Genomic DNA, 54,871 nt, shown 5'->3' with positions numbered 1-54,871 from the left:
CCCCCAGCCATCGCCGAGGTTTTCCTGACCCGAGCCACCATATTTGCCGTCGCCAATGATCGGATGACCGATTTCAGCCATATGCGCGCGCAGCTGGTGGGTACGTCCGGTGATCGGTTCCATCGCAATCCAAGCGGCACGAGAGGCAACGCGGAACAGCGTAGCATAAAGCGTGTGGGCGCGTTTAGCACCGGGGGTCGATGACATGTCACGCGGATGTACCGCGTGCATCTTTTCACCCTGCCCGGATCCGCCGCCACCTGCTTTCACCAGACCAAAGCGGATTTCGCCCAGATAAGGCACAGGGACACCGGCGACGACGGCCCAGTAGATCTTGCGGGTTTCCTTGTGCCGGATCGCTGCGGTCAGGCCCGAGGCCGCCGCCTGCGTGCGCGCCAGAAGCAACACGCCCGAGGTGTCCTTGTCGAGCCGATGCACGAGGCGCGGTTTTTCGTCCAGCCCGAATTTCAGAGCTTCTGCCAGCCCATCCACATGGCGTTTTTGCTTGCTGCCCCCCTGCGTCGGCAATCCCGGCGGTTTGTTGATCGCAATGATATGCTCGTCGCGATAAATCACGCAGGATTGGATCAGCTTGGCGTCCGCATCACTGACCTTCGGCTTGGGTTTCGGCGCGGCATATTGCGCCGCATCATCTGGCAGAGGCAGCGGCGGAATGCGCACTTCCATGCCCGGCCCAATACGGGTCGAGGGTTTGGCCTTGGCGCCATCCACCCGGAACTCGCCCTTACGACAGCCCTTTTCGATCCGGCCCTGCCCCACATGAGGGAAAATCCGCTTCACCCAACGATCCAACCGCTGTTCGGCTTCACCCGGACCGATTGTGATTTTCTGCACACCACTCATGCCAGCACCATACGGGTGGCAAAGACCCCCGCCACAATCGCCGCCAGCGACAGGCCCACGGACGCCAGCACATAGCCCAGTGCCAGCCCATGCTCGCCGCGCTCATAAAGCGTCAGTGTATCCAGCGAAAAAGCCGAGAAGGTGGTGAACCCACCAAGGATCCCGGTCATCAGGAGCGGCGCCATATGCTGCCCGCCTTTCTTGGTAATCGCAACGATCAGAACGCCCATCAGGAACGACCCCAACACGTTCACGATCATGGTGCCCGAAGGAAAGCCATGCCCCATCATACGGGTCGCACCCACATTGGTCAGATAGCGCATGGACGCGCCGATTGCCCCGCCAAGGGCCACTTGCAGAAGATGTGTCATCATGGATGCCTGACTGCGCCGCCCCGCCCCTGTTGTCAAGCGCCAGAGGATGTTTCGCGTCGCTGTTGGGCAGGCCTGTCACCCTCATCCCGCACTGCTTTCACCCAGAGTGCATCGGTGTGATGCCTATCCTCTAGCGTCCAGCGCCGCATTCGCCGCACAGTCTCGGGCACCGCGGGTGGTGTTCACCCCCCCTCGCGCCCTCCTCCGGCTTTTTTCTTGCTGAAAATACCTCGGGGTGAGACCGCAGGTCGAGGGGCAGCGCCCCTACCCCTTCCGCTTTTCGCGCAGTTTCGCGAAATAGTCCGTGCGACGCTTCAACTCCCGTTCAAATCCGCGTTCCACCGGCAGGTAATAGGCTTCACGCTTCATCGTATCCGGGAAATAATTCTGTCCGGAAAACCCATCCGGCGCATCATGGTCATACTCATATCCCGCACCATATCCCTGATCCTCCATCAGCGATGTGGGCGCATTGAGGATATGTTTGGGCGGCGGTTCCGACCCGGTTTTCTTCGCGGCCCGCCGCGCCGCCTTGATACCCACATAGGCCGCATTGGATTTCGGCGCGAGCGCAAGGTAGACCGCCGCATTGGCCAGCGCCAGCTCCCCTTCCGGGCTGCCCAGCCGTTCATAGGTTTGCCAGGCATTCAGACAAACGGTGTTGGCCTGCGGATCAGCCAACCCGATGTCCTCAGTCGACATCATGGTCAGCCGGCGCGCGAGGAAACGCGGGTCCTCGCCCCCCTCCAGCATCCGGGCCAACCAGTAAAGCGCCGCATCCGGATCTGATCCACGAATGGATTTGTGCAGGGCCGAAATCAGGTTGTAATGCTCATCACCGGATTTGTCGTAAACCGCCGCCCGCTTCATCAGGCGTTTGGACAAGGCTTCGGTATTCAGCTTGCCCTCAACCTTCCACGCCATCAGTTGTTCAATCAGGTTCAGCAGCGCCCGTCCGTCGCCATCTGCCATCTCCAGCAACGCTTCTCGGGCGGGTCCATCCAGCGGCAACGCGCGATCAAATTCCTTTTCCGCCCGCTGCGCCAGCCGCTCAAGATCCGCAAGGGACAGGCGGGTAAGCACCAACACCTGCGAACGGCTGAGCAGAGCAGCGTTCAACTCAAACGACGGGTTTTCCGTGGTGGCACCGACCAGAAGAATGGTGCCATCTTCCATATGTGGCAGGAACCCATCCTGCTGTGCTTTGTTAAAGCGGTGGATCTCATCAACAAACAGAAGCGTGCCTTGCCCGTTCTGGCGCCGGATCTTTGCTGCTTCAAAGACTTTGCGCAGTTCGGGCACGCCAGAAAAAATCGCGCTGATCTGCACAAAATGCAGGTTGGTTTCATGGGCCAGAAGCCGCGCGATGGTGGTTTTCCCCACGCCGGGTGGCCCCCATAGGATCAGCGACCCCAGCGCATTCGCGGCAAGCATCACCCCCAGCGGGGCATCAGGGCCCAACACCTGTTCCTGCCCAATCACCTCGCCCAGCGTGTGCGGACGGAGCCGATCCGCCAGGGGGCGCGGCGCATTGCTTTCGGCAGGGGCCGTTCCCGCCGGGGCATTTGGATCAGGTGGTGTGTCAAACAGATCAGCCATGGGCTGAGACTAGGCCGCACGAAATTTGGAGAAAAGAGCAAAACGCCGGGTGACGGATCACAGCAGGTGATATTCCTGCGCGCGCTGCACGGCCTCGGCGGTGGTTCGGACAAACAGGCGTTCGCGCGCCGACCGCAATCGGGCTTTGAGCGCACTTTCCGAGATGCCCAGCATTGCCGCAGCCTCGGCGTGGCGGCTGCCCTTGGCGATCAGGCGAAGTGCCATACGCTGCGCAGAGGTCAGTTTTTCCGGTGGGGTGGAGTTTTCATGAAGCTCGGCAACAATCTCTTTGATCTGTGCGATCTCGCCATTGTTGAACTCGCGGTCGCTGCGCGCAAAACCTGCAATCGTGCGCGACGAGGTTGGACCATGCGAGACCGTCAAACCGTAACTCAGTCCATGAGCCGCAGCTTGCTCCAGGATGCCATGCGGATCAGGCAGGTCAACTTCGCTCCAGCGAACTGCCCCTTCATTGCTGAACCCCCAAAACACGGTGGGATCACCCAGCATATACCCCTTCTCGGTGTAGGTTTCGCTCCAACCGGTGTCATATGTCTGGATCATGACATGGGCCGAAGCATACCGAATATGCAGCCCCAAAGCATAACCTTTGGGAGACAATTCCGTTAGTCTCGAAAGACCTTGTTCAAGCCCATTTACGTCGTTCATCTCATCCGGCTTTCTGCGCAACTACACTTTCGTATATTTGAGACCGGTTCGCTATTGTCAAACAACTTATCAGCGATAGCTACCCAGCAAACATCGCCCAACCATACAATTTTACATGACAACAAAGGCAGAAATGCGGCTATTCGATCTGAAATTTGTTTTCCGGACAAAATACGCCAGTTTGCTTGCATATCAAAACTCGTCACGGGCATAAAAAAACCCCGCTCGAAGGCGGGGTTTTTTGGATCGGTGTACACCAATCTTATTCTTCGATAGCAACTTCTTCTGCTTCAAGGCGCGCGCGGTCAGCGGCACCTTTGGCGTCGGCGTCGCGGTCAACGAATTCGATGATGGCCATCGGAGCCATGTCACCATAACGGAAGCCAGCTTTCAGAACGCGAACGTAACCACCGTTACGCTCGGCAAAGCGCGGGCCGAGAACGTCGAACAGTTTGGCCACGTGCTGGTCCTGCTTCAGGCGCGAAGCGGCCTGACGGCGGGCGTGCAGATCGCCACGTTTCGCCAAGGTGATCATTTTTTCGATGATCGGGCGAAGCTCTTTGGCTTTCGGCAGGGTGGTCTTGATCTGTTCGTGTTCGATCAGCGATCCGGCCATGTTTGCGAACATGGCTTTACGGTGTTCATGGGTGCGATTCAGGCGGCGGTAACCACGAGCGTGACGCATTTTCTTAATCCTTCATTTGGTGCTCTTGGGTGAGCGATACTTTGTCTGAGAACCGATGCGTGTCGGTCCCTCTCCTTGGGGCAGGATTGCCCTTGTTTTCCTCGGCATTCCGAGCATTTCGGGGGCCGCTTTACGCCGCCCCCGGAAATTTGTCAATCTTAGAACTGATCTTCGAATTTCTTCGCTAGCTCTTCGATGTTCTCAGGCGGCCATTCTTCGACGTCCATGCCGAGGTGCAGACCCATGCCCGAAAGCACTTCTTTGATCTCGTTCAGCGACTTGCGGCCGAAGTTCGGGGTGCGGAGCATCTCGGCTTCGGTTTTCTGGATCAGATCGCCAATGTAAACGATGTTGTCGTTCTTCAGGCAGTTTGCCGAACGGACCGACAGTTCCAGCTCGTCCACTTTCTTCAGGAGAAGCGGGTTGAACTCGAGACCATCGTCTTCTGCTTCACGACCAGCAGCTTCCGGCTCGTCGAAGTTCACGAAGATCGACAGCTGGTCCTGAAGGATGCGAGCAGCAAACGCCACAGCATCTTCTGGCGAAACCGAACCGTCGGTTTCCAGTTTCAGGGTCAGCTTGTCATAGTCGAGAACCTGACCTTCACGGGTCGGTTGCACGTCGTAAGACACTTTCTTGACCGGCGAATAGATCGCATCAACCGGGATCAGGCCAATCGGCGCATCTTCCGGTTTGTTCTTGTCCGATGCGACATAGCCTTTGCCGGTGTTGACGGTCAGCTCCATGAACAGGTCAGCGCCATCGTCGAGGTGACAGATCACGTGGTCTTTGTTCAGAACTTCGATGCCAGCCGATTCCGAGATGTCACCAGCGGTCACAACCATCGGGCCTTTTGCCGAAATGGACAGGCGCTTGGGCCCTTCCACTTCCATCGACAGGGCGACGCCCTTGAGGTTCAGGATCACGTCGGTGACGTCTTCGCGGACGCCAGCGATCGAGCTGAACTCGTGCAGAACGTTGTCGATCTGGACCGAAGTGATGGCGGCACCTTGCAGCGACGACATCAGAACGCGGCGCAGCGCGTTGCCCAGAGTCAGACCAAAGCCACGCTCCAGCGGTTCGGCAACCACGGTTGCCTGACGTGCAGGATCATTGCCCGGCTTCACTTCCAGCTGGGTCGGCTTGATCAATTCAGCCCAATTCTTGTGGATCATGTGTCCCTCCATTCCTGTCCTTGCCCCATGTCCGTAAGGCAGGACGCCCGAGGTTAAAAAACGACAAAAGCCGGGCCGCAGAAAATCTGCGCCCCGGCGAAATTTGGTGCGATTACACGCGGCGGCGCTTTGGCGGGCGGCAGCCGTTGTGGGCAATCGGGGTCACGTCGCGGATCGAAGTGATGTTGAAGCCGATTGCGGCCAAGGCACGCAGAGCGGATTCACGACCCGAACCGGGGCCTTGAACTTCAACTTCAAGAGTCTTCACGCCATGTTCCTGGGCTTTCTTGCCAGCGTCCTCAGCAGCCATCTGAGCGGCATACGGGGTCGACTTGCGCGAGCCTTTGAAACCCATGGTGCCAGCCGACGACCACGCGATGGCGTTGCCTTGCACGTCCGAGATCAGGATCTTGGTGTTGTTGAACGACGAGTTCACGTGAGCAACGCCAGATGCGATGTTCTTACGCTCTTTTTTCTTCGTACGAGTCTTATCACGAGCCATTGGTCAAACCCTCCCTTACTTCTTCTTACCAGCGATGGCCTTTGCGGGGCCTTTGCGGGTACGAGCGTTGGTGTGGGTACGCTGACCGCGTACGGGAAGGTTGCGACGGTGGCGCAGGCCACGGTACGCACCCAGATCCATGAGGCGTTTGATGTTCATCTGAACTTCACGACGCAGGTCACCTTCAACGGTGTAGGTGGCGTCGATATGTTCACGGATGGCCAGAACCTCTGCATCCGACAGTTCGTTCACACGACGGGTTACGTCGATGTTAACGGCTTCGCAGATGGCGGCGGCCGAAGTATGGCCAATTCCGGTGATATAAGTCAGGGCGATCGGGACCCGTTTGTGGGTCGGGATGTTTACGCCGGCGATACGTGCCACGTGTCACTTTCCTTTTCGTTGCGGTTCCGTAGTCCCGGAACCTTTTTTCACAACCAAAGCCCGCCGGGATAAGTCCTGCGGGCCCTTGCTGAATCTCTGGTCCGGTGGCTTTGGGGAGCGACCCTGCAGACTCACCGATTCCCGTAAGGGATGGGGTGACTTAGAAGGGTTTTAAGGAAAGGTCAAGGATGGAGTTCCTATGGATGGATACCTCACCCTATTTCACTTTGCTGCTCTTCCACTTGCCCCAAGTATCCTGGGGTGAATTGGCTCCTCAGGAGACAAGAAGGTCAACGCCCCCAATACCAACAGAAAACAAAATCGCCGCGACAGATGCGCGGCGATTTGAAATTCTCAATGCAGCGCGGATCAGCTGTCCATCACTCCTGCAATCGCGGCTTTCACCTCGTCGATCTCGCCCAGACCGTCGACCGATTTCAGGTCACCCTTGGCCCAGTAGTAGCCAATCAGCGGCGAGGTCTTTTTGTAGTATTCCATCAGACGCGTGCGCAGGCTTTCTTCATTGTCGTCTGCGCGGCGCTTGAATTCGGTGCCACCGCAATTCGAGCATTTCCCGTCGGCCGGAATGGGCTTCGAGATATCATTGTAGCCTTCGCCGCAATTGCCGCAGGTCGAGCGGGCGGTGATGCGCGAAACGAGTGCTTCGTCATCCACCTGCATCTCGATCACAACATCCAACGACTTGCCGTGCTTCTCAAGCAGCGCGCCAAGCGCGTCAGCTTGCGGCAGGGTCCGGGGGAAGCCGTCGAAGATGAAACCGCCAGCGGCCTCACCTTCCAGCTTTTCCTCGATCAGACCGATTACGATCTCATCAGTCACAAGCTCGCCTGCATCCATGATGGCGGCGACCTTCTGACCCATCTCGGTGCCCGAGCTTTTGGCTTCGCGCAGCATGTCACCGGTCGAAAGCTGGATCATACCACGCTCTTCCACCAGGAAACGGGCTTGGGTGCCTTTGCCCGCGCCGGGCGGTCCGAGAAGAATGATGTTCATCGTCTGGCTGGTCCTTTTTTCTTGCGCTTTTTGCCGCGCAATTGGGATTTCTCGATCAGCCCTTCATACTGGTGTGCCAGCATATGTGACTGAACCTGTTGGATCGTATCCATGGTCACCGACACAACGATCAGAACCGAGGTGCCGCCGAAATAGAACGGGATGGCAAGCTGGCTGCGCAGGATCTCGGGCAGCAGGCAAACCGCGGCCAGATAGGCCGAACCCAGAACCAGAATGCGCGTGACGATATAATCAAGTGCAGCGGCGGTTTTCTTGCCTGGCTGGATGCCCGGAATGGATCCGCCCTGGTTTTTCAGGTTGTCCGCAACATCATCCGGTTTGAACGCAACTTCCTTCGTATAGAAGAAGGTGAAGAAGACAATCATACCAGTGAAGAACAAGAGGTACAGCGGCTGTCCGGGGCCAAAATAGGCGAGGATCGTCGACATGATCGGGCCATGCTGGCCGGTCGAGAAGGTCGAGATCGTGGTCGGCAGCAGCAGAAGCGCCGAGGCAAAGATCGCTGGGATCACGCCTGCCGGGTTCACTTTGATCGGCAGGTGCGAGCTGTTGGCTTCATAGACTTTCATGCCCACATTGCGGCGTGGATACATGATGTGAACCTTACGAAGCGCACGCTCCATGAAGACCACAAAGGCAATCACGACGGCAATCATTACCATCACACCAATGATCACTGCAGGGCTGACCGCACCCGAGCGACCGGACGCCAGAAACTGGCCCAGAGCGGCGGGAATTTCAGCCACGATGCCGACAAAGATGATCAGCGAAATGCCGTTACCGATGCCGCGTGCGGTGATCTGCTCACCCAGCCACATCAGGAACATGGTGCCACCCACAAGGGTGATCACACAGGATGTAAGGAAGAAAAGGCCCGGCGTGGTGACAAGATCACCCGCCTGCAAGCTGTTCGCCAGCGCAAAGGCCTGCCCGGTGGCCAGCAGAACGGTGCCATAACGGGTATATTGGTTGATCTTCTTGCGACCCTGCTCGCCTTCTTTCTTGAGCTGCTTCAGCGGTTCCCACATGGAACTCAGAAGCTGCACAATGATCGAAGCCGAGATGTAAGGCATGATGCCAAGCGCAAAAACGCCCATCCGCGACAGCGCGCCGCCGGTGAACATGCCCAAAACGCCGGCAATGCCCGATTGCGCTTGATCCATGAAGTCACGAAGCGCATTTGCGTCAATGCCCGGGACCGGAATATAGGTGCCGATACGATAAATGATCAGCAAGCCGATGGTGAAAAAGATACGCTGGCGAAGCTCAGAGGCTTTGCCAAAAGCGCTCCAGCTCATATTGGCCGCCATTTGTTCTGCTGCAGATGCCATAAGGCCCCCTCATCAAGTAAAACGCCGCCGGACCGTTCCCGGCTCCGGCGGCGCTTGAAAACGTAGGAAGACATGTAAGGGGCAATCGCGCCCCTCACAAGGTCTTATTCAGCTGCGGCCGGAGCTGCTACGGTCAATTTACCGCCAGCTTTTTCGACAGCTTCAACAGCCGATTTCGACGCACCGGTGACGGTGATGGACACTTTGGCGGTCAGTTCGCCTTTGGCCAGCACACGGACACCGTCCAGCTTGCGGCGGACCAGGCCCGAAGCAACCAGAGTGTCTTCGGTGATGTCTTTGCCGTCGAGCTTTTTCTCGTCGATGAATTTCTGAATCAGACCCAGGTTGATAACAGCAAACTTCTTACGGTTCGGTTTGCTGAAGCCACGCTTGGGCAGACGTTGGTAGAGGGGCATTTGGCCGCCTTCGTAGCCGTTGATGGCCACACCCGAACGCGACTTTTGACCTTTGATACCACGGCCACCGGTTTTACCGGTGCCAGAGCCGGGACCACGGCCAATGCGTTTGCGGGGTTTGGTTGCGCCGGGGTTGTCGCGCAGTTCATGAAGTTTCATGTCGCTTCTCCTTTGCCGGAACTGACCCACGAAGCGTAAGGGGCCAAACACGGCGTTTCTTGATTTTGATTCTGCGGGCGGTTGCCCACCGGGTGCGTATAGACGAGGGACGAATGTGTTGCAAGGGTCTGTATCAGAACGATGTGGCTCGCCCAAACCCTCGTTTGGCGACGCCAAATATCGCGAGCCAGACCACACATCGAAACACCATCGCGCCGAGGGTTCGGGTCTCGTATAACCCACCGCGCATCACATGCATGAAAAGCAACGCCAAAACCACAAGCGATGCACTCAGGATGGCACCGGACAGGAGCATGGCCCATTTTCGCCGCAACACCAGCCCGACCCCGGCCAATATGTAGAAAAATCCAACCAGAAAGTTGAACCAAAGCACAAAGGGCACCGCGTCCCCCACCGCCTGTTCGACGCCTTTGCCACCGAAAAGGGCAACCCCTCCGGCGAATACGGTCATCACGCCGAACAGGATGGCGACAAACCCGGCCAGTTTAAGGGAATTTGCGTGAGAGTTTGGGGACATGGACATTCCTCCTGCTAATCCTGTGTAGGCTGCGTCACTTCTCTCCACAATCCGACCAAAGGTCGCGTCTTCCCAGTGCCTGAAACCCAGTGCCTGAAACGACAAAACCCCGGCACGCGGCCGGGGTCCTGTCCTGCCCCGCGCCAAAGGCGGGGACACAAAGTGCGGCGAGATTACTTCTCGCAGTTGCACTTGTGCATGTATTCGGTCCAGGTCGGCATCGGTTCCGACGAGAGGAATTTTTTAGCAGCCACAGCGATGGTGGCGAAGAGAACGGCGGCAAAGCCAACGGGAGCGGTGAGAACGGCCATATCGGTGTGTCCTGTTCAAGAGTTATCTGTTGGCACCCTCATAGGACTGAACATGTTAGATAACCAATCGAGTCTTCGAAGCCCCGGGTTGCGCTGAGTGCATGGGTCGGGGCGTGAAGGTGTAACATGGTTCTGACGTGAAGCGTGAAGGGCAGCGCCCTCCCGTGGGGAGTGTCGGGCGCTGCCCGGTCCGCGTTCGGACTTTACGTCGCACTTTTAAACAAAATCCACCTAAAGTAGCGTCAGCTAGAAAAGAGAAGGATTACTATTTTGCCCTCCCAAGCACTTCAAAAATTTGAGAACCGCCTTTTAACCGATGTTCATCGACTCGTAGAAAGCCACAATCAGCTAAACCACAATGGCCGAGGCAGGCGCGGACTGGGACACATCACTCGAAGCGGTGTATTTCTTCTATGTGCCGCTTGGGAACGATATATCGAGGATCTAGCAATTGAATGCACCAACAAGCTCGCAGATTGGGCGGCCTCACCCGAAGACTTGCCTCTTTCAGTGCAGAAAGAGATTTCAAAATATGTAAAGTCCCACAAGCACGACCTCAAACCACTAGAGCTTGCTGGCAACGGATGGGAACACATTTACACGACGCATGCTGAAGCTCTTTGCAACTCATTAAACACTCCAAAATTGGCGCCTGTGAGAGATCTACTTAAAAGAACTGCGGGCTGGGAAACAGATTTTGATGAGCTCGAAGTAGATACAGAGTTTGTTGACCCATTTGTATCGGCACGGGGTGATATCGCACACAATGGAAGTGATGCTGACTATGTCACGCTTGCAAACTTAGAAAACTATCTAAGGCAAATTTCAGCTCTAGTACTAATAATCGATAACGCGGCGTGCGATTTTCTAAATACACATACGGGAACACGCCCATGGCGACGAAGAACGGCATGAACAAAAAACACCCCGGCCATTTCTGACCGGGGTGCTTTTAGCTCTCAAAGGCGAAAGAGGGTTACTCTTTCTCTTCGATGATCTCAACCATGTGCGAAACCTTGTTCACCATGCCGCGCACGGCGGGGGTGTCTTCGAGTTCGCGGGTTTTGTGCATCTTGTTGAGGCCCAGGCCGATCAGCGTCTGGCGCTGTTTCGAGGGGCGACGGATCGGCGAGCCGATCTGTTTTACAACGATGGTTTTAGCCATTGGTCAGATCTCCTTACGCGTCAGCAGCTTCAGCCGGGGCAGCGTCTTTGTTGCCCAGGATGTCAGCCACTTTTTTACCACGACGCTGTGCGATTTGACGGGGGCTGGCCTCTTTGGTCAGACCGTCGATGGTTGCACGGATCATGTTGTAGGGGTTCTGCGAGCCGATCGACTTGGAAACCACGTCTTTGATGCCCAGCATTTCGAACACGGCACGCATCGGACCACCAGCAATAATACCGGTACCTTCCGGGGCGGTGCGCATGATCACTTTACCGGCGCCGTGACGGCCTTCGATATCGTGGTGCAGGGTGCGGCCTTCTTTCAGAGGTACGCGGACCATCTGACGTTTGGCTTGCTCGGTCGCCTTGCGGATGGCTTCGGGTACTTCTTTCGCTTTACCCTTACCAAAGCCGACGCGGCCTTTTTGGTCGCCAACAACCACGAGAGCGGCAAAGCCAAAGCGCTTACCACCTTTTACGGTTTTCGACACGCGGTTGATCGCGACCAGACGATCGGCGAATTCCGGCGTTTCTTCTTCGCGGCGGCCACGGCCACGGCGATTTTCACGTTCTGCCATTTGGCATTCCTTTCATGTGGCGCATCTGGCGCCGTAAAATTCAATCCTGGTGAACCGGACGGAGAGAAACCCCTGCCCGGCCCCCGGATCATCGGGAGGGCATTTCTGCCCTCCACAAGTCTTAGAACTTCAGGCCACCTTCACGCGCAGCGTCGGCCAGAGCCTTCACCTTGCCGTGGAAGAGGAAGCCACCGCGGTCGAAGTAGCATTCTTCGACACCGGCTTTTTTCGCACGTTCGGCAATTGCGGCGCCCACTTTGGCAGCGGCTTCCACATTGTTTTTGCCCATAACACCCAGATCTTTTTCCATCGAGGACGCGGCGGCCAGGGTTGTGCCCTGAGCGTCGTCGATGATCTGAACGCTGATGTTTTTGTTGGAGCGGTGCACCGAAAGGCGCAGCTTGCCAACATTGTGCTTGCGAAGTTTGTTCCGGACGCGCAGGCGGCGCTTGAGGAACAGGGTCCGTTTGCTGTTTGCCATCTGTCTGGTCCTTACTTCTTCTTACCTTCCTTGCGGAAGATGAACTCGTCTTTGTATTTGATGCCTTTGCCTTTGTAGGGCTCGGGCTTGCGCCATTCGCGGATGTTTGCCGCGGTCTGGCCGACGAGTTGTTGGTCAATGCCCTCAACGATGATTACCGTCTGCTTCGGAGCGGTCACAGTGACCCCTTCCGGCGCAGTGAATTCAACGTCATGCGAGTAGCCGAGGTTCAGTTTCAGGGTGTTGCCCTGCATCTGAGCACGATAACCAACACCGTTGATTTCCAGCTCTTTCTTGAAGCCCTCGGTCACGCCGGTCACCATGTTACCGATCATGGTGCGCGACATGCCCCATTGCTGACGTGCACGTTTGGACGAGCCGCGAGGCTCAACCGAAACGACGTTGTCTTCAACAGAGATGGTCACATCGTCAGTGGCGGTGAAGGTACGGGTGCCTTTCGGTCCCTTTACCTCGATCGTCTGAGCCGACACGCTGGCGGTAACGCCTGCGGGCAGCTCGACCGGTTTTTTACCAATACGAGACATTCGATATCCCCCTTAGAATACGGTGCAAAGCACTTCGCCGCCAACATTCTGGCTGCGTGCGCTTGCGTCCGACATCACACCTTTCGGGGTGGACACGATCGACACACCCAGTCCCTGACGGACTTGTGGGATGTCTTTCACGCCCATGTATACGCGACGACCGGGTTTCGAAACCCGTTTCAGTTCGCGGATAACCGGGGTGCCATCAAAATATTTCAGGCTGATTTCAAGGGTCGCGTGACCGTTGACATCAGTTGCTGCCTCATAGCCGCGGATGTAACCTTCGTCAGAAAGGACATCCAGAACCCAGCCGCGCAGTTTCGACGCGGGGGTCGAAACAGTGGATTTACCACGCAGTTGAGCGTTACGGATACGGGTGAGCATATCGCCGATAGGATCGTTCATATCTGTCTCTCCCTTACCAGCTCGATTTCACCAGACCGGGGATCTGGCCATTCGAGCCCAGTTCCCGCAGTGCGATCCGCGATACTTTCAGCTTACGATAGTAAGCGTGCGGACGACCGGTCAGCTGGCAACGGTTGTGCAAGCGTGTGGCCGACGAGTTGCGCGGCAGTTTGGCCAGTTTCAGGCGAGCTTTGAAACGCTCTTCCATCGGCTGGCTTTCGTCGTTTGCGATCTCTTTCAGCGCGGCACGTTTGGCGGCGTATTTCTCCACCAGAGCCTGACGCTTCTTCTCGCGTTCGATCATTGCTTTTTTAGCCATGTCTTTTCCTTCCCGCGGATCAGCTGTTGAAGGGCATGTTGAAGTGCTTCAACAGGCTCTTTGCTTCCGCGTCGGTGTTCGCGGTGGTGGCAATCACGATGTCCATGCCCCAGGTTTCATCAACTTTATCAAAGTCGATTTCCGGGAAGACGATGTGTTCTTTCAGGCCGGTGGCATAGTTGCCACGACCGTCGAACGATTTGCCCGAAACGCCGCGGAAGTCGCGGATACGGGGCATCGCGATGGTGATCAGACGGTCCAGGAATTCATACATCCGGTCGCCACGCAGGGTCACTTTCGCACCCATGGGCATGTCCTCGCGAACACGGAAACCAGCGATGGATTTCTTGGCTTTGGTCGTCAGGGCCTGTTGGCCAGCGATCGCAGTCAGGTCAGCAACGGCCGACTTGGCTTTTTTCGAGTCTTTCACGGCCTCGGCACCGCAACCGATGTTCAGAACGATTTTGTCCAGACGCGGGATCTGCATGTCGTTCTTGTAACCGAACTCTTCTTTCAGAGCGGTACGGATGCTGTCGGCGTAGGCAGCTTTCAGACGAGGGGTATAGTCAGCCATCAGATGGTCTCCCCGGTCGATTTGGCGAAACGCACTTTCTTGCCGTCTTCCTCGCGGAAGCCAACACGGGTCGCTTTGCCGTTTTTGTCAAGGAATGCCAGGTTCGACAGCTCGATCGGCATCGCCTTAGGGATGCGACCGCCTTGCGATTCTTGCGATTGGCGGGTGTGGCGGATGGCCATGTTCACGCCGTCAACAATGGCTTTTCCGGCTTTCGGATCTACCGAAGAGATCTCGCCTTCTTTGCCTTTGTCTTTACCGGCCAGAACGACAACCTTGTCGCCTTTTTTCAGCTTAGCAGCCATCTTACAGCACCTCCGGAGCCAGCGAGATGATCTTCATGAAGTTCTTCGCGCGCAGTTCGCGAACAACCGGTCCGAAGATACGGGTGCCCACGGGCTCGTTGTTGTTGTTCAGAATAACGGCCGCGTTGCGGTCGAAGCGGATTGCGGTACCGTCTTCACGACGGACCTCTTTGGCGGTACGTACGACGACGGCCTTACGGACGTCACCTTTCTTTACGCGACCGCGCGGGATGGCTTCCTTAACCGAGACGACAATGATGTCGCCAACGGATGCGTATTTACGCTTGGAACCACCCAGAACCTTGATGCACTGAACACGGCGAGCGCCGCTGTTGTCAGCTACATCCAGATTGGTTTGCATCTGGATCATGTGGTTTCTCCCGACCTTTGGGGCGCCGATGCATGGCGGAACCCCCAGGGTTTCGACTTGTTAAGTCGTCCGGGAAGGTAAGTAGAACTTAGCCTTCCAGAACTTCCCAACGCTTGGTTTTGGATTTCGGCGCACATTCAATGATGCGAACCTTGTCCCCTGCCTTATAGGCATTTTGTTCGTCGTGAGCGCGATATTTCTTCGACTTACGAACGGTCTTTTGCAGCAGCGGGTGCTTGAAACGACGCTCAACCGAAACAGTGACGGTTTGGGCGTTGGCGGCCGAAGTAACGGTGCCGGACAGAATACGTTTGGGCATATCTCAGGCTCCTATTATTCGTTGCCAGCTGCAGCAGCAGCTTTTTCGTTCAGGATGGTTTTTACACGAGCGGCATCGCGACGTGCTTTTTTCATCTGAGCGGTATTTTCGATTGCGCCGGTGGCCTGCTGGAAACGCAGGTTGAAGGCTGCTTTCTTCAAGTCGGCCAGAGCTGTGCGCAGCTCTTCGGGCGACTTCTCACGAAGTTCCTTGGCGTTCATTTCGCCTTGTCCTTTTCCTTACACCAGAGAGCGCTGTCCTTATGACGACAGGTGACCCTTAGCCTGGTGGGTGAATATCAAAACACACGAATCCCGTGACCGGAATCCGCGCGATGCGCCTCTATAGGGGGGATGGGGTGTGGGGGCAAGGGAAAGTTTGACCATCTGCGCTTTATGTTGCAGCGGATTGGCCGGTCACTGCTGCGCCACGCTATATATGGGATTTATCGCCCGAATCCACCATTTCTGACAGGTGTCCGTTGCATTCTTCCCTCGCCCTCACAAAAGGCTTGGGATATGAAATCGCTATGGCCAATATATCCTCTCTCTTCGTGACCCGCCTTTACCACGCTCAACTGTCTGAACATGGCCCCGCCATTGATCAGGATGAGCTTTATGACAGCTGCTACTCCATCGCCGAGGATGACGAGGCGGGGCAGGAATGGTGTGAGGCCGAGGGCTATCCCGGCTACACCTCTTATGCGTCCCTGACCGACCTGCCCTGGCGCTTTCCGATCTTCAAGGATCTGGTCGATAGTCTAGACAAACACGTCGCCGCCTTTGCCGAGGATCTGGAGTTCAATCTGGATGAGCGCGAGTTGGTTCTGGAAGACATCTGGATCAACATCCTGCCGCCCGGCGGCTATCACTCCGCCCATATTCACCCGCATTCGGTGATCTCTGGCACCACCTATCTGGCGCTGCCGGAAGGCGCCGGCGCGCTGCGTTACGAAGACCCGCGCCACGCCCGCATGATGGCCGCCCCCCCACGCCGCAAAGATGCGCGCGAGGATCTGCAGCCTTTCCTCACCAAACGCCCGGCGGAAGGTGACGTGCTGCTGTGGGAAAGCTGGCTGCGCCACGAGGTGATGCAGAACACCGGAGAGGAAGAACGCCTGTCGGTGAGCTTTAACTATAAGTGGGGTGAGTGAGCTTCCTGGAACCGTCCGGGGGACGGTTTCGCTCACGAACGGGCGAAGCCCAGGATCATCGCTTTGCGAGAGCGATTGTGGTGATCACGAGCGAAGCCCATTGGCCAGCTTCCGGCATAACTGATTTTGAAGGTTCATCGGTACATTGAAGCATATCCTATTCTTGTTAATGGTTTTTGCCACGGCGGCCTGTCAACGCGCGCCTGCACCCCAGAATGTCATCTTGGCAGACCGCATTGAAACTACAGACCAGCTCTTTGACTTAGGGAAGGATTGCCCGATCGAAGAGCCAGTCATGAAACTGCTTTCTGATGGCGCGCTTCATCGTCGGGTCTGGGAAGACACACTCTCCAATGTCTTTGAGAAATCCTTCAAGCAGCAGTTTCTCGAGAATTGGGAAAAGGGCGAAGAATACGCGCTACTGGATCTGTATTGCATTGACGATTCCCCGAAGGAGATCGTGTTTGTAGTGGGCTTCTCGAATGAATCGCTTGGAGAAATGCAATTGGGCGCAGACCTCACAGAAGATGGAATTGAGGCATACTCCCTACTAATTATGCGCAACGTGAGCTCTGAGTGAATACTCACGATCTGATGAAAGGCGGCTATTAAGTGGAGGTTTCTAAAGCACCCATTTTGATCCCAATCCTCCTCCAATTCAAATCAGCTAGCAAAGGTCTTTACAGGCCATTCTCTTAGCCCTCTGCCAATACCGCGCCTCATTGGCACGGTTTCGCTTTTTGCCTATAACTCTTCGGCAAAAAGCCGCACTTAAACCCGCTGATATTGAATAACAGTGGCGGCAAAACTAGCGTCGTGGTCAACAGACGCAACGATATCCCTGTGCAATCACGCACCTGCCCTATGTGGCAAGACGGAGAGAAATATGAAGACCCTGACCAAAGCCGCCCTGATCCTCGCCCTTGTTCCCATGATGGCAACCGCCTCGTTTGCCGGGAATGGCAAGGGCCATGGCAAAGCGAAAGGCTATGGGGCCGGAGGTTGCCCGCCGGGCCTTGCCAAGAAGACACCTTCCTGCGTGCCGCCCGGTCTGGCAAAACCGAAAGTCGGAGACCGGCTGGGTGATTACGACTATATCGTGTTTGACGACTACGACCGATACCAGCTTGACCGTCGCCACAGCTACTACCGCGTGGGCGAGCTGATCTACCGCGCCGATCCAAACACGTTTCAGGTTCTGGAAGTGATCGGGCTGGTGGATCAGATTTTGCGGTGAAGTGAGGGTCTCGCCCGACCCTGGGTGGGCGTTTCGGGCTGATTGTAATTTTCGCTGAGACAGCCCCATCTCCAACGATCCAGTAGATTGTGACGTTGCAAGACGCCCTCCCGTCACACCAAAGGTGTGCCGACCAGCATTGGCATGCCTTCGGCATGATGGGGAGGGTCAGGCGGGGCATGGCTCCGCCGTGCCTAAAGTATCAACTGCACCCAAATCACCTCCCTTGCATCCATAGGTAGAATGATTAAAGTATCTGAGTGAATTCGGATCAGGCGATTCAAATGGAAGTACTAATTCTACTGGGCATTATTGCTGCTGCGTACCTTTTGATTTTCCGAGGTAATGGCTCTCGCAAGAAGGGCATTTTGGATTTTAGGGACCGCAACAACTCCGGTTATTCTTCATTACACAAGTCGAACAGTAATGGATATACAGCACCAAATGTTCACCCTCTGCAAAAACCCTCTCCAAAAGCCCTACGACATCGCACCAAGGGGATTGAACATGACCCACCTCCGGAAGTCCCAACATCAAAGAGGCTACGTGGAAAAGCGTGGGTAATCGATGGAGACACAATTGTGGTCTCAAATATCAAAGTCAGGCTCGCTGGCATTGACGCACCAGAACTCGATCAGCCGTGGGGCAAGAAGGCCAAATGGGAAATGGTCAAGATCTGCAAGGGGCAAACAGTTGACGTCGAGCTAACAGGAGAGACCAGCTATGACCGGCTTGTGGGAACCTGCTATCTTTCGGACCAAACTGACATTGGAGCCGAGTTAATCAAGGCAGGTTTGGCATTGGATGGTGGGCGCTTTTCGCACGGGAAGTACCGCCACCTTGAACCGAAAGGCGTCCGCAAGAAGCTCAAATTCTACGGCCATTGGCGCTAATCAAAACCCCCGCCGATTGCTCGACGGGGGGGTCTTATTCTTCACTGTGATTTTCGCGTTAGCGAAAATTACCAGTCTTCGCGTTGTACGATACGCGATTTGATCGGCAGTTTCATCGCGGCCAGACGCAGGGCTTCACGGGCCACTTCGTCATTCACGCCGTCGATTTCGAACATCACGCGACCCGGCTTCACTTTGCAGGTCCAACGGTCCACGGAGCCTTTACCTTTACCCATACGAACTTCGATGGGCTTGGCGGTCACCGGGGTGTCCGGGAAGATACGGATCCAAACACGGCCCTGACGTTTCATGTGACGCGTCATGGCACGACGTGCGGCTTCGATCTGGCGTGCAGTCACACGCTCGGGCTGCAGGGCCTTGAGGCCATACGAACCGAAGTTCAGATCGGAACCACCTTTGGCAAGGCCTTTGATCCGGCCTTTGTGCATCTTGCGGAATTTAGTACGCTTTGGTTGAAGCATCTTTCAGATCTCCTTAGCGACGGCCGCCAGCGCCACGGGGCGCGGGACCTTCCTGGAGCTCAGCCTGACGACGATCACGAGCAGCAGGATCGTGCTCCATGATTTCGCCTTTGAAGATCCAGGTTTTAATACCGATGATGCCGTAAGGCGTCATAGCTTCTGCGTGTGCATAGTCGATATCGGCGCGCAGGGTGTGCAGGGGCACACGACCTTCGCGGTACCATTCGGTACGTGCGATTTCGGCACCGCCCAGACGGCCAGCAACGTTCACGCGGATGCCTAGGGCACCCATGCGCATGGCGTTTTGAACACCACGTTTCATGGCACGACGGAACGATACACGACGCTCGAGCTGCTGTGCGATCGATTCAGCGACCAGAGCTGCATCCAGCTCGGGCTTGCGCACTTCAACGATGTTGAGGTGCAGTTCGCTGTCGGTCATCGTGGCGATTTTCTTGCGCAGGGTTTCGATGTCTGCGCCTTTCTTGCCAATGATGACACCCGGACGGGCGGTGTGGATCGTCACGCGGCACTTTTTGTGCGGACGTTCGATGATCACACGGCTGATGCCGGCCTGTTTGCACTCGGTCTTGATGAAGTCACGAATTTTCAGGTCTTCCAGAAGAAGATCACCGTAGTCTTTCGTGTCTGCATACCAGCGGCTGTCCCAGGTGCGGTTGACCTGAAGACGCATGCCAATCGGATTTACCTTCTGACCCATTAGGCTTGCTCCTCAACTTGACGCACCTTGATGGTGAGTTCCGAGAACGGTTTGATGATTTTGCCGAAACGACCACGGGCGCGCGGACGACCGCGTTTCATGGTCAGGTTCTTGCCCACATAGGCCTCGGCGACGATCAGTTCATCGACGTCCAGGTTGTGGTTGTTTTCGGCGTTGGCGATGGCCGACTGAAGGCATTTCTTCACGTCTTGGGCGATACGCTTGTTCGAGAAGGTCAGATCGGTCAGAGCACGATCAACTTTCTTGCCGCGGATCATGCCAGCAACCAGGTTCAGTTTCTGCGGGGACGTACGGAGCATGCGCGTTTTCGCCATTGCTTCGTTATCGGCCACGCGGCGGGGATTTTTATCCTTACCCATGGCTTACTTCCTCTTCGCTTTTTTGTCAGCCGCGTGACCGTAGTAGGTACGGGTCGGTGAATATTCACCGAATTTCTGGCCGATCATTTCTTCGGTCACATTCACGGGAACGTGCTTGTGGCCGTTGTAAACAGCAAAGGTCAGACCCACAAACTGGGGCAGAATGGTCGAACGACGCGACCAGATCTTGATGACCTCGTTTTTGCCCGACTCGCGGACTTTTTCGGCTTTTTTGAGGACGTAAGCGTCAACAAAAGGGCCTTTCCAGACAGAACGTGCCATATCTTAACGACCCTTCTTCTTGGCGTGACGCGAGCGGATGATGAGCTTCGACGACGCCTTGTTCTTGTTGCGGGTGCGGGCACCCTTGGTCGGTTTACCCCAGGGGGTAACCGGGTGACGACCACCCGAAGTCCGACCTTCACCACCACCATGGGGGTGATCAACCGGGTTCATAACAACACCACGGACCGACGGGCGGATGCCTTTGTGGCGCATACGACCGGCTTTACCGTAGTTCTGGTTCGAGTTGTCGGGGTTCGACACGGCACCAACGGTGGCCATGCATTCCTGACGCACAAGACGCAGCTCACCCGACGACAGGCGGATCTGAGCGTAGCCACCGTCACGACCAACAAACTGAGCGTAGGTACCGGCTGCGCGGGCGATCTGGCCGCCTTTGCCCGGTTTCATCTCGATGTTGTGGATGATGGTACCGATCGGCATGCCCGAGAACGGCATTGCGTTGCCCGGTTTGATGTCGGCTTTTGCGCTTGCGATGATCTGATCGCCAACAGCAAGACGCTGCGGGGCCAGGATATACGCTTGCTCACCGTCTTCGTATTTTACGAGTGCGATGAATGCGGTGCGGTTGGGGTCGTATTCGATCCGCTCAATAGTGGCGGCGACGTCAAACTTGTTACGTTTGAAGTCCACGATACGATAGAGACGCTTTGCCCCGCCACCACGGCGGCGAGAGGTGATCCGTCCGGTGTTGTTCCGACCGCCCGACTTGGTCAAACCCTCGGTAAGGGATTTGACCGGACGACCTTTCCACAGCTCCGAACGGTCGATCAGAACCAGCCCACGCTGGCCTGGCGTCGTCGGTTTGTACGACTTAAGTGCCATGCTTTCTGTCTTCCGTTAGCTTGGCGATGCCCCGGGTTTGCCCGAGATCACCGCCTGGTAGGTAAAGCCCCCTGAACGCCATTGGCTGTACAGGTGACCAGGTTAAAGGGCCCTATCATCCTGGCTGCGCCACGACACGAGGTCCCCGAATTCCAAATATCAAAAGGCCACAGAACGAATCTGGGGCCTCTCGACTGGTGTGCTATAGCGGGGATGGGGGGTGGTGTCTATAGGGGAGGAGCAATCAATCCCCTTATTTTCTTAGCCCTCATAACAACGATGGATAATTACGGAAATAGATTATTCAGATTGATCCGAGACCGGCAACTGCCAAGTCTTATCAGAGATTCCATTCCGGTTTCTAACTAAGCTTTCTTTACGAATTCCGACTTGAGGCCCATCTTGCCAATCCCCGGGATCTTACAGTCGATATCGTGGTCACCATCGACCAGACGGATGCCGCGGACCTTGGTGCCGACCTTGACCGTCGACGACGTTCCCTTGACCTTCAGATCCTTGATCACCGTGACCGTATCCCCATCCGCCAGCACGTTGCCCACACTGTCGCGCACTTCAGGGCCAGAGTCGGCGGCATCTTCGGGCGACCACTCATGCGCGCACTCGGCGCAGACCAGAAGGGCATCCATTTCATAGGTCAGCTCAGAAGAACAAGCGGGGCATGGGGGCAATGTGTCAGTCATACCTATCGCTATAGGCACCTGTGCAGCCGGGCACCAGCGCAAATGAAAAAGGCCCCCGCAAATGCGAGGGCCTTTCTCAATTCATGAAAGCGTACAATCAGAGTACAGGATCAGAGACCTGTGGACACGTCGATTGCGTTGCCCTCTTCAAGGGTCACATAGGCTTTCTTGACGTCTTTACGCTTACCGATCTGACCACGGAAGCGCTTGACTTTACCCTTGGTGATCGTCGTGTTCACGGCTTTAACCTTCACGTCGAACAGGGCTTCAACGGCTTCTTTGATCGACGGTTTGTTCGCGTCGATTGCCACTTCGAAAACATAAGCACCGTTTTCCGATGCCAAGGTTGCTTTCTCGGTGATGATCGGCTTGCGGATCACGTCGTAGAGTTCTGCTTTAGCGGTCATTTCAGGCGAGCCTCCAGAGCTTCGACACCTGCTTTGGTGATCACCAGGGTGTCACGCTTCAGGATGTCATAGACGTTGGCGCCCATCGACGGCAGGATGTCCAGACCTTCGATGTTCTTGGCGGCCTTGACGAACAGTTCGTTCACGTCAGCACCGTCAATGATCAGAGCGCGCTTCCAGCCCAGGTCTTTCACCTGTTTGGCCAGAACGTTGGTTTTGCCTTCCGTCGTCACGTCTTCGATCACAACCAGTTCACCAGCTTTCGCTTTGGCGGACAGGGCGTGCTTCAGACCCAACTTGCGGAATTTCTTGGTCAGGTCGTGGCCGTGCGAACGCACAACTGGACCTTTGTAAACACCACCACCGCGGAAGATCGGTGCCGAGCGAGCGCCGTGGCGTGCGCCACCGGTGCCTTTTTGGCGATAGATCTTCTTGGTCGAGTATTTCACTTCCGAGCGCGTTTTTACCTTGTGGGTACCAGCCTGCGCATTGTTGCGCTGCCAGCGAACCACACGGTGCAGGATGTCTGCACGCGGCTCAAGACCAAAGAGGGCTTCGTCAAGTTCAACCGAACCAGCTTTGCCGCCATCGAGTTTGATCACATCAAGTTTCATGCTTCACCACCTTCCGCAGGGGCTTCTTCAGCCGGTGCTTCGGTTGCAGCCGATTTCACAGCAGCCGGGAACGGAACGTTCTCAGGCAGCTTTTTCTTCACGGCGTCTTTCACGGTGACCCAGCCACCTTTCGAGCCCGGGACAGCGCCCTTGATGAAAACGAGGCCACGGTCGGCATCGGTCTTCACGACTTCGAGGTTTTGGGTCGTCACACGGACGGCACCCATGTGGCCGGCCATTTTCTTGCCTTTGAACACGCGGCCCGGGTCTTGACACTGACCGGTCGAACCGTGCGAGCGGTGGCTGATCGAAACACCGTGAGTGGCGCGCAGACCACCAAAGTTGTGGCGCTTCATGGCACCGGCAAAACCTTTACCGATCGAAGTACCAGCAACGTCCACCTTCTGACCTTCAACAAAGTGCTCAGCCGAGATTTCGGCGCCCACTTCGATCAGGTTTTCAGCAGGAACGCGGAATTCCACCAGCTTACGCTTCGGGGCCACGCCAGCTTTGGCATAGACACCGCGCATCGGCTTGGAAACGCGTTTGGCTTTTGCTTCACCAACACCCAGCTGAACGGCGGTATAACCGTCGGTCTCTTCGGTGCGTTGTGCAACAACTTGCAGATTGTCCAGAGAAAGAACGGTTACAGGGATCTGTTTACCGTCTTCCATGAAAAGGCGGGTCATGCCGACCTTTTTCGCGATTACACCAGAGCGCATCTGAGATACCCTCCTTAAACCGAGATCTGGACGTCAACACCAGCAGCCAGGTCGAGCTTCATCAGCGCGTCCACGGTCTGCGGAGTTGGGTCAACGATGTCGAGCAGACGCTTGTGCGTACGGATCTCGAACTGATCGCGGGATTTCTTGTCGATGTGAGGACCACGGAGAACCGTGAATTTCTCAATCTTGTTCGGCAGCGGAATGGGGCCGCGAACGTCTGCACCCGTGCGTTTGGCGGTGTTGACGATTTCTTGTGTGGAAGCATCCAGCACGCGATAGTCAAACGCCTTAAGACGGATACGAATGTTTTGACTTGTCATAGCATTCGCCCTTTCAGGCAAAGAGTTGATAGGACGACAGGTGGCTCATTCCCCCTGCCCTCGTCGAACCCAAAGCAAATTCAGGGTGGGATGCGGCCAAAACCGAATCTTCCCCATTGCGAATTCACAATGCGAACCCGCGCGTATTACAGGGGGACGGACAATGTAGCAAGGGAAAATGTGTCCCTGCGGGCCCGTCGGAATGCCCCACTCTAAATATCGCGACCAAACTGTGCTATACTCTGCGGGCGCGAAGATCCGTTACCAGTCCCAATATGCTTTGGTTGATCTGGCTGAGGAGCAGCGCGCTCGTTGGCACACATGCCAGCATTTCCAACAACTCTATCCAGTTCGACTGTTTCAATGAAACCCAATTCGGGGGGGACGATATGAGTGTTACAACACCAGATGAACTAAGTGAATTTGTACGGGGCGACGTCATTGTCGAGGGCGATCCTGACTATGAAGATGCCCGATCCGTTCACAATGGTATGATTGACAAACGGCCCGCGGTGGTTGTCAGGGCGATGAACGCCGGAGACGTCGCAACCACCATCAGCTATGCAAAAGATAATGGCCTTGATCTCGCGGTTCGAGGTGGCGGCCATAGCGGGCCGGGTTTCGGCACAAATGATGGCGGCGTCGTGATTGACCTGTCGCGCATGAGGGGTGTCCGCGTCGATCCCTCTGCAAAAACCGCTCGCGCCGAAGGCGGCACAACCTGGGGTGACTTCAATGCGGCCACCCATGCCTATGGCCTTGCTACCACCGGAGGGGTGATCTCAACAACCGGCATCGCGGGCCTGACACTAGGCGGCGGGATCGGATATCTGACACGTGGGCACGGGCTGTCACTGGACAACCTGATATCAGCGGATGTGGTAACGGCAGATGGTCAAATCCTTGTCGTCAACGAAACCGAAAACGAGGATCTCTTTTGGGCCATTCGCGGTGGTGGCGGGAATTTTGGCGTCTGCACCTCGCTGGAATACAAGTTGCAGCCAGTGAAAAATGTGTACTGGGGGCCGATGTTCTATGAGATCGAAGAAGCGGAAAACATCCTCAAATTCTATCGGGACTACATCAAGGATGCCCCGGAAGAGATGGGCGTGTTCCCGGCGTTTCAAATCGCCCCTCCTCTGCCCTTTATTCCCGAAGACCGGCATGGTGACATGTTTGTCGCTCTTGTGGCCTGCTGGGCTGGCGATCCCGCTGAGGGAGAGAAACAGTTCAAAATCTTCCATGACATTGCAGAAGTCAAAGCCGAGCATGTAGGCCCGGTTCCCTATCCGGCGATCAATGGTGCCTTTGACGGATTGTTCCCGCCCGGCATTCGCCAGTACTGGAAAGGCAATTTCGTCAAGGAACTGACCGATGAGGCCATCGCAGAGCATGTCAGGCATGGGCCGAACGCGCCGACGGTCAGCTCAACGATGCATCTCTATCCAATCAATGGGGCTTGCCACCGGGTGGCATCAGATGCGACCGCCTTTGGTCATCGCGATGCGAATTTTTCGATGGTGATCATTGCAGCCTCCGGCGACCCGGCCGATGACGCGGCCAACACCAAATGGGTGCAGGATTACTCGGACGCACTGGCACCGCATTCCGAAGCTGGTGGCTATATCAACTTCATGGATGATGATGATCAGGATCGCGTGCGCGTAAACTATGGTGGCAACTATGATCGGCTGGTGTCCGTCAAACGCCGTTATGATCCAGACAACCTCTTCAGGATCAACCAGAATATTGCGCCTTAAAGGCAATGAGATCACTTCTTGTGAAACTGCACGGAAAAGCAAAAGGGCGCCCCGAGGGGCGCCCTTTCCATTCGAACATTAGCTTGCGCTAATTAGGCTCTCGGTGAGTTGCTGCGCAATTCACCTGCCGCCCTCGACGATTGCCTAAGGCATTACGCCTTATTCAACGATTTTCGACACAACGCCGGAACCAACGGTGCGGCCGCCTTCGCGGATGGCGAAGCGCAGCTTTTCTTCCATGGCGATCGGGGCGATCAGTTCAACGTTGAACTTCAGGTTGTCGCCCGGCATGACCATTTCGGTGCCTTCCGGCAGCTGAACAGTGCCGGTCACGTCGGTGGTACGGAAGTAGAATTGCGGACGGTAGTTCGCAAAGAACGGGGTGTGACGGCCACCTTCTTCTTTGGTCAGAATGTAAACTTCTGCCTCGAATTTGGTGTGCGGGTTAACCGAACCCGGCTTACACAGAACCTGGCCACGCTCAACAGCTTCACGGTCGATACCGCGCAGCAGAACGCCAACGTTGTCGCCAGCTTCACCGCGATCAAGCAGCTTGCGGAACATTTCAACGCCGGTACAGGTGGTTTTCTGGGTGTCTTTGATGCCAACGATTTCGATCTCGTCGCCAACATTCACAACGCCACGCTCAACACGGCCGGTCACAACAGTACCACGGCCCGAGATCGAGAACACGTCTTCGATCGGCAGCAGGAAGTCGCCGTCAACCGGACGATCCGGGGTCGGGATGTACTCGTCCACAGCAGCCATCAGCTCGCGGATTTTGTCTTCACCGATTGCGTTGTCACGGCCTTCCATGGCGGCCAGCGCGGAACCCGCGATGATCGGCATGTCGTCGCCCGGGAAGTCGTATTCGTTCATCAGCTCACGAACTTCCATTTCAACCAGCTCGAGCAGCTCTTCATCGTCAACCTGATCAACTTTGTTCATGAAGACAACCAGAGCAGGCACACCAACCTGGCGGGCCAACAGGATGTGCTCGCGGGTCTGCGGCATCGGGCCATCAGCAGCGTTCACAACCAGGATACCACCGTCCATCTGGGCGGCGCCGGTGATCATGTTCTTCACGTAGTCAGCGTGACCCGGGCAGTCAACGTGAGCGTAGTGACGGTTCTCGGTCTCATACTCAACGTGTGCGGTCGAGATGGTGATGCCGCGAGCTTTCTCTTCCGGCGCGCCGTCAATCTGGTCATAGGCTTTGAAGTCACCAAAATACTTGGTGATCGCTGCCGTCAGTGTGGTCTTGCCGTGGTCAACGTGACCGATGGTGCCGATGTTGACGTGCGGTTTACCGCGTTCAAACTTTTCCTTAGCCATGGAGGCCTCCTTTTAAATTTAGGTCCGGACGGAGCTGCCTCCGCCCGGTTTTTGAGTTGGCAAAAACGCTTACGCGTATTTGGCCTGAATTTCGTCCGAGATATTCTGCGGAACCGGATCGTAATGCGAGAACTGCATCGTGAACTGCGCACGGCCCGAAGACATGGAGCGCAAGGTGTTGATGTAGCCGAACATGTTGGCCAGCGGCACGTTTGCGTCAATTGCAATCGCGTTGCCGCGCGGCTCTTGACCAGACACCTGACCACGACGCGAGGTGAGATCGCCGATGATGCCACCGGTGTACTCTTCAGGCGTGATCACTTCCACTTTCATGATCGGTTCCAGCAGTTTGGCGCCAGCCAAACGCATGCCTTCGCGCATCGCCATACGTGCAGCGATTTCAAAGGCCAGAACCGAGGAGTCAACATCGTGGAACTTACCGTCAACCAGGGCAACCTTGAAGTCGATCACGGGGAAGCCAGCCAGCGGGCCGCTATCCATAACCGAGTTGATGCCTTTTTCAACGCCGGGGATGTATTCCTTCGGAACAGCACCACCCACGATACGGCTTTCAAACGAGTAGCCTTCACCCGCTTCAGTCGGCATGATTTCCATTTTGACTTCAGCGTATTGACCCGAACCACCCGACTGTTTCTTGTGGGTGTAGGTGTGCTCGATCGCTTTCGAGATGGTCTCGCGATAAGCAACCTGCGGGGCACCAATGTTGGCTTCCACTTTGAATTCACGCTTCAGACGATCCACGAGAATGTCGAGGTGAAGTTCGCCCATGCCCTTCATGATGGTCTGACCGCTTTCGATGTCAGTTTCCACACGGAAGGAGGGGTCTTCTGCAGCCAGACGGCCCAGACCTTGCGACATTTTCTCTTGGTCAGCCTTGGTTTTCGGCTCAACCGCGATCTCGATCACCGGATCCGGGAAGGTCATGGTTTCCAGAACCACCGGGTCGTTCTGTGCACAGAGCGTGTCACCCGTGGTGGTGTCTTTCAGACCTGCCAGCGCGATGATGTCACCTGCATACGCTTCGGTAATTTCTTCACGGTCGTTCGAGTGCATCATCATCATACGACCAACGCGCTCTTTCTTACCTTTGGTCGAGTTCAGGAGCGTTTCGCCCTTGTTCAGGACACCCGAGTAGATGCGGGTAAAGGTCAGCGTGCCAACGAAGGGGTCGTTCATGATTTTGAACGCCAGAGCCGAGAAGGCCATGTCGTCGTCCGCACGGCGGGCGATGTCACGGGTTTCGGTTTCGTCACCGGGTTTGAAGCCCATGTAATCAACAACGTCCAGCGGGCTGGGCAGATAGTCGATCACAGCGTTCAAGAGCGGCTGAACACCTTTGTTTTTAAAGGCCGAACCACCCAGAACCGGAACGAAGTTCAGAGCCAGGGTGCCTTTCCGCAGCAGTTTGCGCAGCGTGTCGGCGTCGGGCTCGTTGCCTTCCAGGTATTCCATCATGGCGTCGTCGTCTTCTTCGACGGCCGCTTCGACCATCTTGCCGCGCCATTCGTTTGCCATGTCTTGCAGGCTTTCACGGATCGGAGCTTTGATCCACGATGCACCAAGGTCTTCACCCTGCCACAGCCATTCTTCCATGTTCACCAGGTCGATCAGACCTTCCAGCTCGGTTTCAGCACCGATCGGAATGCCAACCGGAACGGCGCGGGCGCCGGTGCGGTCTTCGATCATGTTGACGCAGTTGAAGAAGTCAGCGCCGATTTTGTCCATCTTGTTGACGAACACCATACGCGGAACCTTGTAGCGGTCAGCCTGACGCCACACGGTTTCGGTTTGCGGCTCAACACCGGCGTTGGCGTCCAGAACACAGACAGCACCATCGAGAACCGCCAGCGAACGCTCAACTTCAATGGTGAAGTCAACGTGGCCGGGGGTGTCGATGATGTTCATCCGGTGCTTCGGAGTCTGAGCGGTTTCACCGTCTTCGGTGCGTTCCCAGAAAGTGGTGGTCGCAGCCGAGGTGATGGTGATGCCGCGTTCCTGCTCCTGCTCCATCCAGTCCATGGTGGCTGCACCATCGTGCACCTCACCAATGTTGTGGGATTTGCCGGTGTAATAGAGGATACGCTCGGAGCAGGTGGTTTTACCTGCATCGATGTGAGCCATGATACCGAAGTTGCGGTACAGCTCGAGCGGATATTCGCGTGCCATGGGTGTAATCCTTCCTTGGCGTTACCAGCGGTAATGGCTGAACGCTTTGTTGGCGTCGGCCATTTTGTGGGTGTCTTCGCGTTTCTTAACGGCAGTACCACGCGAGTTCGCAGCGTCCAGAAGTTCACCAGCCAGGCGCTCTTCCATGGTGTTCTCGTTGCGCGAACGGGCGGCTTTGATCAACCAACGGATGGCCAGGGCTTCGCGGCGCTCGGGGCGCACTTCAACCGGAACCTGGTAGGTGGCACCACCCACACGGCGCGAACGAACTTCGACCGACGGTTTGATGTTGTCGAGCGCTTCGTGGAACAGTTCCACAGGGGCGCGCTTGACTTTGTCTTCAACACGATCCAGCGCATTGTAGACGATTTTCTCTGCGACCGATTTTTTACCATCAATCATCAGGTTGTTCATGAATTTCGAAAGAACTACATCGCCAAATTTGGCGTCGGGCAGAACTTGGCGCTTCTCAGCGGCGTGACGACGAGACATATCTGGCTCTCCTTACTTGGGACGCTTCGCGCCGTATTTCGAACGACGTTGCTTACGGTCTTTGACGCCTTGGGTATCCAACACACCACGCAGGATGTGGTAACGGACACCCGGAAGGTCTTTCACACGACCGCCACGGATCAGAACAACAGAGTGTTCCTGAAGGTTGTGGCTTTCACCCGGGATGTAGGAAATGACCTCGAAACCGTTGGTCAGGCGAACCTTCGCAACTTTACGCATAGCCGAGTTCGGCTTTTTCGGGGTCGTGGTGTAAACGCGGGTGCAAACGCCGCGCTTTTGGGGGCAAGATTCCAGGTGCTGCGACTTGGAACGCTTGACTTTGGGCTGACGCGGTTTGCGGATCAGCTGTTGGATCGTTGGCATAGGGCTCGTTTCCCGTTTCTCAACTTCGTCTGCGCAAGGCCGGGGCCTCACACGGTTAAATCTTCTTCACGTTACGGGTCCGTGACATGGTCGCCACAAACTCCACAAAGCGAAAATCCGCGAGCGTTTCCGTACCGAGGCAAACGTCGCGGTTGGTTCACAGAGGGCCGGTTCTACAAAACAGTTCCGGTCTTGATCCCACAATTCCTGGAGTGCGCAGGGGTATCCCCCTTTGCTGGATGTTCGCGCGTATAGAGGGAGTCGGACGCCCTGTCAACAGCAGGACCTGATCCCCGTGCCAGACAAGAGGATTGCGCGCTGACTAGCGCCAAAATAGAGTGGCGTCAAAACCATTCATTCAAGAGCAGTCGAGTTTCCCATGAAAGGCACCCTCGCCTTCACCACCATCCGCAACGAAGGGCCATTTCTTCTGGAATGGATCGCCTGGCAGAAGATGCTGGGGTTCGAACGCGTGCTGGTGATGTTCAATGACTGCACCGATCATTCCCCGCAAATGCTGCGACTGCTCGCCAAAGCCGGGGAAATTGGCATCAAACGCCACCACCCCACCGAGGGCGAACACCCCCAACCTTCCGCCTACCGCGCCTGCCGCAGCCACCCCTATGTCAAAGAGGCCACATGGATGTTCACCTGTGATGTGGACGAGTTTCTGGTGGTGCATAAGGGGGATGGCACCATCAGGACGCTCTTGGAAAATGGCAACGTGCCGTGGCGTGGAATGGGGATCAACTGGCGCATTTTTGGCACCAATTCCCATAATCGCTGGGAAGACGGGCTGGTCCACCGCAAGTTCCTGCGCTCATCCCCATCAGATGTAAAACAGAACAGTTGTGTGAAGAGCTTTGTGAAAGATCCGCTGGAATTCGGTATGTTGCGTTCACACACACCGCGGTTCTGGAACGGTCAGGAAAACTGGGGGAGCGGCGGCAATTACTGGGTCTTGTCCAATGGTGAACGCTGGCCAATCTACAACCCCGACAGCACTGCCCGCAATGCCACCGAACAGCCCGATATCGTGCATGGCGATGCTTCGGTCCACCACTATATCCTGCAAACCCGCGAGCAGTTCGAGTTCAAGCGCGGGCGCCTGTCTGCGGCTGAAGGGCTTGATCGCTACAACGAAGACTTCTTCGGCCGTTTCAACCACAACTCCACCCCCAATAGAGATGCTTTGGAACATAAAGCGCGGTTTGATACGGAATATGCCCGGATTTGCGCCATCCCCGGTGTGATGCGGTTGCACCATTTGTCCTGTGCGGATCTGGTGGCCGAGATGTGTGAAAAACGCGGCGACGATCCCAAGGACGATCCGCGCTGGCAACATCACCGCACGCAGGCGCAATCCTTGCCGCGACAGGTGACGTGATCCGCGCTGCGAAACGAAGGCCGTTCTTGCTGGAATGGTTGACATGGTAAAAGGTGCTCGGGTTTGAAAACATCCTGATCTATTCCAACAATTGCACAGATCACTCCCCAAAACTGCTGCGCAGCCAAAGTGAGATTGCCATACCCCCGGTTCTGGCAGGGGAAACAGATATGGGGCACCGGTCCTCGTCGTTTCATCCGTGCCGATGGCCAGCCCTGAGGCACCTCCCCCCGGATAACAATTCGACCACAAACGCGGGCGCAAAAGCGCATCGCGTGGCAGCGACCGATATACCGACACCTATCTCAAGCGCCACAATCACAATGAGGTCGAATGCCGGGATACGGATCGCTACCACACAAGCTTCGATGCCGAGCTGGCCCGTGTCTACGCGCTTCCCGGCGTCATGGAACTGCATCACCTGTGTTGCGCCGATTTCGCCAAGGCCCTTGCCGAAAAACAAGGAAGGTGCGGCGAGGATGATCCCCGCTTTCAACACCACATGAATCAGGCCGGCGTTTTCGCCACAGATGACCTCGCCACCAGCCTTTCCCGATAAAGCGTGAAGATCCCCATCGAAACCACAATCCCGACCCCGACAAGCGTCATGCCATCAGGCCAATCGCCGAACACCAAAAACCCCGCGATCAGGGCGACCAACAGCCCGGTGTAGCGAAAGGGCGCTACAAATCCGATATCTCCCACCCGCATCACCATGACCGAAAAGAGATATCCAAAGATGATGCAAATTGCCGCCAGCGACAGCAGCGCCGCGTTTGTGACATCAATGCTCCCCCATTCTTCGCCCCATGACATCACCCCGAACGCCAGGGTAATGCCGATGGCCGTGATGAAGGCCACGGTAAAAGACGGGGTTGCCGGATCCATCCGGCGAACAATCAAATCGCGCAAGGTGATGAAAACCACAGCCGCCAACGCGTAAACCGACCAGACCGAGAACCCGGCCCCACCCGGTTGCACGATCAAGAGCACTCCTACCAATCCCACAAGGATGGCCAGCAATCTGCGCCACCCCAAAGGTTCACCCAGAAACGCCCATGCCGCCAGCGATATGGTCAGCGGCAACGCCTGAATGATTGCCGTCACATTTGCAATCGGCATGTTGAACAAGGCGGTCAGAAAACAATAGGTCACAATGACTTCTGTGGCGGTGCGCAAGGATATCAATCCCCATTCCCGGCGCTGCAATCGAAACCGCAGAACCCCCAGGTGCCGTCCAACAAAGAACATCAGGATCACGACGAGGACACCGCGCAATGCCACGGTTTGCCCCAATGGCATATCTGACGACATCAGCTTCATGAACGTATCGTTCAACGTAAAGCCGGTCATCGAAGCAGCCATCAAAGCCGCACCCTTCATGTTGTCCGTCAATGCCATAGGTACCCCCTTCTGAAATTGCTAACAGGCTGTTCCTCTTCACGCCAGATCATTCCCGATACGGGCGCGTATCATGTAAATCTGCCTTCCGGTTTCAACTCTTTTTCTTGCCAGAAATACCTCCGCCAGAGGCACAGGCTCGTGAAGCGAGCCACCGACAGCGCGCCAGAGCGAATGCGATGGCGCCCCGCCGTCCCTCACAACGAAAAAGCCCCGCCGGAATGGGCGGGGCTTTTGCATGTCTTGTTGATCAGCGTTTAGGGCTGTTCGTCGCCACCCATTTCCGGGGTGTCGATCAGGCCCAGATCATCCGAGTTATCCGATCCGAATACGGTCGACGCATCCTCAGTCGGAGCCGCCAGAAGGGCTGCGGCTTCGGCTTCGGCGCGAGCCTCTTCGATCACGACGCTGTCGCGGGCCTGAGCCACACGGCGCACGTCCTGGGTTGCCCCACCGGTGCCAGCTGGGATCAGGCGACCGACAATGACGTTCTCCTTGAGACCAACCAGCTTATCCCGCTTACCTTGGACAGATGCTTCGGTAAGAACGCGGGTGGTTTCCTGGAACGAGGCTGCCGAGATGAACGAACGGGTCTGCAGCGACGCTTTGGTGATGCCGAGCAGGATTGGTTCACCCGATGCCAGACGACGACCTTCGCTTGCCGCTTTCTCGTTTGCAGTGTCAAATTCGACCTTATCCACGTGCTCACCCTTGAGCAGTGTGGTTTCACCCGAATCCTGGATCTCCCACTTTTGCAGCATCTGGCGAACGATCACCTCGATGTGCTTGTCGTTGATCTTAACGCCTTGCAGACGATACACGTCCTGAACTTCGTCGATCATGTAGTTGGCAAGGGCTTCAACGCCCATAACAGCCAGAATATCGTGCGGCGCGGGGTTACCGTCCATCAGATATTCGCCCTTCTGGATAAAGTCACCTTCCGCAACCGGAATGTGCTTGCCCTTGGGCACCATGTATTCGACCGCCTCCTGGCCTTCTTCAGCCGGTTCGATCGAGATACGACGCTTGTTCTTATAGTCGCGGCCAAAGCGCACGTAACCATCGATATCGGCGATGATTGCGTGATCTTTCGGACGACGCGCTTCGAAGAGTTCAGCAACACGCGGCAGACCACCGGTGATGTCCTTGGTCTTCGACCCTTCACGCGGGATCCGCGCAACGATGTCACCCGCCTTGATCGACTGACCGTCTTCCACCGACAGAATGGCATCCACCGACATGGTGTAAGCAACAGGGTTGCCCGCGTCATTGCGCACGGGTTCACCGTCTTCGTCCACCACGATGATTTCCGGCTTCAGCTCGTTACCTTTCGGCGCCGCGCGCCAGTCGGTCACGATCTTCTGGGTCATGCCGGTTGCGTCATCGGTTTCATCACGAACAGCGATCCCGGTGGTCAGGTCGAGGAACTTGGCCTTACCGTCTTTCTCAGCGATCACCGGAAGGGTGAACGGGTCCCATTCGAACAGCTTGTCGCCACGGGACACGCTTGCGCCATCCTTGACAAACAGCTTGGCGCCGTAGCCCGGCTTGAACGCAGCGCGTTCCACACCGTTTTCGTCGACGATAGCGACAACCATGTTCCGGCCCATCACAACGGTTTCACCGTGGCGATCTTCCAGAATGTTGGCATTGCGATACTCGATCTTGCCTTCCTGGTTGGCTTCCTGGAACGACTGCTGACCACCTTGTGCAACCCCACCAATGTGGAAGGTTCGCATGGTCAGCTGCGTGCCGGGCTCACCGATCGACTGTGCCGCGATGATGCCGACAGCTTCGCCGGTGTTTACGCGGGTGCCGCGGGCGAGGTCACGACCGTAGCAGTTGGCGCAAACGCCTTCTTCGGCCTCACAGGTCAGCGGGCTGCGGATGCGTACAGCAGCGATGCCGCTTTCTTCAATCACATCAGCCTTGCGTTCGTCGATCAGTTCGCCTTTGGCAACCATCACTTCGTCGGTGCCCGGCTTGATCAGATCGTCTTGCGCCACACGGCCCAGAACGCGTTCGCCAAGCGAGGCGACAACTTCACCGTCGTTCACAGCCGCTTCCACGGTGATCGCGTTATCGGTGCCGCAGTCCACTTCGCGCACGATACAGTCTTGGGCAACGTCCACCAGACGACGGGTCAGGTAACCCGAGTTTGCGGTTTTCAGAGCGGTATCCGACAGACCCTTACGGGCACCGTGGGTCGAGTTGAAGTACTCAAGCACGGTCAGACCTTCTTTAAAGTTCGAGATAATCGGCGTTTCGATAATCTCGCCCGAAGGTTTTGCCATCAGGCCGCGCATGCCGCCCAGCTGTTTCATCTGGGTGACAGAACCACGCGCACCGGAGTGAGCCATCATGTAAACCGAGTTCGGTTCCATTTCGGCGCCATTTTCGTCGCGCTTGTTGGCCGAGATCGTGCCCATCATCGCGTCGGTGACCTTGTCGTTACATTTCGACCAGGCATCGACCACCTTGTTGTATTTCTCGCCAAGGGTGATGAGACCGTCCATATACTGCTGTTCGAAACCTTTCACCTGTTCACGGGTCTCGTCCACGATGGTCCACTTGTTGTCGGGGATCACCATGTCGTCCTTACCGAACGAGATGCCAGCCTTGAACGCTTCTTTAAAGCCCATCGACATGATCTGGTCACAGAAGATAACCGACTCTTTCTGACCGCAATAACGGTAGACGGTGTCGATGACCTGCTGCACCTCTTTCTTCCGCAGAAGACGGTTCACCAGCTCAAACGGTGCTTTGTTGTTCTGCGGCAAGAGCGCACCAAGACGGATCCGGCCCGGCGTGGTTTCAAAGCGCTGCATGACGGTGTTGCCTTCGTCATCCACCTGCGGAATACGGGCGGTGACTTTGGCATGCAGATGCACTTCACCCGCGTCGAGCGCGTGGATCACTTCGTCAACGTCAGCAAAGACCATGCCTTCGCCCTTCATGCCCTCACGCTCCATCGAGATGTAGTAGAGGCCAAGGATCATATCCTGCGAAGGAACGATGATCGGCGCGCCGTTTGCAGGCGACAGCACGTTGTTGGTCGACATCATCAGAACACGGGCTTCCAGCTGGGCTTCCAGCGAAAGCGGTACGTGAACAGCCATCTGGTCACCGTCGAAGTCAGCGTTGAACGCCGAACAAACGAGCGGGTGCAGCTGGATCGCTTTACCTTCGATCAGGACCGGTTCAAACGCCTGGATGCCAAGACGGTGCAGCGTTGGCGCACGGTTCAGCATGACCGGGTGCTCGCGGATCACCTCATCAAGGATATCCCAAACTTCGGGACGCTCTTTTTCCACCAGTTTCTTGGCTTGCTTCACGGTGGAAGACAGGCCTTTGGCTTCGAGGCGCGAATAGATAAACGGCTTGAACAGTTCCAGCGCCATCTTCTTCGGCAGACCACATTGGTGCAGCTTGAGTTCCGGGCCGGTCACAATGACCGAACGACCCGAGAAGTCGACGCGTTTACCCAAAAGGTTTTGACGGAAGCGACCTTGCTTACCTTTCAGCATGTCGGAAAGCGATTTCAGCGGACGCTTGTTGGCGCCGGTGATCACGCGACCGCGACGGCCGTTGTCAAACAGAGCGTCAACCGACTCTTGCAGCATCCGCTTTTCGTTGCGGACGATGATGTCGGGTGCGCGCAGTTCGATCAAACGCTTCAGACGGTTGTTCCGGTTGATTACGCGGCGATACAGATCGTTCAGATCCGAGGTCGCGAAACGGCCACCATCCAGCGGCACCAGCGGGCGCAGCTCTGGCGGGATGACCGGCACAACGGTCATGATCATCCACTCGGGGCGGTTGCCCGACTCGAGGAACGATTCAACGATCTTCAGACGCTTGATGATCTTCTTCGGCTTCAACTCACCGGTGGCTTCGGCCAGATCAGCGCGCAGCTGTTCGGCTTCGGCTTCCAGATCGATCTGGCTGAGCATCTCACGGATGGCTTCTGCACCGATGTTCGCGGTGAAGGCGTCCATGCCGTAAGTGTCTTGCGCATCCATGAACTCTTCTTCGGACATCAGCTGACCGTAGTTGAGGTCAGTCAGGCCCGGTTCGATCACCACATAGTTCTCGAAATAGAGGATACGTTCCAGATCACGAAGGGTCATATCCAGCATCAGGCCGATGCGCGACGGCAGCGACTTGAGGAACCAGATATGCGCAACAGGCGCTGCCAGTTCGATGTGGCCCATACGCTCGCGGCGCACTTTTTGAAGGGTAACTTCAACACCACATTTCTCGCAGACAACGCCGCGATATTTCATGCGCTTATATTTGCCGCAGAGGCATTCGTAATCTTTGATCGGGCCAAAGATACGCGCACAGAACAGGCCGTCACGCTCGGGCTTGAACGTACGGTAGTTGATGGTTTCAGGTTTCTTGATCTCACCATAGGACCAAGACAGGATCCGTTCCGGGCTGGCCAGCGACACCTTGATTTCGTCAAAAACCTTCGGCGGGGTCAGCGGGTTGAACGGGTTGGTTGTCAATTCCTGGTTCATTTTGCGTTCCTTTTTCTAAGGGGAAGGGTGGGAGGGGTAAGGCGGGCGCCTTACTCCTCACCCTCCGCATCCAGGAGTTCCATGTTGAGGCCGAGGCCGCGGACTTCTTTGACGAGAACGTTGAACGATTCCGGCACGCCGGCTTCGAAGTTGTCCTCGCCTTTGACGATCGACTCGTACACTTTGGTACGGCCAGCAACGTCATCCGACTTGACGGTAAGCATCTCTTGCAGCGTGTAAGCCGCGCCATATGCTTCCAGAGCCCAGACTTCCATCTCACCAAAGCGCTGACCACCGAACTGCGCCTTACCACCCAGCGGCTGCTGGGTAACAAGCGAGTATGGTCCGGTCGAACGCGCGTGGATTTTGTCGTCCACCAGGTGGTGCAGTTTCAGCAGGTATTTCACACCCACCGTCACTTCGCGCGAGAACTGTTCACCGGTGCGACCGTCAAACAGAACCGATTGGCCCGAGGTGTCGAAACCGGCGCGCGTCAGCGCATCGTTCACGTCAGCCTCTTTGGCACCGTCGAAGACCGGGGTGGCAATCGGCACACCGCGGGTGACATTGCCTGCGGCATCCACCAACTCGTCTTCGTCCATGCCAACAATGCCTTCTTCATAGACATCGTCGCCATAGGCGATGCGCATGGCTTCGCGCACCGGGGTCAGATCGCCGGAACGGCGGTACTCACCCAGGGCTTCGTCCACGTTCAGACCCAGACCGCGCGCGGCCCAACCCATATGGGTTTCAAGGATCTGACCAACGTTCATCCGCGAGGGCACGCCCAGCGGGTTGAGACAGAAGTCAACCGGGGTACCATCAGCGAGGAACGGCATGTCTTCCATCGGTACAACCTTGGAAATAACACCTTTGTTCCCGTGACGACCGGCCATCTTATCGCCCGGCTGAAGCTTACGCTTCACGGCGATAAAGACTTTGACCATCTTCATCACACCCGGCGGCAGATCGTCGCCACGACGGACCTTCTCAACCTTGTCTTCAAAGCGATGCTCAAGCGCACGTTTCTGGGCTTCGAACTGTTCGTTCAGAGCTTCCACGATCTTGGCGTCATCTTCGTCCTCAAGGGCGAGCTGCCACCATTGACCGCGCGACAGGGTTTCCAGCAGCTCTTCCGAGATGGTCGAACCGGCTTTCACGCCTTTCGGGCCTTTCACAGCCACTTTGCCGAGGATCATGCCTTTCAGGCGCGCATAGATGTTGCGCTCAAGGATGTTCAGCTCGTCATCACGGTCGCGGGCAAGGCTTTCGACTTCTTCACGCTCGATCTGCAGAGCACGTTCGTCTTTTTCCACACCGTGGCGGTTAAAGACACGTACTTCCACAACTGTCCCGAAGTCACCCGGCTTCACGCGCAGCGAGGTGTCGCGCACGTCCGAGGCTTTTTCGCCGAAGATGGCACGCAGGAGTTTCTCCTCCGGCGTCATCGGGCTTTCGCCTTTCGGGGTGATCTTACCGACCAGAATGTCGCCCGGTTCAACGTCCGCACCGATGTAAACGATGCCAGCCTCGTCGAGGTTGCGCAGCGCTTCTTCACCGACGTTCGGAATGTCGCGGGTGATCTCTTCCGGCCCAAGCTTGGTGTCACGAGCGGCGACTTCGAACTCTTCGATGTGAACCGAAGTGAACACGTCGTCACGCGCAATGCGCTCGGAGATCAGGATCGAGTCTTCGTAGTTGTAGCCGTTCCAGGGCATGAACGCGACAACCACGTTTTTACCCAGAGCCAGTTCACCCATATCGGTCGACGGACCATCGGCGATCACTTCGCCTTTGGACACTTTGTCGCCCACTTTCACCAGCGGACGCTGGTTGATGCAGGTGTTCTGGTTCGAACGCTGGAACTTGCGCAGACGGTAGATGTCAACGCCAGCATCCCCCAAGGCCAGATCTTCGGTGGCGCGCACAACGATCCGGGTGGCATCCACCTGGTCGATCACGCCGCCGCGTTTGGCTTGAATGGCCGCACCCGAGTCGATCGCAACCTTGCCTTCGATACCGGTGCCCACGTAAGGCGCTTCGGCACGCAGCAGCGGCACAGCCTGACGTTGCATGTTCGAGCCCATGAGAGCGCGGTTGGCGTCGTCGTTTTCGAGGAACGGGATCAGCGAAGCCGCAACAGACACCAGCTGTTTCGGCGACACGTCAATGAGGTCAACGCTTTCACGCTGCGCCATGGTGTATTCACCCGACTGGCGGGTGTTCACCAGATCGTTCTCGAACCGGCCTTCTTCGTCCAGATGCGCGTTGGCCTGAGCCACGGTGTGACGCATCTCTTCGGTGGCGGACATATAGTTGACCTCATCGGTCACTTTGCCGTCCACAACCTTACGATAAGGGGTTTCGATAAAGCCGTATTTGTTCACGCGGGCAAAGGTGGCCAGCGAGTTGATCAGACCAATGTTCGGCCCTTCCGGCGTTTCAATCGGACACATACGGCCGTAGTGGGTGGCGTGAACGTCACGCACTTCAAAACCAGCACGTTCGCGGGTCAGACCACCCGGCCCAAGCGCCGAAAGACGGCGTTTGTGAGTGACTTCCGACAGCGGGTTGGTTTGGTCCATGAACTGCGACAGCTGCGACGAGCCGAAGAATTCACGCACAGCAGCCGCAGCCGGTTTCGCGTTGATCAGGTCTTGCGGCATGACGGTGTCGATTTCGACCGACGACATACGCTCTTTGATCGCGCGTTCCATACGCAGCAGGCCAACACGGTACTGGTTTTCCATCAGTTCGCCGACCGAACGCACACGACGGTTGCCGAGGTGGTCGATGTCGTCGATGTCGCCTTTACCATCGCGCAGTTCCACCAGCGCCTTGATACAGGCGATGATGTCTTCGCGACGCAGGGTGCGTTGGGTGTCTTCGGCGTCGAGGTCGAGACGCATGTTCATCTTCACGCGGCCAACGGCCGACAGGTCGTAACGTTCGCTGTCGAAGAAAAGAGTATCGAACAGGTTCGACGCAGCTTCAACCGTGGGCGGTTCACCCGGACGCATAACGCGATAGATATCCATAAGCGCGGTTTCGCGACCCATGTTCTTGTCTGCGGCCAGCGTGTTGCGGATGTAAGGACCAACATTGATATTGTCGATATCGAGAACCGGAATGTCGGTGAAGCCTGCATCCAGCAGATCTTTCAGCGAACCGCCGATCAGCTCACCGTCCTTGTCATGTTCCAGGGTCAGTTCGTCCCCGGCTTCGACATAGATCGCACCGGTTTCTTCGTTGATGATATCCTTGGCAACAAAACGGCCAACAATGCTGTCAAACGGCACCAGAAGGTTAGTGACTTCACCGGATTCCATCAGCTTTTTCACGGCGCGCGGGGTGATCTTCTTGCCAGCTTCGGCAATCACTTCGCCGGTTTTGGCGTCGATCAGATCTTGCACCGGACGGGTGCCGGCAACACGCTCGGGGAAGAACTTGGTGACCCACCCTTTGTTCTTCTTCAGCTTGTAGTTCACGGTTTCATAATAAGCGTCGCAGATGCCTTCCTGGTCCAGACCCAGTGCATAAAGCAGGGTGGTCACAGGCAGTTTGCGGCGACGGTCGATGCGGGCAAAGACGATGTCCTTGGCGTCGAATTCAAAGTCGAGCCACGAGCCGCGATAGGGAATGATGCGGCAAGCGAAAAGCAGTTTGCCCGACGAATGGGTCTTGCCCTTGTCGTGGTCGAAGAACACGCCCGGCGAACGGTGCATCTGAGATACGATCACGCGCTCGGTGCCGTTCACGACAAAAGTGCCGTTCGGGGTCATCAGAGGCATGTCGCCCATGAACACATCTTGTTCTTTGATGTCCTTGACCGATTTTGCACCGGTATCTTCGTCGATATCAAAAACGATCAGACGCAGGGTGACCTTCAGCGGCGCCGAATATGTCAGGTCGCGCTGCTGGCATTCTTCCACGTCGAATTTCGGCGTTTCCAGCTCGTATTTTACGAACTCGAGAATTGCGGTTTCGTTGAAATCCTTGATCGGGAAAACCGACTGGAATACGGCGTTGATGCCCTCGCCGTCCATCGGCTGAGGCTGGTCGCCAGATTTAAGAAATAGATCGTAAGAAGCTTTCTGAACCTCGATCAGGTTCGGCATTTCCAATACTTCACGGATTTTGCCGTAGTATTTACGCAAGCGTTTTTGGCCAAGATAGGTCTGCGCCATCCGGTAACTACCTTTCATGTTCTCAACTGTGGCGCCGACCGTCGGGTCCCCGGCAACGCCTCGTCCGAGATTGGGGGGTGGACAAATTCATGGAGACCGTCCCAAGGGCCTCCTCCCGTCCGAACCTTTCCCAGGAGGGGGGTTACGCATAACCCCTCTCCAAGACAGGTTCGGCTGGACCCGGATTCCTCCGGGCCCAGCCAGTATTTGCAGGGGTGAGCCCCCCAAAAAGCGTAAAGCTTAGGCCAGTTCGACTTCTGCGCCAGCTGCTTCCAGCTTGGCTTTCACGTCTTCTGCTTCGGCTTTGTCCACGCCTTCTTTGATCTTGCCGCCAGCTTCGACCAGCTCTTTGGCTTCTTTCAGGCCAAGACCGGTGAGACCGCGAACTTCTTTGATCACGTTGATTTTCGAAGCGCCGGCGTTCTTCAGAACGACGTCGAATTCGGTTTTTTCTTCCTCAGCGGCGCCACCAGCGTCGCCACCGGCAGCCATAACAACAGCGCCACCAGCAGCCGGCTCGATGCCGTACTCGTCTTTGAGGATGGTTTTCAGTTCTTGTGCTTCGAGAAGGGTCAGACCAACGATCTCTTCAGCAAGTTTTTTCAGATCAGCCATTTTACTGTTTCCGTTCGATTTAGATGTGTTCCAACGTGTATGCTTGTTCCAAACACGGGGATTTCAGATTGCTTAAGCAGCCTTCTCTTCGATGGTCGAGAGAATGGATGCAATGTTCGAAGCAGGTGCGCCAATGGCCCCAGCGATGTTCGAAGCAGGCGCGCCAATGCAGCCCACGATCGAAGCAATAAGCTCTTCACGCGACGGCATAGCGGCAACGGCTTTCACACCAGCCAGATCCAGAGCGGTCTCGCCCATTGCACCACCAAGGATTTCCAACTTGTCGTTGGTCTTGGCATATGCATCCATCACCTTGGCAGCAGCCACAGGATCTTCGGAATAGGCAAGAACGGTCATGCCCGAAAGGAGGTCGGCGATCGAAGCGGCCGGCTTACCTTCCAGAGCGATTTTGGCGAGCCTGTTCTTGGCAACACGCACCGACCCGCCAGCTTCGCGCATTTGCGACCGCAGGTCCTGCATTTCAGCAACTGTCATACCCGCGTAGTGGGCAACCACTACAACGCCAGAGCTTTCAAAGATTTGGCCGAGCTCTTCGACCAGTTTCTCTTTTTGTGCTCTATCCACAGTTTCACTCCAAGTATGGGAGGCGAACCCCCCGGCTCATATTTCACCAGGTTTTCAGGGAAAACCCGGCAATCGGGTCCTTTACGGGTCCTTCGCAAAATCGCCCCAGGGCCAGCAGGCCAAGAGAATTCTTTTGTCCATTTCCCGTCTCAGGCAGGAATTATGATCCTTGCGTGCCCACGAAAGTCAGCCTTATCAGCCGCTTGTCGCATTGGCCCGCCGGGGTCACCCACCGTCTCGGACGAAATGCAAAACAGCGCACGACGAATCGCACGCTGAGCTGCAAGGTTTATCTAGGACGTTTGCGCGCATTTTCCAACCCCCAATTCGCAATTGGAGGCCAGGAAATCACCGCGACTTCAGGACATCAGCGTAGCGAAGCTTTGCCGGCGCATCAAGGTCATCCGAAATCTGAAACAAAACACCCTGTTCTGCCATACGCTGCAATTTGGGCGTCTCGGCATGATATAGCGCACGATATAGGCGGCGCAGATCTTTTCTCGGCGCATCGCTGGCAAGGGCTGCCTGCACATGCTCGCGCAGGGTTGGAGAGAAATTGGCCGAGCTCAGACGCCATTCCAGTTTGGACCGCCAGGCACGGAAGTCTTCTCCCATCATGTGAACAAGCAAAAAATTATCGGAGGGTCGCACCACCACCTCGTGATGGTCCTGCCCCTTTGGCAGGACGGGCCAATGCTGACGCAACCACGTCACCTGCACCCCTGCCCGAATAAAGGACTTGCCCTGCGAATGGCCCACCAGCCCCCTGCGCCGCGGTCCGAACAATCGAGCATCTTCCCCATAAACAAACCGAGCGGTTTCCTTATTCATGGCCGCGCGAAGATGCAGCACCTCAGTTTTGCCAGTATGCAATTGCTCAACCGGGAGAACGCGGACAGAATGCGCCTTTTGCGGCACCGTCTCAAGAAATGTGGATACATCATCACGAACAAGAAGAAGCTCGTCGCTATCCACATTCAAAAGCCACCCATCTTCAACCTGTTGATAGGCATGGGTCAGCGCCAGATTTTGACGTTTCGGAAACCGCAGCTCTGGATCCACACCGATTGAGCGCCAGAACTCAGGCGTACAGGGAATGCAGGTCACCTTGGGTTCATCTGCCAAAACCGCAATGGCTTTGTCTTGCGGGTTGTCAAAAAACAGCGTGATGTGATCGGCACCAAGATCCAGATACCAAGCAACGAACCGAAGGGTGATCTCCAGCCGTTCCTTCAGAATACATGCAACCTGCCACCGCTCTGCCATTGCGGACCATACCCTTGAACACTGCTAGATCGTGAAACACCCTAGGTGTGGGCAAGGGCATTGGCAATCCAGCCCGTTGCCAAAAAGACGAAACCTCTTTGCAAACCGTGATGGTCTGCTGCGGATAAAGCTGCCGCGGGTCAGGCAAATGCCAACGGCAGCTTCTCCACGGTTCTACGTCATGCTTTGCCCTGAATGGTTTTCACGGCCTTTGCAGTTTCAAGCACCGATTGCTGGAATGGGATCGGTGTCCAGCCAAACAATTCGCGCGTCTCTGAATTGTTTGAGCTCAGGTGCATTCCCAAAAGACCAAGCATACCTTTGGCTTCGCGGTCGAACTTTGCCATCAGGCGCAGCAAGAAATCCGGGGCGATACGCGTGCTGGGGCCTTTGTACCCTTCGTCCTTGAGGAACTGCGCGGCGCTTTGGAAACCGTTTGGTTCTGCGCTTGCCGCGATGAAACGTTTACCGGTGGCCTCAGGCAGCGTCAGCGCTTGCACATGCAGCTTGGCCACGTCGCGCACATCCACCATCGGGAATGCTGCTTTTGGAACCATCGGCAGCTTGCCGCGAAGCATTTGATCCAGCATCGACATGGATTGGCCAGTGATATTGCGACCCAGCGGCGGGCCAAACACTCCGCCGGGGGCGATGACGGTCAGCTCCATTTGGTCGTCGCCTTCCTGAGAATTGACGAAATCCCAGGCAGCCTTTTCCGCAAGGGTTTTGCTTTTGGTGTAGGTGCTGACATCAGGCGCATCGATATCGGTCCAGTCACTTGGGCCGAATGTGCCGGTCTTCATGCTCCCCATCATCGACAAAACAGAGCTGGTCAACACAACCCGCTTTACACCCGCTTTTTTAGCGGCACGCAGCGCGCGCAAGGAACCATCAACAGCAGGGGTGATCAATGCTTGCGGATCTTTGGGGTTCGCGATGACAAATGGCGAGGCCATATGCATGACAAAGTCACATCCCTTTGCGGCGTCGTCCCAGCCACGGTCTGAGGTCAAATCAAGTTCGACAATTGTCAGGTTCTTTGTATCGACCGACGCTGCGGTAAGCGTATTGCGAACCTCTTGGCCTTTTGTCTGAGAGCGGACAGTGCCGCGAACAGTGTATCCAGCCTCCAGCAGTTGTTTGGCGCTATGCAGCCCGATGTAGCCAGATATGCCCGTCAAAAGTACCGTATTCATCTTCGTTGCTCCTTGAGTTCAGACGCCCGACAGAATCGGGTTGGATTTTTCCGTACCTACTGGTATTTTATGATTCAAAGCAAGCATTAAATACTGGTTGGTATCTTATGGAAGCAACAACTCAGAAACCCCACCGCGGACGCCCCAAGACCCTAGACCGCGACCACGTGCTACAAGTTGCAATGGAAAGCTATTGGAGCGAAGGCCCAACAGCCATCTCGATCAATGAGATTTGCAGGCGTGCAGGTGTATCCAAACCGGGGCTCTACCGGGAATTCGGGAGCGAAGATGGACTGAGGCGAACAGCATTAGAGGCTTATCGTGACGCCATTCTCGCGCAGCTCTTTGAGATCCTCAGCGCAGATATACCGTTTAACGATGCGCTGGACGCCTTAATTGAACTGGCCCTTGAGGATCGCGCGAAACTGGGCATTCCGGCGGGATGCCTGCTTGGACAAATGCGCCAATGCCGCAATGAACTTGGCCCTCAAACCAACGAAGCAATTGAACTGATGTGTAAAAGCTCGCTGGCCCGAATTGAGGATTGGATTGATCGCGCCAAGAAGAATGGGCAATTTCCGGTGGAAATCCCGACAGCCACCGCTGCCCTGTATGCCGACGCTCAGATCGCCAGCGCGATCAGGATGCAAGCGGAGGGCGTGGCCAAAAACGAAATTTCGAAATGCCTACAGTGGGCGTTCAGGGGACTCGGACTGGCCCATCCTTAAGTCAATTCAGACGGCAATTTGGCAGGTGATTGACGTCCCTGGAAACCGCAGAACCTGTCAAAAATGCACTCAGCCCAGCCCCACCGATATAAGGACACCCCCATAGAAAAAGGGCGCCCCGAAGGACGCCCTTTCGCAATTGATTGCAGCCGGTTTTAGTTGCCGGTTGCGTTGTCGATGTCCAAGGTGACGCCCGGACCCATGGTCGAGGTCAGAACGACCTTTTTCATGTAAGCGCCTTTGGCACCCGACGGCTTGGCTTTCTGAACGGCCTCCACGAAGGCGCGCACGTTTTCAACAAGCTTGGCCTCGTCGAAGGATGCTTTACCAACGCCTGCGTGCACAACACCGCCTTTTTCGGCTTTGAACTGCACTTCACCACCTTTGGCTGCTTCCACGGCCGCTTTCACGTCCATGGTCACGGTGCCAACTTTGGGGTTCGGCATCAGGTTGCGTGGGCCGAGGATTTTACCCAGACGACCAACAACAGGCATCATGTCCGGGGTTGCGATGCAGCGATCGAAATCGATGTTGCCACCCTGGATGGATTCCATCAGGTCTTCGGCGCCAACGATGTCTGCACCAGCGGCCTGAGCTTCTTCAGCTTTCGGACCACGTGCAAACACGGCAACGCGCATGGATTTACCAGTGCCGTTCGGCAGGCCAACCACACCGCGGACCATTTGGTCAGCGTGACGGGTGTCAACGCCCAGGTTCAGGGCGATTTCCACGGTTTCATCAAACTTGGCGTTTGCATTGCCCTTAACCAGAGCAACTGCATCTTCCACAGTCAGGTTTTCTTTGCCGGCGAATGCTTCGCGAGCGGCTTTGGTGCGTTTACCCAGTTTCGCCATCTTACTTCACCTCGATGCCCATGGAGCGGGCAGAGCCCAGGATGATCAGCATTGCGGCTTCGATATCGTTCGCATTGAGATCTTTCATTTTCGCTTCGGCGATTTCTTTCACCTGAGCGGCGGTCACGGTGCCCACGGTCTCACGACCCGGGTTGTTCGCGCCCGACTTCAGCTTGGCAGCTTTACGCAGGTAGTAAGACGCAGGCGGCGTCTTGATGTCCATGGTGAAGGACTTGTCCTGGTAATAGGTGATCACGGTCGGGCACGGCGCGCCGGGCTCCATTTCCTGGGTCTTCGCGTTGAAGGCCTTACAGAATTCCATGATGTTGATGCCGCGCTGACCCAGCGCGGGGCCGACGGGCGGCGAGGGGTTGGCTTGACCTGCAGGGACCTGCAGCTTCATGGTGCCAGCTACTTTTTTAGCCATTTGGCTTCTCCTGTTATCACCACATCATCACGCGTTGATGATGCTTTGGGGTTTGTGGTCTGGTCTGGCCATCGCGACGGCCGCGCCTCCCACATAAGGAATCGCCCTATGGGAATCCCACATTGCGACCTGCGCGGAATACACCTGCATTGATAATATTACAAGACGTATTCCTCACGCCCATCCGGCAGCGCTTTTGGCTGGCCTCTTTTCATGGGGGCCGGGCGAGGATCAGGTAGAGCCCCGACGAAACAGGCTTTTCACAAAGAGTTTCAGCAGGAACCAGAACGGATTCACTTTGGGAGCATCCGCTGCCATATCCGACAATTCGTTTTTATCCATTTCAAACCGGGTGATTTCTCTGATGCCCTCGAAATCGGTTCCCTTTACGGCGTTTCGAACAATCCCCTCAGCTTTGTCAAAGTCATGTACCGAAAAGCCGAAATTCACTTCGCCCATGCCAATTTCCGCGCCACTCCATTCGCCCGCATTCTAATCATCCAATGCGCCTTCGATCAGCTCCATCGCAGCGTTGCGGAATTCCAAAGGATGATCAAACGTTCCGGGGATGCTTTCAATATCATAATAAATTTCAATTGAACGATACAATGCTTCACTCATCTCAAAACTCCTTACCCATTGGGCGTGAACCCTGAGAGTTCTACCTAGGCAAGAAGGCAAAAAGAGCGGCCCGTGGGGCCGCTTTTTTGTTTTTGAATAGCTTTGAAACTTAAGCCTGTTTGGTGACCTGCGTGTATTCCAGTTCAACCGGTGTGGCGCGACCAAAGATCGACACGGTGACCTTGAGGCGTTGACCCTCTTCGTCCACCTCTTCCACTGTGCCGTCAAAGCCTTCGAACGGTCCGTCGGTCACATTGACCTTCTCGCCCACTTCGAAGCTGATCAACAGTTTCGGCGCCTCAACGCCTTCTTCAACGCGACCAAGTATGCCTTGCACCTCAGCGTCACGCATCGGCATCGGGCGGCCTTGCGGGCCGAGGAAACCAGTGACGCGGTTGATCGAGTTGATCAGGTGATAACCCTCATCCGACATTTCCATGTGGACCAGAACGTACCCCGGCATAAAGCGGCGTTCGGTGGTCACTTTTTTACCACGACGCACTTCGATCACTTCTTCGGTCGGCACCAGAACTTCGTCGATCTGATCTTCCAGACCTTTTTCGACCACTTCCGAACGAATCTGTTCGGCGATCTTCTTTTCGAAGTTCGACAGTACACTTACCGAATACCAGCGTTTCGCCATTTCAGCCTCGTCTCGTTTCAACACGTTTTAGGGAGCAATTGCGCCCCGGATCATTTCTATGCCGCCTTGCGCCCAACCAGCGCAATCATGGCCTCCGGGAACAAAAAAGCGGCGTGCAACTTGATTCGCCGCACGCCCGTCCCGGAACTAGCGCCCGAACTACTCCTGAAACAGTGAGAATTCAAGAGGGCGCGTGATAATTTCATGGCTCTTTACCGGATCGGCAGAGCCTTCAGACAGGTTCAGCCGAACATGCCCAGAACGGCGGTCAGCGCACTGCGAATGCCAAGATCCACCAGCGAAAAGAACAGCGCGGTGAGCGAGGCCAGCACAAAGACCATTGCTGTGGTCAGCATCACTTCGCGACGGGTCGGCCAAGTCACCTTGGAAACCTCGGCGCGCACCTGCTGAATGAATTGAAGCGGATTGGTCATGATATTTCTCAGCCTTTCAGGGTCAGGCGGTGAAATACGCAAAGCGGGCGGGATTTTCAAGCCCGCCCGTGAAACTTGTGGTCACTTGTATGACATTCTCTTGTGAAAGCGCGGATCTGCCCTGTCGATCACTGTTTGCGACGGGAGTTTGAAGTCAGCTTTTCATATGGGTCCGCGCCCAACTTGGCCTTCAAATCCTTGTTGCGCACATCCGAAGAGTTGAATTCCAATCCGAACTCAAAAAAATCTGCAACAAAATGAACCACGAACCAGACGCAGATGATCGCTACACCTGCGGCAAGCACCGGCAGATACCGGACATCAAACGCCCCAACCAGAACGGTCATGACAATCATAAGATTCGTGATATTTCGTCTATTCAACGCCGCTTTAAGCGCCGAAAAAGTCAAACTTTTTTCCCTCTTGCGCTGTCTGGGAACCTGCGGAATATCCGTCATCAACGAATACACCTCTGCGGCCCGTTCAGCCTGACGCTTCCTCACACGCCCCAAAGGGCTGTCATCTTTGATCACCTCGTCCTTCGACGGCGAAAACGCGTTTGAATTGGGCAAACTGTACAAGGTTTCGATGCCCCGCGTAGATACGCCAGCAGAATTCGATTTTTTAGATGACACATACGGTGTTGGGCACTCGGTAACGTCACTTGCCCCAATTTTGATGGGGGCATGGTACAGATTGTCTGTCATTGGTTTCATGGCCCGAAGTTTCATTGTGATGCATGCAATCAATAAGAAAAATTGGGGCGGGATTTGGGCGACCATAAGAAAAGCCTGTGGAATCAGGCACATCTTTCACGCAAGAGCAATGCTCGATTGGACGGCAAGATGACGGGTTCAAAATCGGGAAATGGCAGGGGCAGCAGGGTTCGAACCCGCGACCTACGGTTTTGGAGACCGTCGCTCTACCAACTGAGCTATACCCCTAAGGCCGGGTGTTGGATTACGACAAGTCGAACGGGGGCGCAAGGGAGAAATCCAATGACGAGACAGGTAGAACGGAAAAAGATCGAAATTGAAACTTTGTCATTCCGGCAAGACGCCCCCTAGAGCTACAGGCGCCATTCCAAACCGTATCGTCACCTTCAGCTCAACTCTGATTCTCGAACAGGCACACGCAGGGCGGCAAACTCCTTCGAGCCAAAGAAGTGGTCTAGAATGATCTTTCCATAGGCCTCATTCTTGTGAACCGCATCGCCTAATGCCTTGGCATCATCTACCGCATATTGGGCCTTGGTCAGGCAACCGCTGGCCACAGTTTCCTCGGGTTGAGCGATCAGGGTGACGCCACGTTTTGACAACTCCTCCTCGAGCACCGACCAGATCGCTGCACGGTCAGTTTGTTTCGCGATTTCGATTCCGGCCAATTCCTCCCAGCGGTGAGACTTTGACAGCCCCTCATTCAAAAAACCGGACGGAGCAAAGGCGACAAATGGCATACCGTTGGAAGAGAAGAGCGTCGCGATGCGCACAGAGCGACAGGAACTCAGAAACTTTGCAGTCATGGCCTCACGCACCGCAAGCGACAGGCTGCGGTCGCGGTGAAAAAGACCAGGCATTACCGCATGAAAATACTCATGCGCCCTTAGCCGCGCCCCGATGAACAGGATTGCATCAAAATCACTCGGCTTAATGCCGCTACGTCCGTCAGTGCTGATCAACTCTTTGCCATTGATGAGCTTCTTGTCTGCCTGCACCCCATCCTTTGTCTGTCGAAGCTGGCGGAATGCTGGTCCCTGAGCGCCAAAGAAGCTCACCTCAACATCATCCCCCGGATCGTAACCCTCATTGAAGGCCAGTCGCAGGGCGGCCAGGTTACTGTCACCGTAAAGGCAGACACGCAGCTTGCGCTTCTCCGGTTTAGCTTTGCGCGAAGGCATTCAGCATCTCCTCTTCGCAGCGAACATCGTCTTGCGTGGGTGCAGCTTTACCCCTGCGCGGCGCGCGCGCTTTCTTGGCAGGGGCATTTTTCCCAAAAACCCGTTCCTGATCGGCAAAGAAATTGCGCATCACGAAATCGACCCCCTCCGGCACAACGGATCTTTTGTTCGGCGCGAAGAACTGGCCCCCAAAGGCGGCATTGGTAATGATTTCATAGGATGGAAAATAGTCGACGTGCTCAAACCGGTCGCGCATTGCCCCCGCGACAGCACGCAGCACGGATTTCGAATAGCTCGTCGCAACCAAGACATGATCCCCTGATGCCGTTGCAGTGAGCGGAACGGGGGACACCGTCAACATAACCCGGATCGACGGGTTTTCTCGGAGCAGGAGTTTAATCGCGGCGGCCATATCCGCTTGGATCGCCTCGAAACTCTGATTTTCAAACTGATCCCGGTCCGGGTCAAATGTTCCAGCTACGGTTTCCGGACAAAGCGCATATTCGTAATCCAGCTCACTGTTCTGCCAGCTTTCGGTCAGCCCCATGGTAAAAACAAAGACATCCGTGCCTTGAACCGCCTCCCGTATAGATCTCAGCGTGGTTTCGCGTGAGGCCAACATTTCATCGGCACTTGCAAAACCGTTTGGCTCGATTACCGGGCGCAATGGATCGTAGAATCGGCCCTCTTTTTCCCAAACCTCTTCAATCGGATCACGCGCGCCAAACGCCAATTCCAGCCATTGGCGCAGGATACGCGCCGTGTAAATATTGCCGGTGCGAAAGCTGAAAATCCCGTAGTTGAACCGTGAGGCATCGTCAGCTGAAAGGAACTTGGGCGCTGGCTCGGCATTGAACCAACTATACCCGCGCTTCACCAAAGCCCGACTGAAATGTTGGGCGAAACAAGAGCCCGCGGTCACGATCCGGTCATCAAGCCCAATCTTGAAACGAGGCTGCCACAATCCCGAGATATGCAACGAATGTTTTTCAGCCACTGCTGTGCGCCAGAAAGCTGTTTCCTGCAGGTCTTCATATGGATGCCCCATGGCACACACCTTTTACCGCCTCAATGATCAAGCAATAAGTGATTTCGTACAGCTTGCAAACCACCCCACACGCAAAAGGGCCGCACAATCGAGCGGCCCTTTCATCTGAACATTAGCGCGGTGGGTTCTCGGCGATTTGCGAGCAATTCGCCTGCCACCCACTCAATGCGTTTCGCTTACGCGAAGCCGCATTGCCAATTACTCAACGATTTTCGACACAACGCCGGAACCAACGGTGCGGCCGCCTTCGCGGATGGCGAAGCGCAGCTTTTCTTCCATGGCGATCGGGGCGATCAGTTCAACGTTGAACTTCAGGTTGTCGCCCGGCATGACCATTTCGGTGCCTTCCGGCAGCTGAACAGTGCCGGTCACGTCGGTGGTACGGAAGTAGAATTGCGGACGGTAGTTCGCAAAGAACGGGGTGTGACGGCCACCTTCTTCTTTGGTCAGAATGTAAACTTCTGCCTCGAATTTGGTGTGCGGGTTAACCGAACCCGGCTTACACAGAACCTGGCCACGCTCAACAGCTTCACGGTCGATACCGCGCAGCAGAACGCCAACGTTGTCGCCAGCTTCACCGCGATCAAGCAGCTTGCGGAACATTTCAACGCCGGTACAGGTGGTTTTCTGGGTGTCTTTGATGCCAACGATTTCGATCTCGTCGCCAACATTCACAACGCCACGCTCAACACGGCCGGTCACAACAGTACCACGGCCCGAGATCGAGAACACGTCTTCGATCGGCAGCAGGAAGTCGCCGTCAACCGGACGATCCGGGGTCGGGATGTACTCGTCCACAGCAGCCATCAGCTCGCGGATTTTGTCTTCACCGATTGCGTTGTCACGGCCTTCCATGGCGGCCAGCGCGGAACCCGCGATGATCGGCATGTCGTCGCCCGGGAAGTCGTATTCGTTCATCAGCTCACGAACTTCCATTTCAACCAGCTCGAGCAGCTCTTCATCGTCAACCTGATCAACTTTGTTCATGAAGACAACCAGAGCAGGCACACCAACCTGGCGGGCCAACAGGATGTGCTCGCGGGTCTGCGGCATCGGGCCATCAGCAGCGTTCACAACCAGGATACCACCGTCCATCTGGGCGGCGCCGGTGATCATGTTCTTCACGTAGTCAGCGTGACCCGGGCAGTCAACGTGAGCGTAGTGACGGTTCTCGGTCTCATACTCAACGTGTGCGGTCGAGATGGTGATGCCGCGAGCTTTCTCTTCCGGCGCGCCGTCAATCTGGTCATAGGCTTTGAAGTCACCAAAATACTTGGTGATCGCTGCCGTCAGTGTGGTCTTGCCGTGGTCAACGTGACCGATGGTGCCGATGTTGACGTGCGGTTTACCGCGTTCAAACTTTTCCTTAGCCATTACGCCTTGCCTTGTCTTGCGGGGGGCAACATGCCCCCGGGGTTCTTCTTCGCGCGCTCGTTACTTGGTTGGGGCGGGAAAATCAAGCCTTCCCTGCATGGATAGACACCGAAACCTGTCACTTTTCCCGACCTGTGTCGCATCCTGCAATACCCGTGAGGGCACCTATGCAACGGACCTGCCTAAATCACCTGGACTTACACCCTGCTCGCGCGGCAACGGACCGGAGCCGTCCCGACCATGCTCAATCGGATCCTCTCAGGATGATTAGGGTTTACCGAACACCGCACATGGTCCGGACCGCGTCCCAATCCGCGCGGCCCATTGAAGGGGTATATGCTTTTGTACCATCCACGGCGGCCCCAGCTGCAAGAATGCGCTTTTCAAGCTGCGGGTGGGTGCTCAGATGCGCCAGCAGCCCTTCCGCATCGCCATATTGATCCTTGAGACGCTGAAAAAATGTGCCAAGCGATGCGGGCGATATGCCTTCGCGCTCCAGCACGTTATGGGCATATTCATCCGCCGCTGTTTCCGCCGCCTGACTATAGCTTGCATTGATCATCTGATTTGCAAGGAACAGCACAACCGTGCCCCCCGCAAAATCTCCGAAGAGCAGCCCCAAAACACCGATGGATCCGGCAGAGCGTAACGCATCACGGGTGGGGTCACGCCCCACCACATGGCCGATTTCATGGGCAAGAACGGCCGCAACCTCATCAGGCCCTTCTGCTGCTTCGATCAGCCCTCGAAACAGGATCACATGTCCTCCGGGCAGCGCAAAGGCATTGACCAGATCGTGATCAAAGACATGGATATCAACCGGATAGGGCAGATCCTCTTCGGGCAGCAACCTTCTGTGCAGGTGATCGAGTGCGGCAAGCCCCCCTGCCCCATTGCATGTCGCAACCTGAACTTCAGCTTCACCCAGAACCTGACGAATCTGCGCGAGCGTTGTGTCGCCCAGCGCCTTTTCCCCCTCGGGTGGCAGGATATCGGCAAGCTGCGCCGCCATCAGGGGCACCAGCACAAATATAATCGCAGCAACCGACGCAACCGCCCCCGCAGACCAGGTGACCAGCTTGCGCCAAGGCACCGGGTGGGCGCGTTTGGACAAAGAAGGGGCGCAGGATTTGATCGTGTCAGCCAGCTCTCCTTTCGGCAAGATCAATCGAGCCAGCACGGCCCCTTTTTGAAACAGGACCAACCCGTCGCGATCTGCCTGATCCCGCAGAGCCCTGATATCTTCCCAACGCCACTGGCATACAGAACCATCGGGCATATGCAGCTCAAGCCCTGTGGCCGAGCAGCGAAGACCTACCCGTGTGAGAACGGCGCGGTGCCCCGCAACACAATCGGCGAAACCATCAAACTCCACCTGAAACTGCACCTGTGTCTCGCTCATATCGCAGCCCCCACGTCCAGCGCGTCAGCAAAGCCTTCAGCCTCGGCAAATTCGTCTCGGTCTCGCTGGCGAATGGTGGCAAGCTCGCCGGGGTCAATCACCTGTGTCACTTCCGCGAAATGCGCGGCAAGCGGCAAGGTGAAGATTGCCTTGGAAGCGGCCCCCATGGTCACGAAGACAAGAAAATACCCTGCCACGATCACGGGTACAGTCACAGCCGACATTTGTTCGATTTGTTCGAGATCTCCCAGATCAAAAA

General features: G+C 56.1%; 66 protein-coding genes and 1 tRNA gene (2 of these 67 only partly in view). 8 read left to right on the top strand and 59 right to left on the bottom strand.

Going from position 1 to position 54,871, the window contains the following annotated elements:
• From O2N63_RS04225 to O2N63_RS04165, 13 genes are all read right to left on the bottom strand, one after another.
• On the bottom strand, positions 1-864 hold the 5' portion of the coding sequence (locus tag O2N63_RS04225) for an RluA family pseudouridine synthase (RefSeq protein WP_271052985.1). 186 nt of this gene lie to the left of the window's left edge; only the first 864 of its 1,050 coding nucleotides appear in the window; its start codon is at positions 862-864; its stop codon lies beyond the left edge, outside the window.
• Positions 861-1,238, bottom strand: coding sequence for a fluoride efflux transporter CrcB (crcB, locus tag O2N63_RS04220; RefSeq protein ID WP_271052984.1), 378 nt, complete (start codon positions 1,236-1,238; stop codon positions 861-863). The genes O2N63_RS04225 and crcB overlap by 4 nt, the downstream gene beginning before the upstream one ends.
• 264 nt (positions 1,239-1,502) lie before the next feature.
• Positions 1,503-2,837: a replication-associated recombination protein A gene (locus O2N63_RS04215; RefSeq protein ID WP_271052983.1), complete on the bottom strand. Its 1,335-nt coding sequence runs from the start codon at positions 2,835-2,837 to the stop codon at positions 1,503-1,505.
• A gap of 57 nt (positions 2,838-2,894) precedes the next feature.
• On the bottom strand, positions 2,895-3,506 hold the full coding sequence (locus tag O2N63_RS04210; protein ID WP_271052982.1) for a helix-turn-helix transcriptional regulator: 612 nt from the start codon (positions 3,504-3,506) through the stop codon (positions 2,895-2,897).
• 262 nt (positions 3,507-3,768) lie between these two features.
• Positions 3,769-4,191 (bottom strand): 50S ribosomal protein L17, encoded by a 423-nt coding sequence (rplQ, locus tag O2N63_RS04205; protein WP_271052981.1) that lies wholly within the window; start codon positions 4,189-4,191, stop codon positions 3,769-3,771.
• 158 nt (positions 4,192-4,349) lie between these two features.
• Positions 4,350-5,366, bottom strand: a complete 1,017-nt coding sequence (locus tag O2N63_RS04200) for a DNA-directed RNA polymerase subunit alpha (protein ID WP_271052980.1) — start codon at positions 5,364-5,366, stop codon at positions 4,350-4,352.
• A 112-nt stretch (positions 5,367-5,478) separates the two neighbouring features.
• Positions 5,479-5,868, bottom strand: a complete 390-nt coding sequence (rpsK, locus tag O2N63_RS04195) for a 30S ribosomal protein S11 (RefSeq protein ID WP_271052979.1) — start codon at positions 5,866-5,868, stop codon at positions 5,479-5,481.
• Between the two features lie 15 nt (positions 5,869-5,883).
• Positions 5,884-6,252, bottom strand: coding sequence for a 30S ribosomal protein S13 (gene rpsM / locus O2N63_RS04190; protein WP_271052977.1), 369 nt, complete (start codon positions 6,250-6,252; stop codon positions 5,884-5,886).
• A gap of 369 nt (positions 6,253-6,621) precedes the next feature.
• Positions 6,622-7,266, bottom strand: a complete 645-nt coding sequence (locus tag O2N63_RS04185) for an adenylate kinase (protein WP_271052976.1) — start codon at positions 7,264-7,266, stop codon at positions 6,622-6,624.
• Positions 7,263-8,618, bottom strand: a complete 1,356-nt coding sequence (secY, locus tag O2N63_RS04180; RefSeq protein WP_271052975.1) for a preprotein translocase subunit SecY — start codon at positions 8,616-8,618, stop codon at positions 7,263-7,265. The genes O2N63_RS04185 and secY overlap by 4 nt, the downstream gene beginning before the upstream one ends.
• A 104-nt stretch (positions 8,619-8,722) precedes the next feature.
• Positions 8,723-9,193 carry a 50S ribosomal protein L15 gene (gene rplO, locus O2N63_RS04175; protein ID WP_271052974.1) on the bottom strand — a complete coding sequence of 157 codons (471 nt, stop codon included), beginning with the start codon at positions 9,191-9,193 and terminating at the stop codon, positions 8,723-8,725.
• Positions 9,194-9,326: 133 nt separating this feature from the next.
• Entirely contained in the window at positions 9,327-9,731 is a 405-nt protein-coding gene (locus O2N63_RS04170; protein ID WP_271052973.1) for a hypothetical protein, read from the bottom strand.
• Positions 9,732-9,904: 173 nt separating this feature from the next.
• The gene (locus O2N63_RS04165; RefSeq protein ID WP_271052972.1) at positions 9,905-10,042 is read right to left on the bottom strand and encodes a hypothetical protein; all 138 of its coding nucleotides are present in this window, start codon (positions 10,040-10,042) and stop codon (positions 9,905-9,907) included.
• A 270-nt stretch (positions 10,043-10,312) separates the two neighbouring features.
• Between O2N63_RS04165 and O2N63_RS04160 the strand changes: the two genes are divergently transcribed.
• Positions 10,313-10,957 (top strand): HEPN domain-containing protein, encoded by a 645-nt coding sequence (locus tag O2N63_RS04160; RefSeq protein ID WP_271052971.1) that lies wholly within the window; start codon positions 10,313-10,315, stop codon positions 10,955-10,957.
• A 61-nt stretch (positions 10,958-11,018) separates the two neighbouring features.
• Here O2N63_RS04160 and rpmD read toward each other — a convergent pair whose 3' ends face one another.
• The 11 genes from rpmD to rpmC all read right to left on the bottom strand — a co-directional run bounded on the left by rpmD (position 11,019) and on the right by rpmC (position 15,326).
• Complete coding sequence (gene rpmD, locus O2N63_RS04155) at positions 11,019-11,207, bottom strand: 50S ribosomal protein L30 (protein ID WP_259773869.1); 189 nt, start codon at positions 11,205-11,207, stop codon at positions 11,019-11,021.
• Between the two features lie 13 nt (positions 11,208-11,220).
• Entirely contained in the window at positions 11,221-11,787 is a 567-nt protein-coding gene (rpsE, locus tag O2N63_RS04150; protein ID WP_271052970.1) for a 30S ribosomal protein S5, read from the bottom strand.
• 121 nt (positions 11,788-11,908) lie between these two features.
• Positions 11,909-12,268 carry a 50S ribosomal protein L18 gene (gene rplR, locus O2N63_RS04145; RefSeq protein ID WP_271052969.1) on the bottom strand — a complete coding sequence of 120 codons (360 nt, stop codon included), beginning with the start codon at positions 12,266-12,268 and terminating at the stop codon, positions 11,909-11,911.
• Between the two features lie 11 nt (positions 12,269-12,279).
• Complete coding sequence (rplF, locus tag O2N63_RS04140; RefSeq protein WP_271052968.1) at positions 12,280-12,813, bottom strand: 50S ribosomal protein L6; 534 nt, start codon at positions 12,811-12,813, stop codon at positions 12,280-12,282.
• Positions 12,814-12,825: 12 nt separating this feature from the next.
• On the bottom strand, positions 12,826-13,218 hold the full coding sequence (gene rpsH, locus O2N63_RS04135; protein ID WP_271052967.1) for a 30S ribosomal protein S8: 393 nt from the start codon (positions 13,216-13,218) through the stop codon (positions 12,826-12,828).
• A 13-nt stretch (positions 13,219-13,231) separates the two neighbouring features.
• Positions 13,232-13,537: a 30S ribosomal protein S14 gene (gene rpsN / locus O2N63_RS04130; protein ID WP_271052966.1), complete on the bottom strand. Its 306-nt coding sequence runs from the start codon at positions 13,535-13,537 to the stop codon at positions 13,232-13,234.
• Between the two features lie 19 nt (positions 13,538-13,556).
• Entirely contained in the window at positions 13,557-14,111 is a 555-nt protein-coding gene (gene rplE, locus O2N63_RS04125) for a 50S ribosomal protein L5 (protein ID WP_271052965.1), read from the bottom strand.
• Positions 14,111-14,416: a 50S ribosomal protein L24 gene (gene rplX / locus O2N63_RS04120; RefSeq protein ID WP_271052964.1), complete on the bottom strand. Its 306-nt coding sequence runs from the start codon at positions 14,414-14,416 to the stop codon at positions 14,111-14,113. The genes rplE and rplX overlap by 1 nt, the downstream gene beginning before the upstream one ends.
• A gap of 1 nt (position 14,417) precedes the next feature.
• Positions 14,418-14,786 carry a 50S ribosomal protein L14 gene (gene rplN / locus O2N63_RS04115; RefSeq protein ID WP_005621870.1) on the bottom strand — a complete coding sequence of 123 codons (369 nt, stop codon included), beginning with the start codon at positions 14,784-14,786 and terminating at the stop codon, positions 14,418-14,420.
• An 88-nt stretch (positions 14,787-14,874) separates the two neighbouring features.
• Complete coding sequence (gene rpsQ / locus O2N63_RS04110; RefSeq protein ID WP_271052950.1) at positions 14,875-15,105, bottom strand: 30S ribosomal protein S17; 231 nt, start codon at positions 15,103-15,105, stop codon at positions 14,875-14,877.
• A 14-nt stretch (positions 15,106-15,119) separates the two neighbouring features.
• Positions 15,120-15,326, bottom strand: coding sequence for a 50S ribosomal protein L29 (gene rpmC / locus O2N63_RS04105; RefSeq protein WP_271052949.1), 207 nt, complete (start codon positions 15,324-15,326; stop codon positions 15,120-15,122).
• 308 nt (positions 15,327-15,634) lie between these two features.
• Here rpmC and O2N63_RS04100 point away from each other — a divergent pair, with 308 nt between their 5' ends.
• The 4 genes from O2N63_RS04100 (at position 15,635) to O2N63_RS04085 (ending at position 18,388) form a co-directional block, all read left to right on the top strand.
• Positions 15,635-16,258 carry a TIGR02466 family protein gene (locus O2N63_RS04100; RefSeq protein ID WP_271052948.1) on the top strand — a complete coding sequence of 208 codons (624 nt, stop codon included), beginning with the start codon at positions 15,635-15,637 and terminating at the stop codon, positions 16,256-16,258.
• A 169-nt stretch (positions 16,259-16,427) separates the two neighbouring features.
• Positions 16,428-16,838, top strand: a complete 411-nt coding sequence (locus O2N63_RS04095) for a hypothetical protein (protein WP_271052947.1) — start codon at positions 16,428-16,430, stop codon at positions 16,836-16,838.
• Between the two features lie 306 nt (positions 16,839-17,144).
• Positions 17,145-17,495 (top strand): hypothetical protein, encoded by a 351-nt coding sequence (locus tag O2N63_RS04090; protein WP_271052946.1) that lies wholly within the window; start codon positions 17,145-17,147, stop codon positions 17,493-17,495.
• A 284-nt stretch (positions 17,496-17,779) separates the two neighbouring features.
• The gene (locus O2N63_RS04085) at positions 17,780-18,388 is read left to right on the top strand and encodes a thermonuclease family protein (RefSeq protein ID WP_271052945.1); all 609 of its coding nucleotides are present in this window, start codon (positions 17,780-17,782) and stop codon (positions 18,386-18,388) included.
• 68 nt (positions 18,389-18,456) lie between these two features.
• Here the strand turns inward: O2N63_RS04085 and rplP are convergent, their stop codons facing one another.
• The 10 genes from rplP to rpsJ all read right to left on the bottom strand — a co-directional run bounded on the left by rplP (position 18,457) and on the right by rpsJ (position 23,866).
• Positions 18,457-18,870, bottom strand: a complete 414-nt coding sequence (gene rplP / locus O2N63_RS04080; RefSeq protein WP_271052944.1) for a 50S ribosomal protein L16 — start codon at positions 18,868-18,870, stop codon at positions 18,457-18,459.
• 13 nt (positions 18,871-18,883) lie between these two features.
• Entirely contained in the window at positions 18,884-19,591 is a 708-nt protein-coding gene (gene rpsC, locus O2N63_RS04075; protein ID WP_271052943.1) for a 30S ribosomal protein S3, read from the bottom strand.
• A complete protein-coding gene (gene rplV, locus O2N63_RS04070; protein WP_142854816.1) occupies positions 19,591-19,971 on the bottom strand; it encodes a 50S ribosomal protein L22 in 381 nt (126 codons plus the stop codon). Before rplV ends, rpsC begins: the two co-directional genes overlap by 1 nt.
• A gap of 3 nt (positions 19,972-19,974) precedes the next feature.
• Complete coding sequence (gene rpsS / locus O2N63_RS04065) at positions 19,975-20,253, bottom strand: 30S ribosomal protein S19 (RefSeq protein ID WP_271052941.1); 279 nt, start codon at positions 20,251-20,253, stop codon at positions 19,975-19,977.
• 3 nt (positions 20,254-20,256) lie between these two features.
• A complete protein-coding gene (gene rplB, locus O2N63_RS04060) occupies positions 20,257-21,099 on the bottom strand; it encodes a 50S ribosomal protein L2 (RefSeq protein ID WP_271052940.1) in 843 nt (280 codons plus the stop codon).
• Between the two features lie 365 nt (positions 21,100-21,464).
• Complete coding sequence (locus O2N63_RS04055) at positions 21,465-21,800, bottom strand: zinc ribbon domain-containing protein YjdM (protein ID WP_271052939.1); 336 nt, start codon at positions 21,798-21,800, stop codon at positions 21,465-21,467.
• A gap of 110 nt (positions 21,801-21,910) precedes the next feature.
• Complete coding sequence (locus tag O2N63_RS04050; protein ID WP_055187906.1) at positions 21,911-22,207, bottom strand: 50S ribosomal protein L23; 297 nt, start codon at positions 22,205-22,207, stop codon at positions 21,911-21,913.
• Entirely contained in the window at positions 22,204-22,821 is a 618-nt protein-coding gene (gene rplD, locus O2N63_RS04045) for a 50S ribosomal protein L4 (RefSeq protein WP_271052938.1), read from the bottom strand. The genes O2N63_RS04050 and rplD overlap by 4 nt, the downstream gene beginning before the upstream one ends.
• Positions 22,818-23,543 (bottom strand): 50S ribosomal protein L3, encoded by a 726-nt coding sequence (gene rplC / locus O2N63_RS04040; protein ID WP_271052937.1) that lies wholly within the window; start codon positions 23,541-23,543, stop codon positions 22,818-22,820. Before rplC ends, rplD begins: the two co-directional genes overlap by 4 nt.
• A 14-nt stretch (positions 23,544-23,557) precedes the next feature.
• Positions 23,558-23,866 (bottom strand): 30S ribosomal protein S10, encoded by a 309-nt coding sequence (gene rpsJ, locus O2N63_RS04035; protein WP_271052936.1) that lies wholly within the window; start codon positions 23,864-23,866, stop codon positions 23,558-23,560.
• 389 nt (positions 23,867-24,255) lie between these two features.
• Here rpsJ and O2N63_RS04030 point away from each other — a divergent pair, with 389 nt between their 5' ends.
• Positions 24,256-25,626: an FAD-binding oxidoreductase gene (locus tag O2N63_RS04030; protein WP_271052935.1), complete on the top strand. Its 1,371-nt coding sequence runs from the start codon at positions 24,256-24,258 to the stop codon at positions 25,624-25,626.
• 159 nt (positions 25,627-25,785) lie between these two features.
• On the opposite strand, the gene tuf (O2N63_RS04025) is transcribed toward O2N63_RS04030, so the two are convergent.
• From tuf (O2N63_RS04025) to rpsL, 4 genes are all read right to left on the bottom strand, one after another.
• The gene (tuf, locus tag O2N63_RS04025) at positions 25,786-26,961 is read right to left on the bottom strand and encodes an elongation factor Tu (RefSeq protein WP_271052911.1); all 1,176 of its coding nucleotides are present in this window, start codon (positions 26,959-26,961) and stop codon (positions 25,786-25,788) included.
• Between the two features lie 69 nt (positions 26,962-27,030).
• On the bottom strand, positions 27,031-29,148 hold the full coding sequence (fusA, locus tag O2N63_RS04020; protein WP_271052934.1) for an elongation factor G: 2,118 nt from the start codon (positions 29,146-29,148) through the stop codon (positions 27,031-27,033).
• A 21-nt stretch (positions 29,149-29,169) separates the two neighbouring features.
• Complete coding sequence (gene rpsG, locus O2N63_RS04015; RefSeq protein ID WP_271052933.1) at positions 29,170-29,640, bottom strand: 30S ribosomal protein S7; 471 nt, start codon at positions 29,638-29,640, stop codon at positions 29,170-29,172.
• A 12-nt stretch (positions 29,641-29,652) separates the two neighbouring features.
• A complete protein-coding gene (gene rpsL / locus O2N63_RS04010) occupies positions 29,653-30,024 on the bottom strand; it encodes a 30S ribosomal protein S12 (protein ID WP_008182915.1) in 372 nt (123 codons plus the stop codon).
• 379 nt (positions 30,025-30,403) lie between these two features.
• Here rpsL and O2N63_RS04005 point away from each other — a divergent pair, with 379 nt between their 5' ends.
• Positions 30,404-31,411, top strand: coding sequence for a glycosyltransferase family 2 protein (locus O2N63_RS04005; protein ID WP_271052932.1), 1,008 nt, complete (start codon positions 30,404-30,406; stop codon positions 31,409-31,411).
• Between the two features lie 193 nt (positions 31,412-31,604).
• Here O2N63_RS04005 and O2N63_RS04000 read toward each other — a convergent pair whose 3' ends face one another.
• The 8 genes from O2N63_RS04000 to O2N63_RS03965 form a co-directional block, all read right to left on the bottom strand.
• Entirely contained in the window at positions 31,605-31,913 is a 309-nt protein-coding gene (locus O2N63_RS04000; RefSeq protein WP_271052931.1) for a hypothetical protein, read from the bottom strand.
• A gap of 5 nt (positions 31,914-31,918) precedes the next feature.
• Positions 31,919-32,812: a DMT family transporter gene (locus O2N63_RS03995; protein ID WP_271052930.1), complete on the bottom strand. Its 894-nt coding sequence runs from the start codon at positions 32,810-32,812 to the stop codon at positions 31,919-31,921.
• 257 nt (positions 32,813-33,069) lie between these two features.
• Positions 33,070-37,335, bottom strand: a complete 4,266-nt coding sequence (gene rpoC, locus O2N63_RS03990) for a DNA-directed RNA polymerase subunit beta' (protein ID WP_271052929.1) — start codon at positions 37,333-37,335, stop codon at positions 33,070-33,072.
• Positions 37,336-37,385: 50 nt separating this feature from the next.
• The gene (rpoB, locus tag O2N63_RS03985; RefSeq protein WP_271052928.1) at positions 37,386-41,522 is read right to left on the bottom strand and encodes a DNA-directed RNA polymerase subunit beta; all 4,137 of its coding nucleotides are present in this window, start codon (positions 41,520-41,522) and stop codon (positions 37,386-37,388) included.
• Positions 41,523-41,762: 240 nt separating this feature from the next.
• The gene (gene rplL, locus O2N63_RS03980) at positions 41,763-42,137 is read right to left on the bottom strand and encodes a 50S ribosomal protein L7/L12 (protein WP_271052927.1); all 375 of its coding nucleotides are present in this window, start codon (positions 42,135-42,137) and stop codon (positions 41,763-41,765) included.
• 72 nt (positions 42,138-42,209) lie between these two features.
• Complete coding sequence (gene rplJ / locus O2N63_RS03975; protein ID WP_271052926.1) at positions 42,210-42,722, bottom strand: 50S ribosomal protein L10; 513 nt, start codon at positions 42,720-42,722, stop codon at positions 42,210-42,212.
• Positions 42,723-43,070: 348 nt separating this feature from the next.
• Complete coding sequence (locus tag O2N63_RS03970; RefSeq protein WP_271052925.1) at positions 43,071-43,988, bottom strand: glycosyltransferase family 2 protein; 918 nt, start codon at positions 43,986-43,988, stop codon at positions 43,071-43,073.
• 179 nt (positions 43,989-44,167) lie between these two features.
• The gene (locus O2N63_RS03965; protein ID WP_271052924.1) at positions 44,168-45,184 is read right to left on the bottom strand and encodes an SDR family oxidoreductase; all 1,017 of its coding nucleotides are present in this window, start codon (positions 45,182-45,184) and stop codon (positions 44,168-44,170) included.
• 107 nt (positions 45,185-45,291) lie between these two features.
• On the opposite strand from O2N63_RS03965, the gene O2N63_RS03960 reads away from it, so the two are divergent.
• Positions 45,292-45,912, top strand: a complete 621-nt coding sequence (locus O2N63_RS03960; RefSeq protein ID WP_271052923.1) for a TetR/AcrR family transcriptional regulator — start codon at positions 45,292-45,294, stop codon at positions 45,910-45,912.
• 155 nt (positions 45,913-46,067) lie between these two features.
• Here O2N63_RS03960 and rplA read toward each other — a convergent pair whose 3' ends face one another.
• From rplA to O2N63_RS03895, 13 genes are all read right to left on the bottom strand, one after another.
• Complete coding sequence (rplA, locus tag O2N63_RS03955; RefSeq protein WP_271052922.1) at positions 46,068-46,766, bottom strand: 50S ribosomal protein L1; 699 nt, start codon at positions 46,764-46,766, stop codon at positions 46,068-46,070.
• A gap of 1 nt (position 46,767) precedes the next feature.
• Entirely contained in the window at positions 46,768-47,193 is a 426-nt protein-coding gene (rplK, locus tag O2N63_RS03950; RefSeq protein ID WP_271052920.1) for a 50S ribosomal protein L11, read from the bottom strand.
• A gap of 231 nt (positions 47,194-47,424) precedes the next feature.
• On the bottom strand, positions 47,425-47,652 hold the full coding sequence (locus tag O2N63_RS03945) for a hypothetical protein (protein ID WP_271052919.1): 228 nt from the start codon (positions 47,650-47,652) through the stop codon (positions 47,425-47,427).
• A gap of 33 nt (positions 47,653-47,685) precedes the next feature.
• The gene (locus O2N63_RS03940; RefSeq protein WP_271052918.1) at positions 47,686-47,814 is read right to left on the bottom strand and encodes a hypothetical protein; all 129 of its coding nucleotides are present in this window, start codon (positions 47,812-47,814) and stop codon (positions 47,686-47,688) included.
• Between the two features lie 109 nt (positions 47,815-47,923).
• Positions 47,924-48,457: a transcription termination/antitermination protein NusG gene (gene nusG / locus O2N63_RS03935; protein WP_271053352.1), complete on the bottom strand. Its 534-nt coding sequence runs from the start codon at positions 48,455-48,457 to the stop codon at positions 47,924-47,926.
• A 242-nt stretch (positions 48,458-48,699) separates the two neighbouring features.
• Complete coding sequence (secE, locus tag O2N63_RS03930) at positions 48,700-48,891, bottom strand: preprotein translocase subunit SecE (protein WP_271052917.1); 192 nt, start codon at positions 48,889-48,891, stop codon at positions 48,700-48,702.
• A 128-nt stretch (positions 48,892-49,019) separates the two neighbouring features.
• A complete protein-coding gene (locus O2N63_RS03925; RefSeq protein WP_271052916.1) occupies positions 49,020-49,607 on the bottom strand; it encodes a hypothetical protein in 588 nt (195 codons plus the stop codon).
• Between the two features lie 152 nt (positions 49,608-49,759).
• Positions 49,760-49,835, bottom strand: a tRNA-Trp gene (locus tag O2N63_RS03920).
• A 158-nt stretch (positions 49,836-49,993) separates the two neighbouring features.
• The gene (locus O2N63_RS03915; protein WP_271052914.1) at positions 49,994-50,788 is read right to left on the bottom strand and encodes a hypothetical protein; all 795 of its coding nucleotides are present in this window, start codon (positions 50,786-50,788) and stop codon (positions 49,994-49,996) included.
• Positions 50,769-51,836, bottom strand: a complete 1,068-nt coding sequence (locus O2N63_RS03910; protein ID WP_271052912.1) for a GSCFA domain-containing protein — start codon at positions 51,834-51,836, stop codon at positions 50,769-50,771. Before O2N63_RS03910 ends, O2N63_RS03915 begins: the two co-directional genes overlap by 20 nt.
• Before the next feature lie 198 nt (positions 51,837-52,034).
• Complete coding sequence (tuf, locus tag O2N63_RS03905) at positions 52,035-53,210, bottom strand: elongation factor Tu (RefSeq protein WP_271052911.1); 1,176 nt, start codon at positions 53,208-53,210, stop codon at positions 52,035-52,037.
• 274 nt (positions 53,211-53,484) lie between these two features.
• Complete coding sequence (locus O2N63_RS03900) at positions 53,485-54,612, bottom strand: M48 family metallopeptidase (RefSeq protein WP_271052909.1); 1,128 nt, start codon at positions 54,610-54,612, stop codon at positions 53,485-53,487.
• Positions 54,609-54,871, bottom strand: partial view of a DUF898 family protein gene (locus O2N63_RS03895; RefSeq protein WP_271052908.1) — the 3' end only. It continues 916 nt past the right edge of the window; the window shows 263 of its 1,179 coding nt (coding positions 917-1,179); its start codon lies off the right edge, out of view; its stop codon occupies positions 54,609-54,611. Before O2N63_RS03895 ends, O2N63_RS03900 begins: the two co-directional genes overlap by 4 nt.

The sequence above is a fragment of the Aliiroseovarius salicola genome, from assembly GCF_027891095.1.
Classification (GTDB): domain Bacteria; phylum Pseudomonadota; class Alphaproteobacteria; order Rhodobacterales; family Rhodobacteraceae; genus Aliiroseovarius; species Aliiroseovarius salicola.
The sequence above is the reverse complement of the archived record's forward strand: the minus strand, read 5'-3'. Positions and strand labels throughout refer to the sequence as shown.

Excerpts from the sequence above, each read along its gene's own strand:
- O2N63_RS04090 (WP_271052946.1), top strand. The coding sequence starts at position 17,145 with ATGAAGACCCTGACCAAAGCCGCCCTGATCCTCGCCCTTGTTCCCATG.
- rpsC (WP_271052943.1), bottom strand. The coding sequence starts at position 19,591 with ATGGGTCAGAAGGTAAATCCGATTGGCATGCGTCTTCAGGTCAACCGC.
- O2N63_RS04215 (WP_271052983.1), bottom strand. The coding sequence starts at position 2,837 with ATGGCTGATCTGTTTGACACACCACCTGATCCAAATGCCCCGGCGGGA.
- rplK (WP_271052920.1), bottom strand. The coding sequence starts at position 47,193 with ATGGCTAAAAAAGTAGCTGGCACCATGAAGCTGCAGGTCCCTGCAGGT.
- fusA (WP_271052934.1), bottom strand. The coding sequence starts at position 29,148 with ATGGCACGCGAATATCCGCTCGAGCTGTACCGCAACTTCGGTATCATG.
- O2N63_RS03925 (WP_271052916.1), bottom strand. The coding sequence starts at position 49,607 with ATGAAACCAATGACAGACAATCTGTACCATGCCCCCATCAAAATTGGG.
- O2N63_RS04210 (WP_271052982.1), bottom strand. The coding sequence starts at position 3,506 with ATGAACGACGTAAATGGGCTTGAACAAGGTCTTTCGAGACTAACGGAA.
- tuf (WP_271052911.1), bottom strand. The coding sequence starts at position 26,961 with ATGGCTAAGGAAAAGTTTGAACGCGGTAAACCGCACGTCAACATCGGC.
- O2N63_RS04165 (WP_271052972.1), bottom strand. The coding sequence starts at position 10,042 with ATGGCCGTTCTCACCGCTCCCGTTGGCTTTGCCGCCGTTCTCTTCGCC.
- rplV (WP_142854816.1), bottom strand. The coding sequence starts at position 19,971 with ATGGGTAAGGATAAAAATCCCCGCCGCGTGGCCGATAACGAAGCAATG.
- rpsH (WP_271052967.1), bottom strand. The coding sequence starts at position 13,218 with ATGAACGATCCTATCGGCGATATGCTCACCCGTATCCGTAACGCTCAA.
- rplX (WP_271052964.1), bottom strand. The coding sequence starts at position 14,416 with ATGGCTGCTAAGCTGAAAAAAGGCGACAAGGTTGTCGTTCTGGCCGGT.
- secE (WP_271052917.1), bottom strand. The coding sequence starts at position 48,891 with ATGACCAATCCGCTTCAATTCATTCAGCAGGTGCGCGCCGAGGTTTCC.
- O2N63_RS03945 (WP_271052919.1), bottom strand. The coding sequence starts at position 47,652 with ATGGGCGAAGTGAATTTCGGCTTTTCGGTACATGACTTTGACAAAGCT.
- rpsJ (WP_271052936.1), bottom strand. The coding sequence starts at position 23,866 with ATGACAAGTCAAAACATTCGTATCCGTCTTAAGGCGTTTGACTATCGC.
- rpsE (WP_271052970.1), bottom strand. The coding sequence starts at position 11,787 with ATGGCAGAACGTGAAAATCGCCGTGGCCGTGGCCGCCGCGAAGAAGAA.
- rplL (WP_271052927.1), bottom strand. The coding sequence starts at position 42,137 with ATGGCTGATCTGAAAAAACTTGCTGAAGAGATCGTTGGTCTGACCCTT.
- O2N63_RS03960 (WP_271052923.1), top strand. The coding sequence starts at position 45,292 with ATGGAAGCAACAACTCAGAAACCCCACCGCGGACGCCCCAAGACCCTA.
- rpsK (WP_271052979.1), bottom strand. The coding sequence starts at position 5,868 with ATGGCTCGTGATAAGACTCGTACGAAGAAAAAAGAGCGTAAGAACATC.
- O2N63_RS04095 (WP_271052947.1), top strand. The coding sequence starts at position 16,428 with ATGGTTTTTGCCACGGCGGCCTGTCAACGCGCGCCTGCACCCCAGAAT.
- rpoC (WP_271052929.1), bottom strand. The coding sequence starts at position 37,335 with ATGAACCAGGAATTGACAACCAACCCGTTCAACCCGCTGACCCCGCCG.
- rpsS (WP_271052941.1), bottom strand. The coding sequence starts at position 20,253 with ATGGCACGTTCTGTCTGGAAAGGCCCTTTTGTTGACGCTTACGTCCTC.
- rplO (WP_271052974.1), bottom strand. The coding sequence starts at position 9,193 with ATGAAACTTCATGAACTGCGCGACAACCCCGGCGCAACCAAACCCCGC.
- O2N63_RS04085 (WP_271052945.1), top strand. The coding sequence starts at position 17,780 with ATGGAAGTACTAATTCTACTGGGCATTATTGCTGCTGCGTACCTTTTG.
- rpoB (WP_271052928.1), bottom strand. The coding sequence starts at position 41,522 with ATGGCGCAGACCTATCTTGGCCAAAAACGCTTGCGTAAATACTACGGC.
- rpsL (WP_008182915.1), bottom strand. The coding sequence starts at position 30,024 with ATGCCAACGATCCAACAGCTGATCCGCAAACCGCGTCAGCCCAAAGTC.
- rplN (WP_005621870.1), bottom strand. The coding sequence starts at position 14,786 with ATGATCCAGATGCAAACCAATCTGGATGTAGCTGACAACAGCGGCGCT.
- tuf (WP_271052911.1), bottom strand. The coding sequence starts at position 53,210 with ATGGCTAAGGAAAAGTTTGAACGCGGTAAACCGCACGTCAACATCGGC.
- O2N63_RS04030 (WP_271052935.1), top strand. The coding sequence starts at position 24,256 with ATGAGTGTTACAACACCAGATGAACTAAGTGAATTTGTACGGGGCGAC.
- rplP (WP_271052944.1), bottom strand. The coding sequence starts at position 18,870 with ATGCTTCAACCAAAGCGTACTAAATTCCGCAAGATGCACAAAGGCCGG.
- nusG (WP_271053352.1), bottom strand. The coding sequence starts at position 48,457 with ATGGCGAAACGCTGGTATTCGGTAAGTGTACTGTCGAACTTCGAAAAG.
- rplQ (WP_271052981.1), bottom strand. The coding sequence starts at position 4,191 with ATGCGTCACGCTCGTGGTTACCGCCGCCTGAATCGCACCCATGAACAC.
- rplB (WP_271052940.1), bottom strand. The coding sequence starts at position 21,099 with ATGGCACTTAAGTCGTACAAACCGACGACGCCAGGCCAGCGTGGGCTG.
- O2N63_RS03915 (WP_271052914.1), bottom strand. The coding sequence starts at position 50,788 with ATGCCTTCGCGCAAAGCTAAACCGGAGAAGCGCAAGCTGCGTGTCTGC.
- rpmC (WP_271052949.1), bottom strand. The coding sequence starts at position 15,326 with ATGAACGCCAAGGAACTTCGTGAGAAGTCGCCCGAAGAGCTGCGCACA.
- rplF (WP_271052968.1), bottom strand. The coding sequence starts at position 12,813 with ATGTCTCGTATTGGTAAAAAACCGGTCGAGCTGCCCGCAGGCGTTACC.
- rplR (WP_271052969.1), bottom strand. The coding sequence starts at position 12,268 with ATGGCAAACAGCAAACGGACCCTGTTCCTCAAGCGCCGCCTGCGCGTC.
- rplD (WP_271052938.1), bottom strand. The coding sequence starts at position 22,821 with ATGAAACTTGATGTGATCAAACTCGATGGCGGCAAAGCTGGTTCGGTT.
- O2N63_RS04055 (WP_271052939.1), bottom strand. The coding sequence starts at position 21,800 with ATGACTGACACATTGCCCCCATGCCCCGCTTGTTCTTCTGAGCTGACC.
- O2N63_RS04005 (WP_271052932.1), top strand. The coding sequence starts at position 30,404 with ATGAAAGGCACCCTCGCCTTCACCACCATCCGCAACGAAGGGCCATTT.
- secY (WP_271052975.1), bottom strand. The coding sequence starts at position 8,618 with ATGGCATCTGCAGCAGAACAAATGGCGGCCAATATGAGCTGGAGCGCT.
- crcB (WP_271052984.1), bottom strand. The coding sequence starts at position 1,238 with ATGATGACACATCTTCTGCAAGTGGCCCTTGGCGGGGCAATCGGCGCG.
- rpsQ (WP_271052950.1), bottom strand. The coding sequence starts at position 15,105 with ATGCCCAAACGTATTCTGTCCGGCACCGTTACTTCGGCCGCCAACGCC.
- rplA (WP_271052922.1), bottom strand. The coding sequence starts at position 46,766 with ATGGCGAAACTGGGTAAACGCACCAAAGCCGCTCGCGAAGCATTCGCC.
- rpmD (WP_259773869.1), bottom strand. The coding sequence starts at position 11,207 with ATGGCTAAAACCATCGTTGTAAAACAGATCGGCTCGCCGATCCGTCGC.
- rpsG (WP_271052933.1), bottom strand. The coding sequence starts at position 29,640 with ATGTCTCGTCGTCACGCCGCTGAGAAGCGCCAAGTTCTGCCCGACGCC.
- O2N63_RS03900 (WP_271052909.1), bottom strand. The coding sequence starts at position 54,612 with ATGAGCGAGACACAGGTGCAGTTTCAGGTGGAGTTTGATGGTTTCGCC.
- O2N63_RS03970 (WP_271052925.1), bottom strand. The coding sequence starts at position 43,988 with ATGGCAGAGCGGTGGCAGGTTGCATGTATTCTGAAGGAACGGCTGGAG.
- O2N63_RS04100 (WP_271052948.1), top strand. The coding sequence starts at position 15,635 with ATGGCCAATATATCCTCTCTCTTCGTGACCCGCCTTTACCACGCTCAA.
- O2N63_RS03910 (WP_271052912.1), bottom strand. The coding sequence starts at position 51,836 with ATGGGGCATCCATATGAAGACCTGCAGGAAACAGCTTTCTGGCGCACA.
- rpsN (WP_271052966.1), bottom strand. The coding sequence starts at position 13,537 with ATGGCTAAAAAAGCAATGATCGAACGCGAGAAGAAGCGTCAGGCTCTG.
- O2N63_RS03940 (WP_271052918.1), bottom strand. The coding sequence starts at position 47,814 with ATGAGTGAAGCATTGTATCGTTCAATTGAAATTTATTATGATATTGAA.
- rplE (WP_271052965.1), bottom strand. The coding sequence starts at position 14,111 with ATGGCTGACTATACCCCTCGTCTGAAAGCTGCCTACGCCGACAGCATC.
- O2N63_RS04050 (WP_055187906.1), bottom strand. The coding sequence starts at position 22,207 with ATGACCGCTAAAGCAGAACTCTACGACGTGATCCGCAAGCCGATCATC.
- O2N63_RS03965 (WP_271052924.1), bottom strand. The coding sequence starts at position 45,184 with ATGAATACGGTACTTTTGACGGGCATATCTGGCTACATCGGGCTGCAT.
- O2N63_RS04170 (WP_271052973.1), bottom strand. The coding sequence starts at position 9,731 with ATGTCCCCAAACTCTCACGCAAATTCCCTTAAACTGGCCGGGTTTGTC.
- O2N63_RS04200 (WP_271052980.1), bottom strand. The coding sequence starts at position 5,366 with ATGATCCACAAGAATTGGGCTGAATTGATCAAGCCGACCCAGCTGGAA.
- O2N63_RS04185 (WP_271052976.1), bottom strand. The coding sequence starts at position 7,266 with ATGAACATCATTCTTCTCGGACCGCCCGGCGCGGGCAAAGGCACCCAA.
- rplC (WP_271052937.1), bottom strand. The coding sequence starts at position 23,543 with ATGCGCTCTGGTGTAATCGCGAAAAAGGTCGGCATGACCCGCCTTTTC.
- O2N63_RS03995 (WP_271052930.1), bottom strand. The coding sequence starts at position 32,812 with ATGGCATTGACGGACAACATGAAGGGTGCGGCTTTGATGGCTGCTTCG.